This window comes from Hymenobacter sp. UV11 (assembly GCF_004684095.1).
GTDB lineage: Bacteria > Bacteroidota > Bacteroidia > Cytophagales > Hymenobacteraceae > Hymenobacter.
On the sequence record NZ_SRII01000003.1, the window covers coordinates 1 to 57,671 of the forward strand.

Annotated in this window: 47 protein-coding genes and 1 other RNA gene (1 of these 48 running past the window's edge); 31 read left to right on the top strand and 17 right to left on the bottom strand. The window is 58.7% G+C overall.

What is annotated here, in order from left to right:
* The first annotated feature begins 333 nt into the window (after positions 1 to 333).
* From E4631_RS05085 to E4631_RS05105, 5 genes are read left to right on the top strand one after another with little or no spacing between them, the layout of a single operon-like run.
* Positions 334 to 2,391 (top strand): BatA domain-containing protein, encoded by a 2,058-nt coding sequence (locus tag E4631_RS05085; RefSeq protein WP_166648265.1) that lies wholly within the window; start codon positions 334 to 336, stop codon positions 2,389 to 2,391.
* A gap of 49 nt (positions 2,392 to 2,440) precedes the next feature.
* Positions 2,441 to 3,001, top strand: coding sequence for a DUF4199 family protein (locus E4631_RS05090; protein ID WP_133660025.1), 561 nt, complete (start codon positions 2,441 to 2,443; stop codon positions 2,999 to 3,001).
* A 32-nt stretch (positions 3,002 to 3,033) separates the two neighbouring features.
* The gene (locus E4631_RS05095; protein WP_133660026.1) at positions 3,034 to 3,564 is read left to right on the top strand and encodes a DUF4199 domain-containing protein; all 531 of its coding nucleotides are present in this window, start codon (positions 3,034 to 3,036) and stop codon (positions 3,562 to 3,564) included.
* Positions 3,557 to 4,534, top strand: a complete 978-nt coding sequence (locus E4631_RS05100) for a glycosyltransferase family 2 protein (protein WP_205704205.1) — start codon at positions 3,557 to 3,559, stop codon at positions 4,532 to 4,534. The genes E4631_RS05095 and E4631_RS05100 overlap by 8 nt, the downstream gene beginning before the upstream one ends.
* Entirely contained in the window at positions 4,531 to 5,664 is a 1,134-nt protein-coding gene (locus E4631_RS05105; RefSeq protein ID WP_133660027.1) for a glycosyltransferase, read from the top strand. Before E4631_RS05100 ends, E4631_RS05105 begins: the two co-directional genes overlap by 4 nt.
* 51 nt (positions 5,665 to 5,715) lie before the next feature.
* Here the strand turns inward: E4631_RS05105 and E4631_RS05110 are convergent, their stop codons facing one another.
* The 3 genes from E4631_RS05110 to purB form a co-directional block, all read right to left on the bottom strand.
* Positions 5,716 to 6,819, bottom strand: a complete 1,104-nt coding sequence (locus E4631_RS05110; RefSeq protein WP_133660028.1) for a glycosyltransferase family 9 protein — start codon at positions 6,817 to 6,819, stop codon at positions 5,716 to 5,718.
* 429 nt (positions 6,820 to 7,248) lie between these two features.
* Positions 7,249 to 7,923 carry a helix-turn-helix transcriptional regulator gene (locus tag E4631_RS05115; protein WP_133660029.1) on the bottom strand — a complete coding sequence of 225 codons (675 nt, stop codon included), beginning with the start codon at positions 7,921 to 7,923 and terminating at the stop codon, positions 7,249 to 7,251.
* Positions 7,924 to 8,006: 83 nt separating this feature from the next.
* Positions 8,007 to 9,338: an adenylosuccinate lyase gene (gene purB / locus E4631_RS05120; RefSeq protein WP_133660030.1), complete on the bottom strand. Its 1,332-nt coding sequence runs from the start codon at positions 9,336 to 9,338 to the stop codon at positions 8,007 to 8,009.
* Positions 9,339 to 9,512: 174 nt separating this feature from the next.
* Between purB and E4631_RS05125 the strand changes: the two genes are divergently transcribed.
* The 3 genes from E4631_RS05125 to E4631_RS05135 all read left to right on the top strand — a co-directional run bounded on the left by E4631_RS05125 (position 9,513) and on the right by E4631_RS05135 (position 13,399).
* The gene (locus E4631_RS05125) at positions 9,513 to 11,684 is read left to right on the top strand and encodes a transglycosylase domain-containing protein (RefSeq protein ID WP_133660031.1); all 2,172 of its coding nucleotides are present in this window, start codon (positions 9,513 to 9,515) and stop codon (positions 11,682 to 11,684) included.
* Between the two features lie 69 nt (positions 11,685 to 11,753).
* A complete protein-coding gene (locus tag E4631_RS05130; protein WP_133660032.1) occupies positions 11,754 to 12,326 on the top strand; it encodes a glutathione peroxidase in 573 nt (190 codons plus the stop codon).
* A gap of 155 nt (positions 12,327 to 12,481) precedes the next feature.
* A complete protein-coding gene (locus E4631_RS05135) occupies positions 12,482 to 13,399 on the top strand; it encodes a 1,4-dihydroxy-2-naphthoate polyprenyltransferase (protein ID WP_133660033.1) in 918 nt (305 codons plus the stop codon).
* Between the two features lie 90 nt (positions 13,400 to 13,489).
* On the opposite strand, the gene E4631_RS05140 is transcribed toward E4631_RS05135, so the two are convergent.
* Positions 13,490 to 15,493, bottom strand: coding sequence for a DNA polymerase III subunit gamma/tau (locus E4631_RS05140; RefSeq protein WP_133660034.1), 2,004 nt, complete (start codon positions 15,491 to 15,493; stop codon positions 13,490 to 13,492).
* 299 nt (positions 15,494 to 15,792) lie between these two features.
* Between E4631_RS05140 and ssrA the strand changes: the two genes are divergently transcribed.
* Together ssrA and E4631_RS05150 are read left to right on the top strand one after the other, a co-directional pair.
* Positions 15,793 to 16,164, top strand: a transfer-messenger RNA (tmRNA) gene (gene ssrA / locus E4631_RS05145).
* An 866-nt stretch (positions 16,165 to 17,030) separates the two neighbouring features.
* Complete coding sequence (locus E4631_RS05150) at positions 17,031 to 18,332, top strand: amidohydrolase family protein (RefSeq protein ID WP_133660035.1); 1,302 nt, start codon at positions 17,031 to 17,033, stop codon at positions 18,330 to 18,332.
* Positions 18,333 to 18,341: 9 nt separating this feature from the next.
* On the opposite strand, the gene E4631_RS05155 is transcribed toward E4631_RS05150, so the two are convergent.
* Positions 18,342 to 18,611: a response regulator transcription factor gene (locus E4631_RS05155; RefSeq protein ID WP_205704206.1), complete on the bottom strand. Its 270-nt coding sequence runs from the start codon at positions 18,609 to 18,611 to the stop codon at positions 18,342 to 18,344.
* Positions 18,612 to 18,734: 123 nt separating this feature from the next.
* Between E4631_RS05155 and E4631_RS25805 the strand changes: the two genes are divergently transcribed.
* On the top strand, positions 18,735 to 18,878 hold the full coding sequence (locus E4631_RS25805) for a hypothetical protein (RefSeq protein ID WP_166648267.1): 144 nt from the start codon (positions 18,735 to 18,737) through the stop codon (positions 18,876 to 18,878).
* Between the two features lie 277 nt (positions 18,879 to 19,155).
* Here the strand turns inward: E4631_RS25805 and E4631_RS05165 are convergent, their stop codons facing one another.
* Entirely contained in the window at positions 19,156 to 20,355 is a 1,200-nt protein-coding gene (locus tag E4631_RS05165; protein ID WP_133660037.1) for an acetate/propionate family kinase, read from the bottom strand.
* 86 nt (positions 20,356 to 20,441) lie between these two features.
* Positions 20,442 to 22,535, bottom strand: coding sequence for a phosphate acetyltransferase (gene pta / locus E4631_RS05170; protein WP_133660038.1), 2,094 nt, complete (start codon positions 22,533 to 22,535; stop codon positions 20,442 to 20,444).
* Between the two features lie 924 nt (positions 22,536 to 23,459).
* Here pta and E4631_RS05175 point away from each other — a divergent pair.
* Positions 23,460 to 25,061, top strand: a complete 1,602-nt coding sequence (locus tag E4631_RS05175) for an amidase family protein (RefSeq protein WP_133660039.1) — start codon at positions 23,460 to 23,462, stop codon at positions 25,059 to 25,061.
* 17 nt (positions 25,062 to 25,078) lie between these two features.
* On the opposite strand, the gene E4631_RS05180 is transcribed toward E4631_RS05175, so the two are convergent.
* Complete coding sequence (locus E4631_RS05180) at positions 25,079 to 26,164, bottom strand: alpha/beta fold hydrolase (protein ID WP_133660040.1); 1,086 nt, start codon at positions 26,162 to 26,164, stop codon at positions 25,079 to 25,081.
* An 800-nt stretch (positions 26,165 to 26,964) separates the two neighbouring features.
* Here E4631_RS05180 and E4631_RS05185 point away from each other — a divergent pair.
* The 3 genes from E4631_RS05185 to E4631_RS05195 all read left to right on the top strand — a co-directional run bounded on the left by E4631_RS05185 (position 26,965) and on the right by E4631_RS05195 (position 28,156).
* Positions 26,965 to 27,294, top strand: coding sequence for a hypothetical protein (locus E4631_RS05185; RefSeq protein WP_133660041.1), 330 nt, complete (start codon positions 26,965 to 26,967; stop codon positions 27,292 to 27,294).
* Between the two features lie 109 nt (positions 27,295 to 27,403).
* The gene (locus tag E4631_RS05190) at positions 27,404 to 27,835 is read left to right on the top strand and encodes a hypothetical protein (RefSeq protein WP_133660042.1); all 432 of its coding nucleotides are present in this window, start codon (positions 27,404 to 27,406) and stop codon (positions 27,833 to 27,835) included.
* A 33-nt stretch (positions 27,836 to 27,868) separates the two neighbouring features.
* Positions 27,869 to 28,156, top strand: coding sequence for a hypothetical protein (locus E4631_RS05195; protein WP_133660043.1), 288 nt, complete (start codon positions 27,869 to 27,871; stop codon positions 28,154 to 28,156).
* An 83-nt stretch (positions 28,157 to 28,239) separates the two neighbouring features.
* On the opposite strand, the gene E4631_RS05200 is transcribed toward E4631_RS05195, so the two are convergent.
* The 5 genes from E4631_RS05200 to E4631_RS05220 all read right to left on the bottom strand — a co-directional run bounded on the left by E4631_RS05200 (position 28,240) and on the right by E4631_RS05220 (position 32,468).
* Entirely contained in the window at positions 28,240 to 28,578 is a 339-nt protein-coding gene (locus tag E4631_RS05200; protein ID WP_133660044.1) for a hypothetical protein, read from the bottom strand.
* 35 nt (positions 28,579 to 28,613) lie between these two features.
* Entirely contained in the window at positions 28,614 to 29,609 is a 996-nt protein-coding gene (gene uvsE / locus E4631_RS05205; protein ID WP_240734684.1) for a UV DNA damage repair endonuclease UvsE, read from the bottom strand.
* A 64-nt stretch (positions 29,610 to 29,673) separates the two neighbouring features.
* Positions 29,674 to 30,354: a carboxypeptidase-like regulatory domain-containing protein gene (locus tag E4631_RS05210; protein WP_166648268.1), complete on the bottom strand. Its 681-nt coding sequence runs from the start codon at positions 30,352 to 30,354 to the stop codon at positions 29,674 to 29,676.
* A 133-nt stretch (positions 30,355 to 30,487) separates the two neighbouring features.
* Entirely contained in the window at positions 30,488 to 31,171 is a 684-nt protein-coding gene (locus tag E4631_RS05215; protein ID WP_133660047.1) for a hypothetical protein, read from the bottom strand.
* 91 nt (positions 31,172 to 31,262) lie between these two features.
* Entirely contained in the window at positions 31,263 to 32,468 is a 1,206-nt protein-coding gene (locus E4631_RS05220) for a metallophosphoesterase (RefSeq protein ID WP_240734686.1), read from the bottom strand.
* 162 nt (positions 32,469 to 32,630) lie between these two features.
* Here E4631_RS05220 and radC point away from each other — a divergent pair, with 162 nt between their 5' ends.
* Entirely contained in the window at positions 32,631 to 33,386 is a 756-nt protein-coding gene (gene radC / locus E4631_RS05225; protein WP_133660049.1) for a DNA repair protein RadC, read from the top strand.
* 102 nt (positions 33,387 to 33,488) lie between these two features.
* Positions 33,489 to 34,127 carry a DUF1684 domain-containing protein gene (locus E4631_RS05230; RefSeq protein ID WP_133660050.1) on the top strand — a complete coding sequence of 213 codons (639 nt, stop codon included), beginning with the start codon at positions 33,489 to 33,491 and terminating at the stop codon, positions 34,125 to 34,127.
* 55 nt (positions 34,128 to 34,182) lie between these two features.
* On the opposite strand, the gene E4631_RS05235 is transcribed toward E4631_RS05230, so the two are convergent.
* From E4631_RS05235 to E4631_RS05245, 3 genes are all read right to left on the bottom strand, one after another.
* A complete protein-coding gene (locus tag E4631_RS05235; protein WP_133660051.1) occupies positions 34,183 to 34,662 on the bottom strand; it encodes a nuclear transport factor 2 family protein in 480 nt (159 codons plus the stop codon).
* Between the two features lie 84 nt (positions 34,663 to 34,746).
* Positions 34,747 to 35,898: an LGFP repeat-containing protein gene (locus E4631_RS05240; protein WP_133660052.1), complete on the bottom strand. Its 1,152-nt coding sequence runs from the start codon at positions 35,896 to 35,898 to the stop codon at positions 34,747 to 34,749.
* 105 nt (positions 35,899 to 36,003) lie between these two features.
* On the bottom strand, positions 36,004 to 36,846 hold the full coding sequence (locus E4631_RS05245) for an AraC family transcriptional regulator (protein ID WP_133660053.1): 843 nt from the start codon (positions 36,844 to 36,846) through the stop codon (positions 36,004 to 36,006).
* Between the two features lie 256 nt (positions 36,847 to 37,102).
* Here E4631_RS05245 and pheT point away from each other — a divergent pair, with 256 nt between their 5' ends.
* The 6 genes from pheT to E4631_RS05275 all read left to right on the top strand — a co-directional run bounded on the left by pheT (position 37,103) and on the right by E4631_RS05275 (position 46,461).
* Positions 37,103 to 39,520, top strand: a complete 2,418-nt coding sequence (pheT, locus tag E4631_RS05250) for a phenylalanine--tRNA ligase subunit beta (RefSeq protein WP_133660054.1) — start codon at positions 37,103 to 37,105, stop codon at positions 39,518 to 39,520.
* A gap of 310 nt (positions 39,521 to 39,830) precedes the next feature.
* Positions 39,831 to 42,890 (top strand): pitrilysin family protein, encoded by a 3,060-nt coding sequence (locus tag E4631_RS05255; RefSeq protein ID WP_133660055.1) that lies wholly within the window; start codon positions 39,831 to 39,833, stop codon positions 42,888 to 42,890.
* A 114-nt stretch (positions 42,891 to 43,004) separates the two neighbouring features.
* Positions 43,005 to 43,304, top strand: coding sequence for a hypothetical protein (locus E4631_RS05260; RefSeq protein WP_133660056.1), 300 nt, complete (start codon positions 43,005 to 43,007; stop codon positions 43,302 to 43,304).
* Between the two features lie 37 nt (positions 43,305 to 43,341).
* Positions 43,342 to 43,635: a cell division protein ZapA gene (locus E4631_RS05265; protein ID WP_133660057.1), complete on the top strand. Its 294-nt coding sequence runs from the start codon at positions 43,342 to 43,344 to the stop codon at positions 43,633 to 43,635.
* Between the two features lie 128 nt (positions 43,636 to 43,763).
* The gene (gene rny / locus E4631_RS05270) at positions 43,764 to 45,464 is read left to right on the top strand and encodes a ribonuclease Y (protein WP_133660058.1); all 1,701 of its coding nucleotides are present in this window, start codon (positions 43,764 to 43,766) and stop codon (positions 45,462 to 45,464) included.
* Positions 45,465 to 45,603: 139 nt separating this feature from the next.
* Complete coding sequence (locus tag E4631_RS05275) at positions 45,604 to 46,461, top strand: N-acetylmuramoyl-L-alanine amidase (RefSeq protein ID WP_133660059.1); 858 nt, start codon at positions 45,604 to 45,606, stop codon at positions 46,459 to 46,461.
* A 117-nt stretch (positions 46,462 to 46,578) separates the two neighbouring features.
* Here E4631_RS05275 and E4631_RS05280 read toward each other — a convergent pair whose 3' ends face one another.
* Positions 46,579 to 47,073, bottom strand: a complete 495-nt coding sequence (locus tag E4631_RS05280) for an acyl-CoA-binding protein (RefSeq protein WP_133660060.1) — start codon at positions 47,071 to 47,073, stop codon at positions 46,579 to 46,581.
* A gap of 176 nt (positions 47,074 to 47,249) precedes the next feature.
* Here E4631_RS05280 and asnB point away from each other — a divergent pair, with 176 nt between their 5' ends.
* The 8 genes from asnB to E4631_RS05320 form a co-directional block, all read left to right on the top strand.
* Entirely contained in the window at positions 47,250 to 49,178 is a 1,929-nt protein-coding gene (gene asnB, locus E4631_RS05285; protein WP_133660061.1) for an asparagine synthase (glutamine-hydrolyzing), read from the top strand.
* 66 nt (positions 49,179 to 49,244) lie between these two features.
* Positions 49,245 to 50,588: a UDP-glucose/GDP-mannose dehydrogenase family protein gene (locus E4631_RS05290; protein ID WP_133660062.1), complete on the top strand. Its 1,344-nt coding sequence runs from the start codon at positions 49,245 to 49,247 to the stop codon at positions 50,586 to 50,588.
* A 61-nt stretch (positions 50,589 to 50,649) separates the two neighbouring features.
* Complete coding sequence (locus tag E4631_RS05295) at positions 50,650 to 51,597, top strand: UDP-glucuronic acid decarboxylase family protein (protein ID WP_133660063.1); 948 nt, start codon at positions 50,650 to 50,652, stop codon at positions 51,595 to 51,597.
* Positions 51,598 to 51,721: 124 nt separating this feature from the next.
* Positions 51,722 to 52,819, top strand: a complete 1,098-nt coding sequence (locus tag E4631_RS05300) for a DegT/DnrJ/EryC1/StrS aminotransferase family protein (protein WP_133660064.1) — start codon at positions 51,722 to 51,724, stop codon at positions 52,817 to 52,819.
* A 252-nt stretch (positions 52,820 to 53,071) separates the two neighbouring features.
* Positions 53,072 to 54,184, top strand: coding sequence for a GDP-mannose 4,6-dehydratase (gene gmd / locus E4631_RS05305; RefSeq protein ID WP_133660065.1), 1,113 nt, complete (start codon positions 53,072 to 53,074; stop codon positions 54,182 to 54,184).
* Between the two features lie 8 nt (positions 54,185 to 54,192).
* Positions 54,193 to 55,110, top strand: coding sequence for a GDP-L-fucose synthase (locus E4631_RS05310; RefSeq protein WP_133660066.1), 918 nt, complete (start codon positions 54,193 to 54,195; stop codon positions 55,108 to 55,110).
* Positions 55,111 to 55,547: 437 nt separating this feature from the next.
* Positions 55,548 to 56,450 (top strand): ABC transporter permease, encoded by a 903-nt coding sequence (locus E4631_RS05315; RefSeq protein ID WP_240734688.1) that lies wholly within the window; start codon positions 55,548 to 55,550, stop codon positions 56,448 to 56,450.
* A gap of 51 nt (positions 56,451 to 56,501) precedes the next feature.
* Positions 56,502 to 57,671: the 5' portion of a polysaccharide ABC transporter ATP-binding protein gene (locus E4631_RS05320; protein ID WP_133660067.1), read on the top strand. 129 nt of this gene lie beyond the right edge of the window; only the first 1,170 of its 1,299 coding nucleotides appear in the window; the start codon lies at positions 56,502 to 56,504; its stop codon lies off the right edge, out of view.

The window sequence follows — 57,671 nt, forward strand, 5'->3', positions numbered from 1 at the left end:
GTGCGCCTATGGTACTGCCTTCACCGGTGGGAGAGTCGGTCGCCGCCAATTTCTGCACCAGAGCCCCCGGCCAAGCGCTTTTATCAGCGCCCGGCCGAGGGCTCTTTGCGTTTATATCATCCCCCTACCCCCTGCACCTTGGGCGCATTAGCCCCACAGAGATTAGCGCACTGGCTCATGCTCAGCCATAGAAAGAGGGGAGGATGCTCTTACTTTACTTAAGTTTTCAGTATACTTTCCTCTTAGAAGTGCTCTCTAGGAGCAGCTACGGAATAAAAAAGGTAGGTTTGTAGTTATCCTTTCAAAATCATACTTGAAGGTGATTGTTTATTAATGCAACTACTGTATCCAGGGTTTTTGTGGGGTTTGTTGGCTGTTGGAATACCGATTGCTATTCATCTATTGCAGTTGCGCAGGCCTCATCGCGTTCTGTTTACGAATACTGGTTTCATTCGTGAAGTTGAGCTTACCACCATGCGCCGACGTCGGCTGCAAGAGTTACTGGTGTTATTAACCAGAATACTTGGGGTGTTATTTTTGGTTTTAGTCTTTTGTCAGCCTTTTATTCCTACTACGGGGCAGACCTCTCGTGCTGCTAGTGGGGTAGTAGAAATGGCTTTAGATAATTCAGGTAGTATGCAAGCGGCGGGTAGTATACAGCCACAACTGCTGCAAGAAGCCATTATAGGAGCAACTACTTTGAGCAAGAGCTATGGGCCAACAACTCATTTTCTTGTAGTAGGGCAATCTAGCACTAACATCAGCCAAAGTGCCTTGCCGGAAATGCTAAGTGAACAAGCCAAAGCGGGGCGTCGATTAGGATGGGGCAGTACAAGCGTGCGCGATGCCTGGCAGAAAGAGCTGCAAGGCTCGCTTTACGTGTTTAGTGACTTCCAGAAGAATGAAATCTCATCCCAAGCGGTACAGCAGCTAACTAGTCGTGGTAATGTTGTTCTAATTCCTCTGGCCGCGAAGCCGGCGGGAAATTTGTATGTTGATAGTGTGTGGCTAAACGATGCGTTTGTGCGAGCGCGGGTTACTATCGCATTGCACATCAGGCTGCGCAACGGGGGTAGGGAGAAAGTAGCGGATGCCCCTGTAAAGGTGCTGTTGGGTAAACAGCAGGTGGCGGCTTTTCGAGTTTCAGTGGCGGCTGGTCAGGTAACTGAAACCACGGTGCAAATACAGTTGCCAGATAATAACTTAGCTGCGGGCCAAGTTGTGATTGAAGATGCGCCGGTTACGTTTGATAATACCTATTATTTCACTCTGAAGCCTTCGCCAACTGTGCACGTGGTGGAGATTGGGGAGGAACCAGCAACCAAAGCGGCTTATGCCAATGAGCCGTTGTTTGACTATAAGTTCAGCCAGCCGCAGCGGGTCGATTATGGCGTATTGCGGCAAGCTAATCTGGTACTAGTGCGCGAAGTTGCCAGAATGGAGCCGGGGCTGCGTGATGCCCTCGTGGCCGTGGCCCGGCGGGGGGGTAGTGTAGTAGTAGTGCCGACAAGCAACCCGGTTGGGCGGGCTAGCTACCATGAGCTATTCCGCGCTTTGGGCATTGGGGGGGAGCAGTGGGTTGCAGGTAGTGAAATTTCAGTTAAGCAAGAATTGGCGTTACCGAACGCACGGGACCCTTTTTTCAAGGACGTGCTAGGGGCACAGCCGCAACGGGTAGCTATGCCGCAGGTGGCGCCAATCGTACAAATGCGGCAGGCTGGCCGGGATATTCTGCGGTTGCGAGATGGCGGTGGCTACCTGACTGAGTTTGCTAGCGGGTCGGGTCGGGCATATGTGTTTGCCGCACCGTTTGCCAAGGAATACGCTGATTTTACTGCGCATTCTCTATTCGTGCCCGTTTTGTATCGGTTGGCGATGCTCAGCTATCACGACGACCAGCAGCCAGCTTATCGCCTAGACGCTAGCGCTTTTACGCTAGCGGTGCCCGTCCAAACTGGCCAATCTGCTCCTGACGCGGCCAACTATCGGCTGGAGCATGATAGCCTTACTTATATTCCGGCGCAGCGCGTGCTGGGTGGGCAATTGCACCTAGAAATACCAGTTGGATTAGATAAACCTGGCTTCTATACCTTAACGCAACGCGGCAAGCCCGTGACCACGCTGGCCTTCAATATGCCCAAGCGTGAATCGGAACTGGCAGCGTACTCGGTCGCGGAGCTACGGCAGCTTATTGGGCCTAATCAGCCAAATGTGCGCGTGCTGGATATCGGTGCTCAGCCCGAGGCGCTGGCCCGCTATGGCAGTCAGCAAACGGGCCGGCCGCTGTGGCGCTACTGTCTATTGCTGGTGCTGGCGAGTTTGCTGGCCGAAGCACTCCTGCTGCGGTTTGGGCGGCAGCGGGGGGTAGGGCCACGGGCAGTAGTAGGCTGAGCCTGGGAGCAAGGCTAGCTGGCGTATCTTGCCGGCAGATTCGTAGTGTATGCAATCAGTAGATTCGTTAAATAAACCGGCGTCCGTCATCGCCCCTGCCTGGGGGCTGGTTATACGGTTGGCTTTGCGCTTTGGGGTGGGGGTAGGAGTAGTGTGCGGCCTTTGGATGCTGGGCTTGCAACTGACTGGCAACAACGCATTTGGGCCTAAGCAAATGCTCGCGCAGCTCTTAGTGCCTCTGGCAGTAATCGGTAGCCAGTGGCTGTTGCGACGGAAATCGGCCCCAGGTAGGCCCGGACTAGGCCGGACAATGGCCGTGGGCGGGCTGACGGCGCTGCTCGCGGCGCTTATCTCGGCGGCGAGCGTAGTAGGATTGGCTAATGGCGTGGGCGAAACTGCCCTGGCGCGGCACCGCGCCGAAGCGTTGGAAATAGTGCAGATGCAACACGCCGAAACACCCAAGGCAAAGCGCAATGCCCCGCTGGAAAAGCAGCAGCTAGAAAAAGTAGCTAATTTGACAGTAAGTGATATGGCCGTTGGAAATTTCTCGCTGGTGTTGTTATTTGGCCTGCTGCTCGCTTTTCCGGGAGGAATATACTTTCGGGAGTAGCGTATTTTCCCAACCCATTTACCCGTTTTCCTATGGAACCAACTAATACAGTAGTAGTTACGCCGTCTTCGATAGGAATGCGGTACGGGCTGCTAACGGGCCTTGTAAGTGTTATTCTTTCCTTCGGCCTGTACGCGCTGCAATTAGAGCAGAACAGCTACCTGCGCTTTATTACTACTGTGGTGCTGATTGTGGGCATTGTGCTGGCGCAACGCGAATACAGGCAGCTCAACGAGGGTTTCATGAGTTATGGGGAAGGCCTTACTATCGGGGCGCTGGTTTCGGTAGTGGTGGGCGTGTTGGGCGCAGCATTTGTGTATGTGTACACCACGTTTATTGACCCGGAGACAATGACGCGGGCTATGGACAAGGCGCGGGCCGATATGGAAGCCAAAGGCACGATGTCGGACGCGCAGATTGACCAGGCAATGGCGTGGTCGGCAAAATTCACCAGTGGCCCGATACTACTTGTTTTTGTAATACTAGGTACCCTTTTCATGGGTTTTCTAGCGAGCCTGATAATCTCTGCATTCGTTAAAAATCCGAAGCCTGAGTTTGAATAAATTAACTGCCAGCTTTCCGGTGGAGCTATCCATCGTCATTCCGCTCCTCAACGAGGCGGAATCTTTACCTGAGCTGACGCGCTGGATTCAGCGGGTGCTCACGGCGCGGGGCCTTTCGTACGAGCTTATCTTGATTGATGATGGCTCGACCGATGACTCGTGGCTGGTGATTGAGGCGCTGGCGGGCCAGGATATGGCCCTGCGCGGTATTCGCTTCAACCGCAACTACGGCAAGTCGGCGGCGCTCAATGTGGGCTTTGAGGCAGCGCGGGGCCGGGTAGTGTTCACCATGGACGCCGACCTGCAGGACTCGCCTGAAGAGCTGCCGGAGCTGTACCGCATGATAATCGAAGACGATTATGACCTGGTAAGCGGCTGGAAACAAAAACGTTACGACCCGCTCTCGAAAACCATTCCGACCAAGCTGTTCAACGGGGCGACGCGGGCTATTTCGGGTATTCAGCTGCACGATTTCAACTGCGGCCTCAAAGCCTACGACCAACGCGTGGTGAAGGCCATTGAGGTATATGGCGAGATGCACCGCTACATTCCGGTTATTGCCAAGTGGAACGGCTTCAAGAAGATAGGTGAGAAAGTAGTGCAGCACCAGGAGCGCAAGTACGGCGTTACCAAATTTGGGCTGGAGCGTTTTATCTACGGCTTTCTGGACTTGGCCAGCATCACGTTCGTGGGCAAGTTTCGGCGGCGGCCTATGCACTTCTTCGGCACGCTGGGCACGCTGTCGTTCTTCATCGGCACTATCCTGACGCTGTGGCTGATGGGCGAAAAATGGTGGCTGGCCATTCATAATTTGAGGGCGCGCAACGTAACCGACCAGCCGTTGTTTTTCCTGGCCCTGGTGGCCGTGATAGTAGGCATGCAGCTGTTTCTGGCCGGCTTCCTGGGCGAGCTAGTGCAACTCAATGGGCCGAAGCGCAACGACTATTTAATCAGGGAAACCCTGCGATGAACGTCGTCATCATTGGCCCCGCCTACCCCCTGCGTGGTGGCCTGGCTACTTATAATGAGCGGCTGGCGCGGGCCTTTCGGGCGGCGGGCGATGAGGTGCGAATTGTAACGTTCTCGCTACAATATCCCGGCTTTCTGTTTCCGGGCCAGACACAGTTTAGCACCGAAGCCGGGCCGGCCGACTTGGATATTGAGGTGAGTATCAATTCGGTGAATCCACTCACGTGGGTGGGGGTAGGGCGCCGGCTGCGGCGCGCTCGGCCCGATTTGGTGGTCTTCCGGTTTTGGCTGCCGCTTATGGGGCCAGCGCTGGGCACGATAGCGCGGCTGGCGCGCGGCAATGGCCACACGCGCATCGTGGCCATCACCGACAACGTGATTCCGCATGAGAAGCGGCCCGGCGACGGGCCATTCACACGCTATTTCCTGAGTGCCTGCGATGGCTTCGTGACCATGAGCCGCGCCGTGCTGGCCGATTTGCAGCGGCTGGGCTTCGGCAGCAAGCCGGCGCTATACCGGCCGCACCCGCTCTACGATAACTTTGGGCCGGCCAAGCCCAAGGCCGAGGCACTGGCAGCGCTGGGGCTAGCGCCGCAGTTTCGCTACGTGCTGTTTTTTGGCTTCATCCGCGCTTATAAAGGACTGGATATCTTGCTCGAAGCGCTGGCCGATGCGCGGGTGGCTGCCCTGCCGGTGAAGCTGCTCATCGCCGGTGAGTTTTACGAAGACGCCGCGCCCTACGAGGTACTCATCAAAAAATACGACCTCGAAAGCCGGCTGGTCCGTGCCACCGATTTCATCCCCAATGAAAAGGTAGCCGATTATTTCAGCGCCGCCGACCTGGTTGTTCAGCCTTATAAAAACGCCACGCAAAGCGGCGTGTCGCAGGTGGCCTACCACTTTGGCCGGCCCATGCTCGTGACCGACGTGGGCGGGCTGGCTGAGTTGATTCCGGCCGGCGTGGTGGGCTACGTGGTGCCGCCTACCCCCCTTGCCATTGCTGATGCGCTGGTCGATTTTTATGAGAATGACCGGGAGGAGGTTCTCGCGGCTGGGGTGCGGCAGGAGGCGAAGAAGTTTTCGTGGGAAGTGATGGTGGCCGCGCTTAAGAAAGTAGCGCGCGTAGGGTAAGCTTTAGCTTGCCGTTTTCCAGACTATTGGTAAAAAACGGCAAGCTAAAGCTTACCCTACGCTGGCTACTACGGCTTCGAATACTTTTTCGGCGGGCAGGTCTTCCATGCAGCTGGTGCCGAGGCGGCAGGTGCCGCGGTAGAAGCACACGCACTGGCGGTCGGGCTGCACAATCTGGCCGCGGCCGTAGAGGTCAAATTCGTGCGGGTTGAAGATATTATTCATCAGAATAGTGGGCTTGCGCAGCGCAATACTGATGTGCATGCCCATGGTCACCTGCGTCACGATGCCCTGCATCTGGTTCATCAGGTTGATGAACTGGGGTAGGGGAAAAGTGCCGAGGTAGGCCGCGCCGGTGGCGGCTTGCAGCTCCAGGTTGCGCGGGTGCTCGGCCTCGCCGCCCAGCAGTACGGGCGCGTAGCCAGCGGCTTGCAGCTTGTGTATCAACTCAATCCACTTCTCGGTGCTCCAGAGGCGGGTGGTCCAGCGGTCGCCGCAGCCGGTGTTGAGGCCGATGCGCGGGCCGGCGCTGGCGGGGGGTAGGGCGCGCCAGTCGTAGCCTTTGTCGTCGTGGGTATCGAAGACGTATTCTTCGCCCTGGAAGTCAAAGCCACACAGCTCGAAGATTTCCTGCACGTAGGGCTTGGTGTTGCCCAGGCTGAGCTGGTCGAAGACGCCGGTGAGGTACTTGTGGTCGGCGAGGTCATTCACGGGCCAGGGCACGCCATCGTACTCGCGCAGGGTATAGCCGAATTTCTGCTCGGCCCGCACGTTGAGCAGCAGCGCGGCGGCCTCTTTTTCCTTATCGAGATTGATGGCAATGTCGAAGCGCCGGGCCTGCAAGTGCAGGGCGCTGGCGTAGTCAAACTTCAGAATCTCCTCAATTTGCCCCTGCGGCAAAATGGCCGGCGTGAGCGTAAGCCACGTGATGTAGCAGCCCGGATACTCCAGCCGCAGCCGCCGCAGCAGCGGCGTAGTGCGAATAACGTCGCCGATGGCCCCGAGCTTGATGAGCAGAATACGCTTCGTAACGGGCTCGTACACGGGGCAGTCGCCGCACATATAACCGTGTTCCTTGTTGGGCCGGCAGGGCAGGTCGCCGCGAAAAAAACGGCAGTCGGGGCGAACGGGGATATCGTGCAGGAACTGGGACACTAGGCAGATAATAAGGACAAGCCGCAAAAATAGCCGGCCCCGGCCATCTCCCTGTTTCGAGCGGGGAAATAACCAAGGCCGGCGGGCAACTAACAGTTTGTTTTCAGAGTGGGGTAGCCACCCAAAGGAGTAGAGTAGGAATCGATAGGCGGCGGGGAATGGGGTTGACGAAGATTACAGAAAAATTACGCTACGTAAGTGGCCAGCCGGGCCAAGGACCAAGGCAGACGGAGCTAGCTAAAAATAACCAGGTTTGGGCAAGTAAAACCGGTGAGCGTTTGGAGTTGATGCTAGCAAAGTTCAGCCTTATGGTGCTGGCTGGCAATACTTAAAAGTAGGTATTTTTTTGCTATTCGATTGGGTTTTTGCGCAATCGAACCACGGGTAGGGTACGCCCACCTTAGCGAGCCAACGGGGGGTAGGGCCGTGTTAAATCAAATCGAAGACCCGGGCATATTGGCTCAGCACAAACGTTGATTCGGCCTGGAGCTTGCGGCGTAGGTTCCGGCGGTGAGTTTCGGCAGTTTTGGGCGAAATAAACAGCTCAGTGGCAATTTCCGGGGCCGACTGGCCCAGGGCCGAGCGGCGCAGCACCTCGCGCTCGCGGCAGGTGAGGGTAGCGAAGAGGCCGTGGTGGGCGCGCAAAAAGTGGCTCTCGTCGAGCAGCCGCTGCAAATTTACTTTGACGGCCAAATCTTCCTGCGGCGCAACGGGGCAGGCCATGCAGATGAGCAGCAGCGGCAGCCCGCTGGTATCGCGCAGCAGCAGGCGCATAGAGCTGCAATACCAGCTCCAGTCGGGGCTCTGCGTGGTGCGCACCTGCTGAAAAAAGGAGATGACTAAGTCAGGGTCGTTGCGGTTGAGCAACTCCCAGATGCGCGGCACATAGTGCACGGATTCTTCGGCATTGAAAAAGCGTGAATGGTAAGCCGCACCCAGCGCGCGCAACTCAGGCAGCGAAATTTGCAGCAAGCTCAAGCCCCGGGCCGACATATACTCGACTCCCTGCGTGCGGCTGTTGAGCAGGATTACTACCCCCGGATACAGGTCGGCCGTGACGGCTACCTCGCAGATTTTGGTCGCTATTAGGTTCGCGTCAGTCATATATACCAAGCTGCGCACAGGTCCTCGCCCGCCGCATTAGCTGGTGCTAAGTACTGAATAATAAATTAGATAACCAGCCGTACTCAGCGGCCCACGTAGCTGGCGGGCGTGAGGGCGCGCAGCTCGGCTTTCACGCTTTCGGGCACGTCCAGCTCTTCCACAAAGCCGGCGATGGTGGTGGCCGAAATAGCCTCGCCGGTGCGCGTGAGCTGCTTGAGAGCATTGTAGGGGTCGGGGTAGTTTTCGCGCCGCAGAATGGTCTGGATGGGCTCGGCCAGCACGGCCCAGTTGGCGTCGAGGTCGCGGGCCAGGGCGCTTTCATCGAGGGCCAGCTTGCCCAGGCCGCGCGCAATAGCGCCGAGCGCGATGAGGATATGGCCCAGCGGCACGCCCAGGTTGCGCAGCACCGTGGAGTCGGTGAGGTCGCGCTGAAGGCGCGAAATGGGCAGCTTGGCCGCAAAGTGCTCCAGCAGCGCGTTGGCCACGCCCAGGTTGCCCTCGGCATTCTCAAAATCGATGGGGTTGACCTTGTGCGGCATGGCCGACGAACCCACTTCGCCTGCCTTCAGCGTTTGTTTGAAGTAGCCCAGCGAGATGTACTGCCACAGGTCGCGGCACATATCCAGTAAGATGGTGTTCAGGCGCTTCCAGCCGTCGCAGAAGGCCGCGAGGTTGTCGTAAGGCTCAATCTGGGTGGTGGGGAAGGTGCGGTGCAGGCCCAGCGTATCGTTCACAAAGCGCTCGGCGAAGGCGTGCCAGTCGGTGTGGGGGTAGGCGGCGAAGTGCGCGTTGAAGCCACCCGTAGCGCCGCCAAACTTGGCCGCGTAGGGCACCTGGCCAAGCAAGGCCAGCTGGCCATTGAGGCGGGCCACAAATACTTCCAGCTCCTTGCCCAGGCGGGTGGGCGAGGCGGGCTGGCCGTGAGTGCGCGCCAGCATGGGCACCTGGGCCCAGCCGGCGGCTAGGTCGGCCAGCTGTGCGCGCACCTGCCCAAAGCGCGGCAGCAGCACGTCGGTCATGGCCTCTTTCAGGCTCAGCGGAATGGCCGTGTTATTAACATCCTGCGAGGTAAGGCCGAAGTGAATGAACTCCAGAAAATTGCTCAGGTCCAGCTTCTTAAATTCGTCGCGCAGGTAGTATTCCACGGCTTTTACGTCGTGGTTGGTAATGGCTTCGTGGGTTTTGATGGCCTGAGCCTCCGCCTCGCCGAACTGCTCGTAGAGGCCGCGCAGGGCCGGGAATACGCTGGCCGGCACGGCCGCCAGCTGGGGTAGGGGCACTTGGCAGAGCGCGATAAAGTACTCCACTTCGACCCGCACGCGGTAGCGCATGAGCGCTAACTCCGAAAAATAAGGGCCGAGGGGAGCCGTCTGGCGCTGGTAGCGGCCGTCGAGCGGCGAAAGGGCAGTGAGCATGGGGTAGGGACGCGGTGGCTGGGTTTACGGACGCAAAACTAGCAGCCACAGCAACGCCGACCGGCCAAACCGGCGCCCGCGCGCGGTGGCCAGCTAGGCGGCTGCCAGCAAAAACCCGCTCCTGAAAACCAAAAACCGGAAACTGGAAACCGCCAACCCGGTAACTTTGCCGGTATGCGCGTATCCGCTCTTGCTAAAAAACGAATTATTTATTCCCTGGCCGGCCTGCTGGCGGTGCTTCTGCTGGCACTCGGCGTATTTCTCTGGAAGCGCCAGCAGCTGCTGAACTACGCGCTCCAACAGGTTAAAACCAAGTTAGAGGCCAAGTACCCGGTAACGCTGACGCTGGGCCCGGCCCGCTTCACGGCGCTGAAAACCGTCGAAATCGCGGGCATGAGCCTGGTGCCCACGGCCGCCGCCGGCCCCGTAGCGGCCGGCGATACGCTGCTCACGGCGCGCCGCCTGCAAGTCAGCCTCAGCCTGCGCTCCTTATTTGCGGGGCGGCCGGTATTCAGCGAATTGCAGATCGACCGGGCGCACCTCACGGCCCACAAAGACGCGGCTGGCGCGACCAATTTTGCCTTCTTGCTGAAAAAACAGGGCTCTACCCCCGTGGTGCGGCGCGATACGGCCCAGGGCCGCAACTACGGCCTGCTGCTCAACCAGGTGCTCGACGCGGGCTTTGGTAACGTGCCGGGCGAGGCCGATTTCCGGCAGTTTGTGGTGAGCTACGAAAGTCCACACCACCACTTGCAGCTCAACATGCCGCGCCTCAGCATCGAAGATGGCCAGGTGCAGGGCCGGCTTACGGCCAATGTCGACTCGGTGGTGAATGAGCTGGGGGTAGGCGGCACCATCGCGGCCAGCGACTACGCCCTGGACCTGAAGCTGTTTGGGGTGAAAAGCTCGGTGCAGGTGCCCTACGTGGCACGGAAGTTCGGCGCGCTGGTATCGTTCGATACCATTCGGGTTGAGCTGCGGGGTAAGGATTTTGTGCCCGATGCGCAAACCGGCGGGCAGCTCACGGTGCGCGGCTCGGTGGCAGCCCGCAACTTCAGCTTTTTTCACAAGCGCCTGGCCTCGGAAGACATTGTGGTGCACCGCGGGCAGCTCGATTTTGTGGCCACGCTGGGCCGCGGCACGTTGTCGCTCGACCCCGGCACGCGGGCGGTGCTCAACCAGCTGGTTTTCCACCCCGAAATTTCGGTGCGCCTCAAGCCCAAGCTGGCGGTGAAGCTCAAAATTGATTCGGACCCTACCGCTACCAACGCGTTCTTCAACTCGCTGCCCGAGGGCATGTTCGATGTGGTGGCCGGCACGACCGGCACCGGCACGCTCACCTACCACGTCAAGGCCGACGTAGACTTGACGCAAGTAGACAGCCTGCATCTGGAGTCGGCGTTGCAGCCCAGCAAAGACTTCACCATCACGCACTTCGGAGCCGAGGACCTGAGCATGCTGGAGCGCGAGTTTCCGTTCACGGCCTACAACGACAAGGGCGACTCGCTGCGCACATTCCTGGTGGGGCCGAGCAACCCCGACTTTACGCCCTACGCGGAAGTGTCGCCCTATATGCCAGCCGTGATTCAGACGACTGAAGACCCGCAGTTTTTCCGGCACCACGGTTTCATGGAGAAGGCCTTTGTGGGCGCGGCTATCGCCGACATCAAGGAAAAGCGCTTTGCCCGCGGCGGTAGCACGCTGAGCATGCAGCTGGTGAAAAACGTGTTTTTGAGCCGCGAAAAAACCGTGGGCCGCAAGGCGGAGGAAATGCTGATGGTGTGGCTCATCGAGAACTGGCTGGTGTCGCGCACCCACACGCTCACCAAAGAGCGCATGTTTGAGATTTACCTCAACATTGTGGAGTGGGGCCCCACGGCCTACCGCTGGCCCAGCGGCAAGCGCGGCGTGTACGGCATCCGTGAAGCGGCGCTGTTTTACTATGCCAAGCGGCCCAGTGAGCTCAACCTGGGCGAGTGCATTTACCTGGCCAGCATCATTCCCAAGCCCAAATACTACAAGCAGTCGTTCAACCAATACGGCGAGCTGCGCGGCACCACGCGCTGGTATTTCCGCTTCATTGCCGATATTATGCAGAATAAAGGCCTCATTACCAATAATCAGCGCGATAACCTGAGCTACTCGGTGAGCCTGAAGGGGCCAGCCAATAAGTACATCGTGACGGCCATCCGCGACACTGCGCGCACCGTGCAGCCCGGCGACACCGCCCAGTTCACGCCCCTCAACCTCATCGATTTGCTTAATACCGGCGCGCAGGCTGCCCCCGCTGTTGTGCCCGCCAGCCCGGCTGCACCTAGTGCCACCCCGCCTACCCCCCGCCAGTAGCCTGGGCTAAACTTATTGAGCCGGCTCGTGGTTATCAGCCGCTTACTCACCTTTCTTAATGACCTTTTCATGAAACCCGTTGCCTTTGCCCTGGCCGCCGCCGCTACGCTCGGTCTGGCCTTCACCAGCCCACGCCCTACCCCCATGCACCCCACCGAAGCCACCGCTGCCGGCACCGTATACGACTACACTGTGAAGACCATTGACGGTAAAGACGTGAAGCTGAGCAAGTACAAGGGCAAGAAAATCCTGATTGTGAACACCGCCTCCAAATGCGGCTTCACCCCGCAGTACAAGGAGCTGGAGGAGCTGTCGAAGAAATACGGCAACAAGGTGACGGTACTCGGCTTTCCCAGCAACAGCTTCAACCAGGAGCTGGCCTCGAATGAGGAAGTGGCTTCGTTTTGTGAGAAGAACTACGGCGTGACGTTCCCGCTGTTTTCGACCGTTTCGGTGAAGGGTGACGACGCTACCCCCCTCTATAAGTTCCTGGCTGATAAGGATAAGAACGGCACCGTGAGCGAGGCGCCCACCTGGAACTTCTGCAAGTACTTGGTGGATGAAAAAGGCCACGTAGTGGCTTTCTACCCCTCCAAAGTGAAGCCGACCGACCCCGAGCTGGTATCGGCCATCACGAAGTAATCTGCCTGAAAAAAAATAGAACGCCATGCTGAGCTTGTCGAAGCATCTCTACCACTTGCATTGGGTTACTAATCCCAGCGGCGCGGTAGAGATGCTCCGACAAGCTCAGTATGACGTTCTTCTGTTAATTGCTCACTGCTCACTGCTAATTACCAATGTCACCCTGGATTTCTGCGTTTCGCCCCCGCACCCTACCCCTCGCTTTGGCCAGCATCCTCACGGGCGGTTTTCTGGCTAAGGCCACGGGCCATTTTAATGGTCCGGTGGTGGCGCTGGCGGCCTTCACCACCGTCCTGCTCCAGATTCTGAGTAACCTGGCAAACGACTACGGCGACTCGCAGAACGGTGCCGACAGCGTGCACCGGCAAGGTCCGCTGCGCGCCGTGCAGAGCGGGGCCATCACGCCGGCGCAGATGAAGCGCGCCATGTGGGGCTTCGGAACGGCGGCGTTTGTTAGCGGGCTGGTGCTGCTGCTGGTGGCGCTGGGCGTGGCGGGCGCGTGGGTGCTACTGGCGTTTCTGGGGCTAGGCGTGTCGGCCATTTGGGCGGCCGTGAACTACACGGCGGGTAGCCGCCCGTATGGCTACGCGGGCCTGGGCGACGTATCGGTATTCCTGTTTTTTGGTATCGTGGGCGTGTGCGGCACCTATTTTCTGCAAGCCTACTCACGCGAGCATACGCTGGCCCAGGCCCTGCCGCTCAACGTGCTGCTGCCCGCCGCCGCGCTGGGCTGCTTCGCCACGGCAGTGCTGAATGTCAATAACATCCGCGACATTAACTCGGACGTGCTGGCCGGTAAAATTACGGTGCCGGTGCGCCTGGGGCCGCGCCACGCCCGGCGCTACCACTGGCTGCTGCTGCTGCTGGGGGTAGGGGCCGCGGTGCTCTACGTAGCGCTCACCTACCACTCGCCCTGGCAGTGGCTGTTTGTGCTGAGCCTACCGCTGTTCCTTTTCAACGGCCGCCAGGTGTGGGCCCGCCAGGAGTCCAAGCAACTCGACCCACTGCTGAAACAGATGGCCCTAAGCACACTCGTGTTCACGGTGCTGTTCGGCATGGGGCAAGTCATCTGACAATTAGCAGTCATCAATTATCAACCGCTGGGCTTTTATTTCCGCTCAGGGCAAAAGCTCAACGGTTGATAATTGATGACTGTTAACTGATTAAAAGTCTGCGTCCAGCCCGAGTCGCTGCTTCATTTCTTGCAGGGCGGGGTACTTCTCGGCTAGGTAGGCAAACTTGTCATTCGAGGTGTAGAGCTTGCGGCCGGTGGGTGCGGCGGTGGCTACTTCAATTTGCACCGTGAGGCCGGGGTGGCCGGTGCGCCGCCGCAGCTCGGCCATAAACTCGGCCCGAAAGTCGTTGAACTGCACCACCTGCACCGGATTATCGACGGTGAGAGTGATAACGTGGCCTTCATCGGCCGAAATGGCGCGGTTCAGCACCATGTAGTCGCTCATCTTTTCCTGAGCGCGGCGCTCGTCGGTTAGCTGCTTCCACACGGCTTGCAGCAGCTCGGGCGCGATGGGCGGCAGCGGCCCGGTTGTGAGAGCGGTTGGCTCCTGGGCCTGCGTTGCGGCTTTTTGGCTGGCAGACGTTGAGGCAGCACTAGGAGTACCCACGTCGCGCAAGCCAGGCAGGCGGCCCGGCAGCGTTGGCAAGCCGGGCAGCTTGGGCAGCGCCGTTGCTGGCGACGGCGCCGCAATGGTGCCGGGCCGCACATCGGTGGGCCGCTGGGTGGGCTCCAGGCCCTGCATACTGGGCCGGCCGGTTTCCACGTGCGGGAGCGTGTCGCGCACTAGGTGGCGCTCGGTCACGGGCGCGGCGGCTTCGGGCTCAATGCTGGGGGTAGGGTGCAGCTCCCGCACGCCATTTTCGACGGGCAGTGGCTCGGGGCCATCGGCCGGTGCGTTGGTTTCGGGCTCGGCAGCCGGCGCGGCGGATGGCGCCGCTTGGGCGGGCAGCGGGGGGGTAGGGGCCGCTGCTAGGCTGCTAGTTTTTTTTTTAGCCTCGCCGTTATCCGCCGATGACCTTTGGGTGCTGCCCGGCGTGAGGTCGCGCACAAACTGCACGGCCCCGTTGAGATACGCCAGCTTCATGAGCGTGAGCTCCACGTGCAGGCGCTGGTTTTTGGCCTGCTTGAACTCGCGGTCGCACTGGCTCACCAGGTTCAGGGCCGAGAGCAGGAAGGGGAGGGGCGCGGCCTGCGCCTGGCGTACATATTGCTGCCGAATGTTGTCGCTCACCTCCAGCAGCTGCACCGTCACGGGGTCTTTGCACACCAGCAGGCCGCGCAGGTGCTCGGCCGTGCCCACCACAAAGTTGTGCAGGTCGAAGCCCTGCTGCATCACGGAGTCGAGCAGCAGTAGCGCGGCCGACAGGTTTTCGTGCAGTAGCGCATCTACCAGCCGGAAGTAGTAGTCGTAGTCGAGGATGTGCAGGTTTTGCACCACCTCCTTATACGTCAGGTTGTTGCCCGCAAAGGTTACCTGCTGGTCAAACATCGAGAGCGCGTCGCGCAGGCCGCCGTCGGCCTTCTGGGCCAGCAGGTGCAGGGCGTCGTCGTCGGCCGCTACCCCCTCGCTGGTGGCCACGTAGCGCAGGTGCTCCCGAATGTCCTCGACCTTAATGCGGTTGAAGTCAAAAATCTGGCAGCGCGATAGGATGGTGGGAATAATCTTGTGGCGCTCGGTGGTAGCCAGAATAAAAATGGCGTAGCTCGGCGGCTCTTCCAGCGTCTTTAAAAAGGCGTTGAAGGCCGCATTCGAGAGCATGTGTACCTCGTCGATGATATAAATCTTGAAGCGGCCCTGCTGCGGCGCGTAGCGCACCTGCTCTACCAGCGAGCGAATATCCTCGACCGAGTTATTCGACGCCGCATCGAGTTCGTGCACGTTAAAGGAGGCATTTTCCTGAAACGCTACGCACGACGTGCACACGCCGCAGGCCTCCGCCTCGGGCGTGAGGTTGGTGCAGTTGATGGTCTTGGCCAGGATGCGGGCGCAGGTAGTCTTGCCTACCCCCCGCGGCCCGCAAAACAGGAACGCCTGCGCTAAGTGCTGGCTCTGAATGGCGTTTTGCAGGGTGGTAGTGACGTGCTGCTGCCCTACCACGCTCCTAAAGGTGGCCGGACGATACTTACGGGCCGAAACAACAAAATTTTCCATACGCGATACAGGAGCAAAGATACCCCCGATGTAGGGTAAGCTTTAGCTTGCCGAAAGAGTGTGCGGTAAGCTTTAGCTTGCCGTAGTTAGAATTGGCCGCGTTGGCTGGTTCGCGTTCCGAAACGGCAGGCGCAAGCCTACTCTACGCCGCTTCCGGCAAGCTAAAGCTTACCACACACTTCGGAACAAAATCTGCGGCCAAAACATTTACTTCCTATAGCACGTATCTTTGTGCCCCGCTGCACGCATTGGCAAGCTAAAACTTACCTTATATGTGGCGGACTCGTTCTTTCTAATTTGGGGATGACCGGAATTGACAGCTTGCGCAAGTCGCGGGTAAGCGTGCCGGGAGTTGATGGAAGCTCTCCCGCCAAAAAATCTATCAAACAACAACTGGCGACTATTCGTACGCCATGGCTGCCTAGTTCAGAACTAAGCACTGCCATCGTTCCGCTCGGGTAAGTTTTTACACCTGGGAGTTCGGAGCGTCGTAAGTAGAAACTAGCCGTCGAAGAACCGTGATTCGGCGGCGAAACCCAACTGCGGATAAGGGAGTTTCAAGGGCCTGATGTGCGCCTGAAATTCTTCGAAAATCCAAGCATAGATACGCACGTAGAAAGCACGTTGGCTTCCTTGTCTGGACCAGGGTTCGAATCCCTGCATCTCCACCCCTCCTAAGTAGTAGCCCCGTCAGACTTTGTCTGGCGGGGCTTTTTTTGTGGCTTACCCAACCCGGTTTTGCACCTGCTCTCCTTTTTTATGGCCACAGTAGGAAAACGTAAAATACATTAAATCAAACTGGTGAGTGAGTACTTACTTTTATTATTGCTATACTAGTGCTACATTGTAACGAAAGCTGCTGAAAGTATGTACATTTAAGTATGGAAACTATCATCAAAACCATCGCGCACGCTTGGCACTACAGCCCGGCAGAGTATTGGCACCTTCGCCTGCTCGTTTCCCTGACGCTAGTACCGCTGCTTGGGGTATTGTATGTGATATTTTTTGACAGGCATAAAGTAGCTAAGGTACCTAAGCTGCAATCGCATAAATAGAAAAATTAGCTTTCCTGGTTCAGTAAGAAAGTATTGCGTGACAATAGCAAATTGCTGCTGCTGAAAGTGAAGTGATAATACGTTAAGTGCCCGATGCTGGAGTGGCGTTGCCCTTAGGTGTAGTAGTCAAAATACCTGAATACGCCGGCTTATGTGCCCGCCCAGTCTGCGGAAACGGGCCAGTTGCGGAGTTCGAGTTTGAGGGGGGTAGGAGAGTTTCGGTTTAGGTATTGTTATCGACGCAAGACCTTGCGCAGCGTCTGCTGCCCCACGCAGTGGCTACGTTCGCGCAGCTCGACCCCAGCAGGCGGAAGGGGGCACAGTGACGATGGTGGTCAGATATGGCCACCATTGCTGTTTTCAGGCCGGCTCTACCCGGTGCGCCGGCTGGGGTGGTGTAAAGGGCGGCGTAGTGGGTAGGCGTATTTAGTGCCATATTGCCTCGGCTCCTGCGCCACTCCGCTGCCGGCCGTTGCCCTCTTATGCACAAAAGTTACTTTCTGCTCCTTCTGGCCCTCTTTTCGGTAGGGCTACCTTTAGGTCTGCACGCGCAAGTCAAAGCGATTCGCTTTGGAAAAGTCGTGGATGGTCGGGGAAAAGTGTTCACCGACGCCGTTGTGCTCGTCCGTGCCGACCGTATTGTGGCCGTCGGCGCAGCCAAGGACGTGGCAATTCCCGCCGACGCCGAAGCCATCGACTTGCGGGCGTACACCGCCATTCCCGGCCTCATCGACGCGCACACTCACCTGAGTTTTTACTGGGATAAAACGCCGGGTACTACCCCCTGGGCGCAGCTGGGTACCCTAGGGCCGGCCGTGACGGTGTTTCTGGCCCAGGAAAATGCCCGCAAGGCCCTGGCCACGGGGGTTACCACTGTGCGCGACCTGGGCTCGTTCGACAATATAGACTTTGCCCTGCGTGAGCTCATTAACCGGGGCGCTATCGTGGGGCCGCGCATGTTCGTGGCTGGCAACGGCCTGCACATCAGCAGCTCACCCTACAAGGTCGGGGCCATTCCGGATGCCGGGCAGTGCGATGGGGTAGCAGCCGTGCAGCGTGTGGCCCGCCAGCAAATAGCCGCCGGGGCCGATTGGATAAAAATGTACGGCTCGACCGGCAGCGACAAGGATGTTACCGGCTACCAGACGTTCACCTACGAAGAAATGAAGGCCGCCGCCGACGTAGCCCACTTTGCCGGCAAGCGCATTGCCATCCACTCCTACGGCCCCGATGGGGCCCGCGACGCGGTGCGGGCCGGCACCAATACGGTTGAGCACGCCATCGATATCGACGACGCGACCCTAGCCACCATGGCCAAAAAAGGCATTATCTACGTGCCCACCGTCGAGCACAATAAGTACTATATTGCCCACCGGGCCGAATTTGGCTACGACACCACCGTGGTCCGGGAGCTGAATGGCTACGTGGCACAGAACTTCGAAACCCTGAAGCGGGCCATCAAGGCAAAGGTAAAAATCGCTATGGGCTCCGATGCGGTCTTCACGGGCTTTGGGGAGAATACGCGCGAGCTGGCCTGGTTTGTCAAGGCCGGCATGACCCCCACGCAAGCGCTGCAGACTGCCACCACGACCGGCGCTGAAATGCTGGGCCAGGAAAAAAACTTGGGCGTCATCGCCCCCGGCTATCTGGCAGACCTGGTGGCCGTAGAGGGCGACCCAACTACCGATATTAACGTGGTGATAAACCATGTTAAGTGGGTCATGAAAGCTGGCAAAGTAGGCGTTGACAATACCGGGCCGGCTGCCGCCCCCACTCCGCGCTAACCAACGCCGCTACCCGGCCCCCTGAGTCCGGCCCTCCACCGTGGCTTCTTCCCCGGCGCGGGCCGATAGCAGAATAACTGGCAGGCCTACCGTGCCGGGGGCTTGCCGCAGCGCGTGCAGCAGGCCAAAGCCATTCAGGCGCGGCATCATCACGTCTGAGACAATAAGGTCGGGCCGGGCCGTGGCGGCCAGGGCCTGCTGCCCGTCGGCAGCCGTTTGCACGGTCCACTGTGGCGCTTGGCTCAGCGTGCGCGCCCGCATGTTGGCGTTGTCGTCCACGACCAATGATGGTCGCTTCTACCGAGTCTTCTGTTGGGTCGGAGAGGTGGGCAGCTGGCTCTGCCTGGCGGCCGGCATCGGCCGGGAAGTCATCGGCCAGCCAGTGTGCCGCCTCTTCAAGAAATGCCACCGGGCCCTCGCGCTGCTAAAGGCGGTTTTGGCCCGGTCTGGCTCGGCCAGCGCTTCGGTCCGCTGGCGCTCGGCTTCCAGCGTGCGCGCCCGGCCCAGCGCCGTGGTGACGGCGGCGGCCAGCAGGTTAAAGAATAGCGCACAATCCGCGTCGAGGACGTGGCGGGCACTGGCCCTGGCTACCAAAAGAGCTAGCGGGGCGCTGGCACCAGGTGTGCGCCGCGCTGGAGTTGCCTACCCCTTCTCTTGTGAATCAGGTGGTCAAGCGGAAGCGAACAGGGTGAAAACTTATATTGGATTCTAAAAGGCACACCTTGCTGCTATACAGGATGTTCCGCGCGTGTAGCTGCGCTGAAACCCGCTTTTTAACCACCTCTCTATGCTGTACGGCTTCGCCAGGCTACCTCAACCCTCGCTACGCTAGCAGTTCGGCACACTGCCGGGCTATCTCCAACTCCTCATTGGTCGGAATAACCAGAATGCGGGCCCGGCAATCTGGGCCGCTGAGGTCGCGCAGGCCGGGAGTGCGCGCCTGGTTTTTAGCCTCGTCCAGCTGCAAGCCTAGAAACTCCATGTTCTGGCAAACGCGCGTGCGTACCAAGGCATCGTTTTCGCCTACCCCGGCCGTGAAGACGATGGCATCCAAACCGTTGAGCACCGCCGCGTAGGCCCCGATGTATTGCCGAATGCGGTAGGCGTAGAGGTCGTAGGCCAGCCCCGCTCGGGCATCGCCGGCGGCCAGCGCCGCGCTGATATCGCGCATGTCGTTGGCCCCCGTGAGGCCTAGCATGCCGCTTTCCTTGTTGAGCAGCGTGCTGACTTGCTCCGTGGTGTAGCCCAGCGGACCCAGCAGGTACAGCAGTACCGAGGGGTCGAGGTCGCCGGAGCGGGTGCCCATCACCAGGCCCGCCAAGGGGCTGAAGCCCATGCTGGTATCCAGGCTCTGGCCGCCGCGCACGGCCGCCACGCTGCACCCGTTGCCGAGGTGAATGGTGATGAGCCGGGCGTCGGGCTGGCCCAAATGCGCGACGGCCTGCGCCGCCACGTACTGGTGGCTGGTGCCGTGAAACCCGTATTTGCGGATGCGCTGCTCGGTATAAAGCGCCGTGGGCAGGGCGTAGCGGAAGGCGTATTCGGGTAACGTTTGGTGAAAGGCCGTGTCAAACACCGCTACCTGCCGGGCCTGCGGGAAAACCCGTTCGGCCACCTCAATCCCCAGGTAATTAGCCGGGTTGTGCAATGGCGCCAGCCCAAACAGCCGCTTGATTTCCGCTTTCACCCCCGCATCAACGGCGGTGGCCTTCGCAAACGACTCGCCGCCGTGCACTACGCGGTGGCCCACCACGTCAATCTCCGCTAGCTGCCGAATAACGCCGTTCGTGAGCAAGCGCACTACTTCCTGCAAGCCCGCTTCGTGGTCAGGCAGCGGTAGGGTACTGTGCTGCTCGGCAGGGGGGGTAGCAGGGGCTTGCAGGTCGAAAACCTTGTGCGTAATAGTAGCTTGGTCAGAGCCGATGCGCTCGACCAGGCCACTGCATACGGGCCGCTCATCTGGCCAGCGAAACAGCTGGTACTTGATAGAGCTACTACCAGAATTGAGAACGAAGATGGTCATAGAGGAAAGGGGGGGTAGCGTGGACTCTTTGAGTCCGCGCGTTGGAGCGCCAGAACAGCCAAAGGCGCGAACTCGCAGAGTCCACGCTACTGCTGCTGACTCTGAATGGCCGTAATCACCACCGTATTAAACACGTCATCCACCGTGCAGCCCCGGCTCAAATCATTCACCGGCTTGTTGAGGCCTTGCAGCACCGGGCCGATGGCCAGGGCTCCGGTTTCGCGCTGCACGGCTTTGTAGGTGTTGTTGCCGGTATTCAAATCGGGGAAGATGAGCACGCTGGCCTGCCCGGCCACCTCCGAATCGGGCAGCTTCTGGCGGCCCACCAGCGGGTCGACGGCGGCGTCGTACTGGATGGGGCCTTCTACTTTCAAATCCGGCCGTTGTTGGCGAACCAGCGCGGTGGCCTGGCGCACCTTGTCGACATCAGCTCCCGCCCCCGACGTGCCCGAGGAGTAGGACAGCATGGCGATGCGCGGCTCAATGCCAAAGGCCCGGCTGCTTTCGGCCGAAGAAATGGCGATTTCGGCCAGCTGCTCGGCCGTGGGGTTGGGGTTCACGGCGCAGTCGCCGAACACGGCCACGCGGTCGGGCAGGCACATAAAGAACACCGACGATACCACCGACACGCCCGGCTTTGTTTTGATGAACTGCAGGGCCGGCCGAATGGTGTGCTGCGTGGTGTGCACCGCCCCCGATACCATGCCGTCGGCGTGGCCCTGGTACACCATCATGGTACCGAAGTATGACACATCGCGCAGCAGGTCGCGGGCCATGTCGTGGTTCACGCCCTTGTCCTTGCGCAGTTCGTAAAACGTCTCCACGTACGCCGCGTAGTGCTCCGATTTCACGGGGTCGATGAGGCGCAGGTGGCCAGCGGGCAGGCTGATGCCCAAGCGCTTGGCCGAGGCTGCTATCTCGTCGGGGTCGCCCAAAATGGTGAGGTCCACAATGTCCTGGTGAAGCAGCTGCGCGGCGGCCCGCAGAATGCGGTCGTCGTTGCCCTCGGGCAGCACAATGTGGCGGCGCGAGCGCTTCGCCCATTGCAGCAGCCGGTACTGGAACATGTGCGGCGTGAGGCCCTCCGACTGGAAGCTGACCAGCTTTTCCTCCAGCGCCCGCACCTCCACATGGCGCTCGAAGGTGCTGATGGCCAGCTGGATTTTCTTCGGATTATCGGCCGAGATGCGCGAGCGGATAGCCCCCACGCGGGTGGTGGTTTCGAACGTGCCGGTGGGCACGGCCAGAATGGGCACCACGTTGGGCAAGCCTTCGAGCAGGCGCACAATAGGCGCGTCGGGCGCGGCGCCGGCCGTGAGCACAATACCCGCCACCCGCGGGTAGCTGGCCGATAAATTGGCCTGCAGCGCGCACACAATGATGTCGCCCCGGTCACCAGGCGTCACAATCAATACATTTTCCTTGAGGTAGTTAAGGAAATTGGGCACCTGCATGGCCCCTATAACGTAGTTGTCGACCTGATTGCCGAGACCGCTTTCCCCAAACAGCAGCTGGCCGCCCAGCTCCGCCTGAATTTCGCGCATGGTGGGGTGCAGCAGGTTGGGGTCGTCGGGAATGACGGCCAGCAGCACGTCGGCCGGGATTTGGGTGCGCAGCAGGGCCTGCACGTCGGCCACCTGCGCGGGCAACACGCGGTTGGCCACCGCCAGCAGCACCGGTACCTCCCGGGCCTCGAAGCTGCGCAGTAAGGTGAGCACCGCGCTCACCAGTTGCGCCGTGCTTTTGCCCTCGCCCGACACCACCAGGATAACGGGCACGCCGAGGTTTTTGGCAATCGATACGTTGGCGTCAAACTCAAACGCCGTACCCGCCCCCACAAAGTCACTGCCCTCCACCACCGTAAAATCGCAGCTCTCTTCCCACTGCTTAAACGTATGGATGATGGCGTCAATCAACTCGCCCTGGGCTCCGGCTTCCAGCAGGCGCAGCGCCTCGGGGCGGGTGTAGGCGTAAGTAGCGGCGGCGGGCGGCGGTAGCTTGAAGTAGCTGCTTATGGCCTCCAAGTGTGGGTCGGGCCGCTCGGCGGGGTCGTGGTCGATGATAGGCTTGAAGTAGCCCACCTTGCGGGCCTGCCCCAGCAGCAGGTTCACCAGCCCCAGCGCCACCAGCGACTTGCCGCTGTAGGGCTCGGCGGTGGCAATAAAAACGGCTTTCGTCATGAGGTAGGTAACGGGAGAAACGAAGCTGGCGTTGGCTGGGCCCGGCCCACGCTACCCCAGCCAAGCCATGCTTCCGGGGTACTACTGAGGTGGTGGGGTAAACCAAGAGAGAATCAAGTGTTCATCTCCTGAGCTTACGGAAAAAGCTCCCTCCTCAAAACCATTGCTAGCTGGCCAAAGCCTTTCGCCAGCTGACAACTCAGCTCGCGCAATTTCCAGGCCCGCGTCAACCGGTCCGCTGGCAGAGCCAGCCGACCGGTTGACGCGGGGACGAGGGCTGCACGACTGGCCAAGCGGCGCACGCGTCAACCGGTCGGACGGCTCTGCCAGCGGACCGGCGCACGGACCTGTGAACCGGCAGTAGGCAGGTATATTTTGGCGGGATGCGCTAGCAGCGAAAGGGCTATAAGCCAGCCATAGTTGCTGTTGTCTAATCCTTAGTTAGCAATAAGATAGCTAGTTACGCGACGAGGCTACCAAGGCAATTGGCCTACTGAGCCAGCAGCGACCCAGCATGATTTGATGCCTAGGGAAAATGACACAACAAGCGCGACTATAATCTGTAACTTTTAGGGGGTAGAATTACGTAAAAGAAGATATGAAAACTCCACAATCGTTTCCAGTGTATTTGCCAGCTGTTAATCGCCGGCTCGAACACCAGGCGGGCTTGCCAGGCGGCAAAGGGCCGCTGCCTCGGTGGGGTACCAACAGCAGTGAGCAAGGAAAGGTCGTAGCGCCCAAGCAGCGACTAGGGGCAGACTTTAACGATATTATTGTGTCCCGATAGCAAATGTTATTGCAGTGTAAACACGCCTTGCTCCCGATAGAGCAAGGCGTGTTTTTGTTTACAGTAGGAGCGTAAAAATAGGTTTTTTGGTTGCTAAATGCGGTTTTGTGGCTCATTCCGGCCGTTATTGCCTGCGTATGAGCAACCTCCGAAAAACCGGCCTGTATCTGTTGCTGCTGTGGGGTAGCGCGCTACTGGCAACTAGCTGCGGCCAAGCGCGCCGCGAGCAGCAGGCCACTACAACCAACCGCCCGCCCTTTGAGGTGGCGGAAGCCTCAATAGCCGATGTGCAGCAGGCGCTGAAGCGCGGCGACTGCAGCTGCGAGCAGCTGGTGCAGGCTTATCAGGCCCGTATTGCCGCTTATGACCAGCCTACCCACCTCAACGCCATTGTAGTCACCAACCCGGCGGCCCTGGCCGAAGCCCGGCAGCTCGATGCTGAGTACCGGCGTACCGGCAAGCTGCGTCCGCTACACTGCATTACGCTGATTGTGAAGGATAACTACAATACGGCGGGCCTGCAAACGGCGGCCGGCTCGCTGGCGCTCAAGGGCTTCGAGCCGACTACCGATGCCACCATGGTGCGCGACCTGAAGGCGGCCGGGGCTATTGTGCTGGCTAAGTCAAACATGGCCGAGTGGGCATTTGCCCCGATGGTGACTATCAGCTCATTGGCGGGCGAAACGCGCAATCCTTACAACCTGGCGCACGTGCCGGCGGGCTCCAGCGGCGGCACAGCGGCGGCGGTGGCAGCCAGCCTCGGCACGGCGGGCCTGGGTACCGATACCGGCAACTCAATTCGCGGGCCCTCGTCGCACAATGCGCTGGTGGGCTTTCGGCCCACGCTGGGGCTGCTGAGCCGAGCGGGTATCGTGCCGCTGTACCTGCGCAACGATACCGGCGGCCCCATGGCGCGCTCGGTGGCCGATGCTACCCGCCTGCTCGAAGTGATGGCCACCGGCCCCGACCCCGCCGACCCGCTAACGACCTACAGCGCCGGCAAGATTCCGGCAAAAGGCTACCAGCAGTTTCTAAACAAGAATGGGTTGCGCGGCGCCCGCATTGGCGTGCTGCGCACGCTGAGCGAGCGCAGCCCCGACCCGCAGGTGAAAGCCCTGTTTGAACAGGCGGTGGCCGACCTGCGCCGAGCTGGCGCGACGGTGGTAGATGTAGAGATTCCGGATTTTGCCCAGGTCAGCAAAGGCCAGTGGGCCTCGGTATTCAAGCACGACGTGGACCAATACCTGGCCGCGCAAGGCCCGAAAGCGCCGGTGCACAACATCGACCAGGTGCTGGCCTCGGGCAAGTACGCGGCTTACATTAAGGGAAATTTGCAGGATGAGCTGGCCCACGGCGTGGCACCCAGCGCCAGCGTGGCCGGCCGGGGCGAGGCCTACACCGACCCGCGCCGCATTGCCTTTCGCAACGCCGTAACGGCCGTGATGGACGACCAGAAGCTCGGCGCGCTGGTGTACCCGACCTGGAACAACCCACCGGCTAAGGTTGGTGATTTGAAGGGATATAAGGGTGATAACAGCCAGCTCATTGCGCCGCATACCGGCCAGCCGGCCTTCACGGTGCCCATGGGCTTCACCTACGATAACCTGCCCGCCGGCTTGCAGTTTCTGGGCCGCTCGTTCGACGAGCCTACGCTTATTACTTACGCCTACGCCTACGAGCAGGCCACGCACCACCGGCGCCCGCCGGCCCAGTTTCCGGCCCTACCCCCCCGGAAATAGGCCATGAGCAAGCGGGCTTATTTTGGCTCCGTCTGCTTGAGTAATTCTTCCAGATAAGGACCCCAGATGGCGGGGTTCGAGTGGGTGCCGTGGCCAGTGGTGAGGTCCGTGATGGGCAGCAGGATGTAGCGGCCCTTGGCCACCCGCTTGATTTCGGTGTCCAGAATGCCCAGCTCGGGCGGGTTCACCTGGTCGTCGGCCGAGTTGATGGCAAACAGCGGGGCCTTGATAGCCGCCAGGTGCGGGGCCGGGTTGTAGTCGCGCGAGGCATCAAACTGGTAGATAAAGTCGTTGGCATCGAGTGTCTTGTAGAGGTTGGCTTCGGTCTTGTCCAGGGCTACTTCGGCCTGGGCGCGGGTGGGTGCCAGCTTCTGCATCTGCTTGGGGCTGCTGGTCATAAATATCAAGGACGACGCGGCGCCGGTGAGGCCTACCTTAGGCTCGGTGGTGTAGCTGCCGCCCTGCCAGGCGGGGTCCATTTCTATCATATCGATGGCCATTTTGCGCAGCATACGGTTGCGGCCGCCAATCTCCACGGGCAGGCTGGCCAGGGGCAGCAGGGCATCCATGTAGTCGGGGTATTTGTAGCCCCACACCCAGGTTTCCATGCCGCCCATTGAGGTGCCCATGATGAGGCGGGCGTGCGCTACCCCCAGCTTCTCGGTCAGCAGGCGGTAGTTGGCCACCACCATATCATCGTAGGTGTATTTTGGAAATTTCATGTGCAAGCCGTTGCTGGGCTTGCTCGATTTGCCGTGGCCGATGGCATCGGGCAGGATGACGTAGTACTTGGCCGCGTCCAGCGGCTGCCCCGGCCCAAATAAGTGCCCCGCAAATAAGTCGCTCAAAAAGCTGGTGCCTGCGCCCGTAGTGCCGTGCATGATGAGCACCGCATTCACCACCCAGCCCTGCTTATCCTTGCGGGGCTGGCCCACGGTGGTGTAGTGTTGGTTGAGCACCGGCAGGGTTTCACCGCTTTCAAACCGGAAGTTGGCCAGCGTGTAGTCGCCCCCGACGGGGGTAGGATAGGCGGCCTGGGCCCGGCCAGCCAGCGGCGCAAGCAGCCAGCCACTCAGCAAAAGAAGCAATCGGAAAGTAGTCATACAGCAGGGCAAAGGGGGGTAGGGAAAGCAGCCGCAAGTTGGCGACGGGAACCCCAGAAAAAGCGAAACGCCTCCCCGTGGCCGGGAAGGCGTTTGCTTGTCTCTGGTTTGGAAAAGGAACAGGTTGGAAAGAGCCCCGGCTTAGCGGGAGTAGCAGCAAAGAAAGGGGGGTAGGCACAGCATTACAAGGACAAAACAAGCCCATTTGTGACAATAATAAGATGAAATTTTGCTGAAAATATTATAAATTATTATTTGATAAATTATAACAATAAAAAGTAAATTGGCTTCTTGTACTAAAAAAGGGATTAATTATTTGTGGCGAAACGTAGAATATAGGTGGTTTGCTCTCTGCTTAATGCAATTAATAAGCTTGTGGGTAGCCTTTATTCCGCCCTGCTTATGAGGGCTGGCCCTCATGGTAGCCAACCTTTCTGTGGTATTCGTGCTGCAAGCGAGTTGCGGTCTCGAAGCCTACAAAGCATGCTAGCACTACCTCCTGCGGTTCCTAGGCGGCGCACCCATCAACCGGTCGGCTGGCTCCGCCAGCGGACCGGCGCAGGTACCCGAACTTGGAAATTACTCTAGCAGGCTTCGTCCTACTGATAGGCTAAACCGCAGCGGAGTAGCCTGTAAGCTGCTTTGCGGTAAGCCAGTCAGCGTGAGTTGATAATGATAGCGCTAGTGCTGAGTTTACAAAAAATAATGGAAAAATACTGTAAAACAAGCAACTACCAGTATGCGATGGCCCGTATAAGACCCGGTTTTAAGACCACTCCATCCATCAAATTTCCTTTTCCATGAAAGTTTCCAGCATTTTCCTCGCCGCCGCCTTTACCCTTTGCACCAGCGCTGCCTTCGCCCAAACCACTCCTGCCACCACGGGTACCACCGGCACTACTACGGGTACCACTGGCACCATGGGTACGGGTACTACCGGCACCATGAACCAGACTACCCCCGGCACGAGCACGATGGGCACGGGTACCATGAATAATGGTACCATGGGTGCCGGCACCATGAGCAACGGAACCAGCACGACGGGCAGCGACCAGCGTGCAATGCGCCGCGAGCAGCGTATGAAGTCGAAGACGACCAAAACGAAATCGACGATGACCCCCAATAACTAAGGCTAACCTGTGGTAGCCACGCTGCCGCCTTTGGCCGTATAAAAGCCGGCTGCCCCATGAGCGGGCAGCCGGCTTTTTGTCGCGCTTTACTTATCTTAACTAGCTTGTTATGAAAACGTTAGTACTACTAGTGGCTGTGGGCTTGGCCGCCGGCACGGCCCGCGCTCAAACGGTGCCCTTCGATGCAACGGCCCCCATGCGCGGCGGCATGCAAAACCAGACCGCCGTGCCGCCTGTGAACCCGGCACTCAACCAAAGCACCATTCAGGGGCCTTCGGAAGTGCAGCGTACTCCCACCAGCTACGATGCCCAGCCCAGCCGCCTCGCGGGCTCGGTGCCCATTGCGGGCACGCCCGAGCAGTCGCCCACGGCCGTGCCCGATGTGCGCGAGCAGGGCCTCATTCCGCAGCGCGCCTCGCGGCAGTCGAGCGATATCGTGCCCAGCCGGGGGGTAGGCTCCAGCAACGTGAACCAGCGCCGCCCCGCGCTGCCCCAAAACAACTCGCTGCCCAGCACGGTAAGACCCACAATTCGACCTTAGCTGCCTTTTCCACTACCCAACCTTCTTTTTTGTATGAACGCCAAGAACCTTCTGCTTGCCCTCGCCGCCACTTTCTGCTTTGGTAGCGCCAGCGCCCAAACTGCTCCTATCAGCCCCCGCGCCAGCCAGGCGCCCGCCACTATGGCCAGCCCCAATACCACCCGTAGCAGCATGAGCAACGCGGCCGAGGGCACCGGCACCGTTGTTACCCAGCCTACCGGCAACGAATACGGTACCTCCGGCGATGCCACAAAGCGCAAAACCACCAAGCACAAGGGTGAAATGATGGGCGCCAAAGACAAGATGAAAACCAAAATGTAGGTTTTGCTTAGCGCCTACCCCCATAGAAAAGGCTGGCCTCCCGCGCGGGAGGCCAGCCTTTTCTATGGGGGTAGGCGCTGGTTTTAGCCCACGTGGGCCAGCAGGTCGTGGCCGTGGCGGCGTAGTGTGTCGGCTAGTTTCAGCAGGTCGTCCTTGATGTCGGCGGGGGCGTGGTGGCTGGCCTGGCTGGTCTGGTCGCCGAGCATTGTCAGCGAGTTGCCGATGGCCGTGGCGCTCAGGCTGCCGCTCGTGAGCAGCGATTGCAGGTTGCCCATTTCGCGGGCAATATCCTGGAACTCGGGCTGGCCGCTCTGCAGAAACTGCTGCTGCCAGGTTTCAGTATTATCCATGGCCGAGCCCAGCGGCAAGCTGGTCAGGCCGTTTTGCAACCCCGATAGGGTGGCGTGCAACAAGTCATTCATGGTAAAGCGGGGGGTAGGGAAAAGAAAAAATTAAATCAGCCGGCCGGCGCTGCGGGCTTGGCCTTGGTGGCCCGGCGCTTGGGCGCGGCGGCTTTGGGCGAAGTAAGGGGGGTAGGGTTGGCAGTAAACGTGGGTGGCTCGTAGCCGGCGGGCATGGGCGGCAGCAGGCCGCGGGCGCGCAGCAGCTGGGCCGCCCGCACGGCGCTGGCTTCCTTGTCCTTGATTTCGAGCATCATGTCTACCTCAAGGCCATCGAGGTCAACCAAAAAGTCTTCGAAGAGCGACGGCACCAGCGTAGTCGTGTGCTTGCCGCGCCGCTCGCCGGGCGCCTGCGAGCTATAGTCCATCATCGGCACGCCGTCGCGGGTGGGGTGCCAGGTAGCGGCGGCCAGGCGCAGGGCCTCGCGCATGGGCTCGCCGTGGTTGAGGCATTCGTGGTGAAAATTATCGAATAGGATGGGCACGCCCGTCGCGTCGTGCAGGCTCAGGCACTCGCGCAGGCTGTAGAGGCGGTCGTCGTTTTCGACCACCAGCCGCGCCTGCACGTCGGTGGGCACCAAGGTCTGAAAGGAATCGACCCAGCGCGCCAGGGCCACGCCCTTGTCGCCATACACCCCACCCGCATGAATTTGCAGCTTGGCCGTCGAGTCAAGCTCCATTAAATCCAACATGGCGCCCTGGTACACCAGGTCGGCCACACTACGGCTCACAATGCCCGCATCAGGCGAATTTATGAGCACGTACTGACCGGGGTGAAACGACACGCGCAACCCATGCTGCCGCACGTAGTCGCCAATGGCCCGGAACTCGCTCCGAAATTCGCGCTGCCAGGGGTAGGTATTTACCTCGTGCGAGCCGAATGGCACCACATCGGACCCGATGCGAAAAAACAGCAGCCCGTGGGCCACGTTCCACTCTAGTATCTGCTGCAGGCAGGCCAGGTTGGCCGCCACGGTGGTAGCCAGCCGCTCGGCCGAGTAGGAAGCCAGCCGAAACGTACTGCCCGCACTGCACGGTAGCGTTTCATTCACGCAAGGGTAGCCAATCTTCATCCCGTAGGCTTACGCGGGTTGCCGGCTGCGGGTTGGTGATTTCCTACTCATACCCGCGGTTGTCGCGGAAGGCTTTATTGTACTCGGCGCGTTTTTTGGCGGCCTCCTCGGCTGCGTCACGGGCTTTGAGCTGCTCCACCTTGCGGCGCTCTTTGCCCTGGCGCGAAAACTGGTCGTAGAGCCAATCCACGTTCGAGCCGCTGATGGTGGGCGCCTCGGCCTTGGGGGCGGTAGAGTCCACGGCGAAAAGCGGCTTGGGTTTGGGCGCGCGCTTGGGTATCTTCACCACCGGGGGGGTAGGGCGCTTCATATTGCGCAGCGCCCGGTTGATGATGGCGCGGTCGGGGCGGTCGGCCGTCACGCGCACTTCGCCCAGCTGAATGGAGTCGCGCACCAGCTTTACCTGCACCACCAGCTGCGTGAGGGTGGTGCCGCCCAGCACCAGCAGGTGCGGCTTGTAGCCCACCGCCCGAAACACCAGCGTATCGGTGGCCAGGGCCGTAATAAAAAACGCGCCCTTCTCATCGGCCGCCAGGCCCAGGTGCGTGCGCTTCACCTGCACGGTGGCGCCCGGCACCGACTGCCGGCTCGCGGCCGCCGAAATGGTGCCGCTTACGCGCACTATCGGCGAGGGGCTGCCGGCCTGTGCCCACGCGGCCGGCGCTGCCAGTACGCAGGCCAGCAATAAGCTGAATAAGCGCAGCTGGTGTTTAATGGAAAGCAAGGGGGCTGGTAAAAACACGTATCCTTTAACGCAACGGTACCGCAAAGCTGCCACCAAATGAGGCAAAAAAAGCCCGCGTCGTTGCAGACGCGGGCTTTTCGCAGACTAACAAGCGGTTTTAACCGCTCGGAGACTACATTTTGGTCTTCTCGCCGTCGGCAGTTTTAATTTTTACCTCATCGCCCTTCACTTTCACCTTCGCACCGTTTTCGAGCTTGGTTTTAGATTTGGCCACTTTGTTATCCGAGTTCAGCATATCCTGGTTGCGCATTACGCTGCTGGCAGTGGTGGGCGTGCTGCCGCTGCTCATGTTATCGCTACCCGACGATGACATCGAGCCGCTGCTATCAGAAGGCATAGTGGCGCTCGAGGCGCCGGCCGTTTGGCCGTTGGTGTCGAGGTTGTTGGCCTCATCGTAGGTAGAGCGCGACGACTGGTAAGACTGGTACTGCGCCGGCTGCGTCAAAATGCCCTGAAACTCTTGGTCGGTGTCCGTATTGTACTGGCGCATATCGGCGGCCATGCCGGTCGTGTCGCTCATATACTTCTGGTGCATCGCATCATAGCGTTTCGAGCGGTTGTAGTAGGCCGTGCGCAACTTCTCCTTGGTGGGCTCGTCGGCAATCTTCATATCCGACGCAAACTTGTCGGCCATGCGGTTGCCGCGGGCTTTGTAGGTTTCGTCGGTGGTGGTAGTGGTCGTCACGGCTCCGTCGGCGGGCACCGTGGTGGTGGTAGTGTCAGCAGTTTTTTCCTGCGAGCACGAGGCCAGCGAAAGGGCCGTAGCGCCGGCAAGAATGAACAAGGCGTTTTTCATGTGGAAGATGGTCGTTAAAACCAATAAGTTAGGACCCCTCTAACGAGATATATCGCGGGCGGGTTATGGCGTGCCCGTGCGGCCCTGCTCGCTACGCGCGGCGCAATTCCAGCAGCGTTATCTCGGGCAAAAAGCCTACCCGCCCCGGAAAGCCCAGGTAGCCCAGGCCCACGTTCACGTACAGCTTTTGGCGCCCTTGCTCATAAATGCCCGCCCACTGGGGGTAGGAGTACTGCACCGGGCTCCACTTAAAGCCCGGCAGGTTCACGCCAAACTGCATGCCGTGGGTGTGGCCGCTGAGCGTGAGGTCAATGTCTTGGTAATCAAGTACCTGCGCCTCCCAGTGCGACGGGTCGTGCGAGAGTAGCAGCTTAAACGGCGCGTTGCCGCTGGCCGCGTGGGCCTGGGCCAGCTTGCCGTGCTTCGGAAAGTTGGGGTGGCTGCTCCAGTTCTGCACGCCCAGCACGGCCAGCTCGTCGGCCCCGCGCCGGATGGTGTGGCTTTCATCCAGCAGCAGGCGCCAGCCAATTTTGGCGTGGTTGCGGGCCAGGCGCGCGAGGTTTTCCATCTTGGCCTCGGCGCTGTCCCACTGCACGTAGTCGCCATAGTCGTGGTTGCCGAGGATGGAGAATATCGGCAGGTCCGACTTAATGCCCGCCAGCGCCTCCATATGTGGCTCCACCTCAGTGGCGCGGTCATTCACAAGGTCGCCGGTCATCACAATCAGGTCGGCTTTTTGGGCGTTGATAATGCCCACGGCGCGGCGCATGGGCTCCAGGTTGCCATTGAACGAGCCCGTGTGCAAATCGGAGATTTGCAGGATTTTGAAGCCCTCGAACGACGTTGGCAGGTTGGGGTAACGCAGCACCACGTGGCGCACGCGGTAATCGGTTTTGCCCTTCAGCATGCCCCAAAGCAGCGCCACCAGCGGCACCGCGCCCAGCCCCAGCGCCAGCCTGCTGATAAACTGGCTGCGCGAAATGGGCTCAATGGCCGTGGCTCTACCCCCCTCCGCGCCGCCCAAGCCCCGCGCCGCCCAGCGCCCGAGCCGCGTGAAGTCCTCCAGCAGCAGCGGAAACACGATAACCAGCTTGGCCGCCAGCAGCAGCAGCGGCGCGGCCAGCAGGTAGCTTTTGAGCGCCACCGGGCCATCGTGCCGGGTGCGGGCCGCCCAAAAGCACAGCGCCCACAGCCCCAGCGTGAGGGCCCAGTAGCTGACGGCAAAGCCGCGCCGCGCCGCCGGCGAGCTGGGCGCCAGAGCGGTGCGCACGGCCACGTAGCCATAGGTTTCGGCCACTATTATTAAAAGGAAGATTCCCCAGAAAACGAGTTGATTGCGCATACGGACTGCCAAACGGCCCACCGCAGGTTTATGTTTTTAGCTGGCGGCGATACTGCCGGGGCTAACGCGCGACCCCGGATTTTACTTTATCTTGGGCAGCTATACTGAAACGCTTCTATGCCGCCTACCCCCCCGCTTTCGCCCGAAGCCGCCGCCGACCCGCCCCTCGCCGCGCCCTACACCGCGCCCGCCAGCTTCGGCATCAAGAGCTGGGCCGAGGAGTACCGCCCCCGCGAAAAAATGGTGCAGAAGGGCCGCGCCGCCCTCTCCGACGCAGAGCTGATTGCCATTCTGCTGGGCTCGGGCACCACAAAGCTCACGGCCGTGGATGTGGCCATGCTTATGCTGCAAGCCGTTGATAATGATTTGAATGAGCTGGCTCGGCTCAGCATCAAGCAGCTGTGCCGCCATCCGGGGGTAGGGCCGGCCAAGGCCATCTCGGTGGTAGCGGCGCTGGAGCTGGGCCGCCGCCGCAAGGAGGCCGGCGCGGGTCGGCGCACCACCATCACCAGCTCGCGCGACATCTACCAGCTGGTGCGGCCAGCGCTGCAAGACCTGCCCCACGAGGAGTTCTGGATAATCATGCTGAACCGCGCCAATGTGGTAATGCGTCAGGAAAAAATCAGCAGCGGCGGCGTGGCCGGCACTGTGGCTGACCCCAAGCTCATTTTCAAGCACGCCCTCGAAAACCTGGCCAGCAGCATTATTCTGGTGCACAACCATCCCAGCGGCAACCGCCAGCCCAGCGGCGCCGACATTTCCCTCACCAAAAAGCTCCAGGAAGCCGGCAATTTTCTCGACCTGCCCATCCTCGACCACCTCATCTACACCGACAACGGCTACTACAGCTTCGCCGACGAGGGCATCTTGTAGAGGTACAGTAGCACCGTAGCGCGAACTTTGTAATTCGCGCCCCACAACGACTACCGTTGGTACGGCGCGTGGTCGCGAACTACAAAGTTCGCACTACTCCCTATGCGTAAAATCCTTCTGGCCGCCGGCTTGCTGGCGGTTATTGGCCTGTTGGTCTACAATTTCTCCAGCAGCCAGGGCCCTACCCCCCCCGCCGCGCCCGACCCTGCCTACCTGGCCCAGGTGCGCCAGGCCCGGCAGCAGAAAGACAACGCCTTTCGCGCCAATGCCAGCTCGCCCATTCCGGCCGGGCAGCGGGCGGCCTTCAATGGCCTGCGCTACTACGGCCCCGATGCGGCCTACCGGGTGGTGGCCCGCCTGGTGCGGGCGGCCGTGCCGGCCCCGCTGCCGCTGGCCCTCACCCGCGGCTCGGCCGATGCCTACGCGCGCTGGGGCACCGCCGAGTTTGAGCTGGGCGGCCGGCCGCAACGGCTGACGTTGCTGCAAAAACAGGGGGTAGGGACGGGCCAGGAATTATTTCTCCCCTTCACAGACCCTACGAACGGCCAGCAGACCTACGCTGGTGGCCGTTACCTCGACCTTCCTATGCCCGCCCCCGATGCCACTGAAATCAGCCTCGATTTTAACGCGGCCTACAACCCTTTCTGCGCCTACAACCACGACTACAGCTGCCCCAAGCCGCCCGCCGACAACCGCCTGAGTGTGCCCGTGCTGGCCGGCGAGCAGCTTGGCGGTGAGTAGTGACGTTCTTCTACTCACTGCTGACTGCTGACTGCTCACTACTCACTGCTCACCACTACGCTGGCATTCGCTTCGATTGTACCACGGCCATTTGCCACTGTCCGTCGCGCAGCACCCAGGCAATCATCATTTGGATGGTATTGCTAAATGCTTTTCCGTCTTCTATACCGCTGAACGTAGTGGTAGCCACGGTAATAGCTGTGTTGCTATAGCGATTTACCTTCACAGGGCTCACTATTTTTACCGTGGTAGTGGGCCATTTGGCCAGGTAGGCCAGCTCCTCGGCGCGGCTGGCGTGGCCGTTGTCAGGGCTGTAGTGCACGTATTCGGAGGCCATGTATTTGCCCAGCGCCGTCATATCGTGCTTTTCGATGGCCGTGCCCACCTGCTCTATCAGGCTGGTGAACAGTTGCTCGTCCGGGGTGAGGGCGCGGCTGACCGCCGGGGTGGGGGTAGGGCGCTCGGTAGCCGCCAGCGGCTCGATGGGTAAGGTAAATAGTGCCGCAACGCCGAATAAGGCCAGGTAAGTTTTCATATAAAGAGGAACAAGAAAGAAGATGGGTAGCAGCCGGGCAGCCGTGGTGCCGCGGCCGCTCGGTTTCCGACGGAGCCCGCCGGCCTATACCGGCACGATGCCGAAATACACCTTGTAGTTGGCGTGCTGGCCCAGCAGGTTGTTGGTCGCAAACTTGAACCCCACGTTTTTGGTAGTTGAATTGGCTGTTTTTTTGGCCAGTATAATCATGTCCTTACCCGTTAGGGTAATGGTTTGGGTGCCGATAATATCATCGCCAAAGCCAAACAAGTCGTTGATAGCCTTGCCGATGTTGGGGATGAATTTCTGAATGAGCGGCCCCAGCACGGCGGCAATCCCTACCCCCACCACGGGGATGAAGCCCAGGGCCAGCGTGCCAGCCTCGTGCACTTTTTGGATGGCGGCCGTGATTTGCTTCTGGTACTTAGCAGGGTCACCCTCATCGGCCTCCATCAACAACACGCTGATAGAGATGCCATTGGGCTTGCCCCGGTACACTTCCAGCAAGTCGGGCCGGCTGGTGTTCGAGTCGACGCTGCTGTACGTCTGGCTGCGGTAGCTGCCGGTGGCGAAGGGTGTCATCACGCCAAACACGGCGTAGGGCTCATCGGCCCCCGACGACTCGCCGGTTTCCTTGAAGCACACCAGGCCGGTGTAGGCCACCGACACGTCGTTCAAATCCAGGGCCCCGGTGTCGGGCCACCAATAGATGCCGCCGTGCTGAAACGCGCTGACGCGCCCGCCGTCCGGGAAGTCTACCTCGTCGCTGGTGGGGTAGCCCAGGTACGAGCGCTCCCAGTCCAGCGCCGCCCAGCGCTTGTGAATGTCGCCCCCCACGCCGTGGGCCCCCGTCTGGGGCGACCACATAATGGTATTGGCCCCGTGGTTGAAGTGGTTGTAGCGGCCCGTGCCATCGGAACAGGGCGACTCGTCGGTGTCGGGCCGGCCCCAGGCCGTGCCGCCCAGCTCGCGCCATTTTTTATAGATTTCGCCGTGAAGTTCCAACGCTTTTTTCAGGCTACTGTTGTAGCACAGGCAGCCATTCTGAAAATACCAGGTGCTGCCATCCTTCTTTTCCAGCGGCCCAAAGAAGCGGGCGCCGCCTAGCTCGTCAAAGCGTTTTTGCAGCACGGTAGCCAGCAGATTTAGTTGTGTAACCAAGCCACCGGCCTGGGCTGCGCCGATGGTAGAAGAGCCGGTTTTAGGAAACGCGACCGGGACAATGAGTTTGGCCATAGCTGTAGGAGGGGGGTAGGGTGTAGAAAAAATCTATTCCCAAAAGTACCCGCCCGCTCAACCCTGCACCTAGTACAAATGCGACATTATCAAAGAGATAACGACTCAGAAAGAAATGCTTAAATCCTCCATTGTGCGGAAAAGCATCGATTTCTCGATTTCCTCGGCCTTCAGCAGGCTAGGTGCGAAGCCCGCAAAGAATTTGAAATCCCGGATAAAGTGCATCTGGTCGAAGTAGCCGCAGCGGTGGGCAATTTCGGTCCAGGAAAGCTGCGGCGCGGTCTCCTTGTATTTATAGGCGTGCGAAAACCGAATCATGCGGCTATATACCTTGGGCGACAGGCCCAGCCGTTCGTACGACTTGCGCTCGAACTGCCGCACGCTCAAGCAGGCCCGCGCCGCCACCCGCTCAATGGGCAGGTTGCCGCTGGCGTGCACCTGGTGCAGCATGGCCAGGTCGAAGGGCAGCAGGGCTTTGAGCTTAGACAGCTTGCCCAGCAGGTAGCGCTGGGTGATGTCGTTGCGCTGCTGATGGGTGCGCGCTTCCTGCAAGCAGTCCACTAGCTCGTCGATTTCCTGCCCCATCACCAAGCGGGCATCGTAATCGCAGTCCACCAGCTCGGCCATGGGGATGCCCAGCAGCCGGTACATGCCGGCGGGCTTCAGGCACACGACTACCGCCTGGTGCTGCTGGCCCAGGTCCAAGGTGATGGGCAGCTGCTGCGGCCCGATAATGATGGAGCGCGCCCGCTGCACAAACTCCTGGCCCGGTCCTTTGCTCAGCTTCACTTGGTCGTGGAGGAAAAAGCATAAAAACCGGTTGGGCGAGGGCACGAACGGGTAGATAGGTGACAGCCCGGTGCCGGCCCGAAAGTCAATATCGAACACAAAAACGCTGTTTACGAACTCCAGCAGCGCCGGGTGCGGTGCAAAATGAATAGTTGGCATAAGGCGGGCAGCGGCTAAGGAGCGGAAGAGTCACCAGTACTTTATTACGCTAAATGTATCTGATAATCAAGGATTACGCAATACCTAAGGTAAACTCTTAACAGGAGTACGGCGGGCGCCGCCCCAACCTTGGAGGCCAAGACAGCCTGTCGGGCCGGGTGGCTTGGGCGACGGGAAGCGTGCATTTTGGGGCACCCGGCCAGCCCGTACCTTTGCCAAACGCGCCCGGCCCTTGCACTACCGGCGCTTTTTGCCCATGACTATCTCCTTCGACTGGCTTAAAACGCTCTTCCCTACCCCCCTGCCCGCCGATGAAGTCGGGGCGCTGCTCACCGGCTCCGGCCTCGAAGTCGAAAGCCTGACCGACCTGGAGAGCATTCCCGGCGGCCTGCGCGGCGTGGTGCTGGGCACCGTGCTCACCTGCGAGCGCCACCCCGACGCCGACAAGCTGAGCCTCACCACCGTGGCCGTGGGCGACGAAACCCCGCGCCAAATCGTGTGCGGCGCCCCCAACGTGGCCGCCGGCCAGCGCGTGGTGGTGGCCCTGGAAGGCGCCACGCTGCACCCCACCACCGGCGAGCCGTTCAAAATCAAAAAGTCGAAAATTCGCGGCGCGGCCTCCGAGGGCATGATTTGCGCCGAGGACGAAATCGGCCTGGGTCAGTCGCACGCCGGTATTATGGTCTTGGAAACCGACCTGCCCGACGGCACGCCCGCCGCCGACTACTTCGGCCTGGCCGCCGATACGGTGTTCGAAATCGGCCTCACGCCCAACCGCGCCGATGCCGCCTCGCACTACGGCGTGGCCCGCGAGCTGCGCGCCCTGCTGGGCCAGCTCGCCCACCTGCCCGACGTCAGCGCCTTCGCTACCCCCTCCGAAGGGACCAACATCCAGGTGACGCTGGAAGACGACCAGGCGTGTCCGCGCTACGCCGGCTTGCTCTTGGATGAGGTGAAAGTTGGCCCCTCGCCCGAGTGGCTCCAGCGTCGGCTGCGCAGCATCGGGCTCTCGCCGATTAATAACGTGGTGGATGTCACCAACTTCGTGCTGCACGAGTTGGGCCAGCCGCTGCACGCCTTTGATGCCGGGGCCATCACGGGCGGCCACATTCGGGTGAAGCGCGCCGAAGCTGGCGAGGTATTCATCACCCTCGACAACGTGGCCCGCACCCTGAGCGCCGACGACCTTGTGATTGCCGACGCTAACGGCGCGCCGATGGCGCTGGCCGGCGTGTTTGGCGGCAAAATATCGGGGGTAGGGACGGGCACCACCCGCGTATTCCTCGAAAGCGCCTACTTCGCGCCCGCCGTGGTGCGCCGCACCAGCCAGGCCCACGGCCTCAAAACCGACGCCTCGTTCCGCTACGAGCGCGGCACCGACCCTTACATGGTGCCGGTAGCGCTGAAGCGCGCCGCCTTGCTGCTGCAGGAAGTAGCCGGCGCCCGCATCGCCGCGCCGGTCGTGGACGAGTTTCCGCACCTCGTCCCCACCAACCAGGTGCGCCTGCGCCTGGCCCGCGTCACGCAGCTCATCGGTCAAAAGATAGGGGAGGAGCGCATTCGCGAAATCCTGACCGGCCTCGACATTAAAATTGAAGCCGAAACCGCTGGCGAGTGGCTCTTAGCTGTGCCACCCTACAAAGTGGACGTGACCCGCGAGGCCGACGTAATCGAGGAAATTCTGCGCATCTACGGCTTCAATAATGTAGCCCTGAAGCCGCACAACTCGGCCTCGTTCCTGTCGCCCTTCCCCAACCCCGACCCCGAGGTAGTGCGCCAGAAAGTGGCCAGCCTGCTCAGCGGTCAGGGCTTTTCGGAGATTATCACCAACTCGCTTACCAACTCGCAGTACTTCGAGAAAGCCGACGCGCCCGACGAGAAGCTGGTTCGGATTCTCAACTACAATAGCCAGGACCTGAACGTGATGCGCCCCGCGCTGCTGCACTCGGGCCTGGAGGTGGTGCGCCACAACCTCAACCGCCGGCAGCGCGACCTCAAGCTCTACGAGTTTGGCCGCACCTACCAGCGCACCGCCACCGGCAAGTACCAGGAAAAGACCGTGCTCGGCCTCTGGCTCACGGGCAGCGCCACCGCCGAAACCTGGCAGCACCCCACCCAAAAAGCTACCTACCACGACGCGGCCGGCGCCGTGCAGCAGGTGCTGGCCGCGCTAGGCCACCCGCAGGCCGCGCCGCAGCCCACCCAGCACCCGTACTTGGCGGGGGGGGTAGGGCTGCTGGTGCAAAACCAGCCCGTCGGCAACGTCGGGGCCGTGTCGCCGCAGGTGCTTAAGCGCCTCTATGTGAGCCAGCCCGTGTGGTATGCCGAGTTGGACTGGGACTGGCTGCTCAAGAAATACAAGGCTACCCTCACCGCCCGCGAGCTGCCCAAGTTTCCGGAGGTGCGCCGCGACCTGTCGCTGGTAGTTGATAAGGGCGTGACTTTCGAGCAGCTGCGCACCATCGCGCAGCGCACCGAGAAGAAGCTGCTGCAGGGCCTCAACGTGTTCGACGTGTACGAAGGCGACCGCCTCGACGCGGGCAAGAAGTCGTATTCGGTCAGCTTCACGCTGCAAGACCCCGCGCAAACGCTCACCGAGCAGGCTATCGACCAGGTCATGCAGCGTCTCATCCAGCAGTTTGAGAAGCAGGCCGGCGCGCTGATTCGGAAGTAATAATTACGCAGCTTTTAAGCCGAGCGCGTCGCAGCCTTTTGCGGCGCGCTCGTTACTTTCCAAGCCGTTTGCTCTCTCAAGAAGGGGGGTAGGGGACGTGCCACGACACATTCCGGTAATTGCCATTAGCTGTTCAACTAATTAATAATTACTGTTCAAATGTGAGGCAGCACATGCAGATAGCAGAATAGTAAAAAATGAGGGAAAGATGTAATGTTTTGCGCTTTTTGGCGAGTAACATTGCGGACTGGTAGTAGCGGTGGTAAACCTCCGCCTATTACAATTGGCTTTTCTCCCCCTTTTTTCTGTTATGAAAATACGTTTTGCCTACCCCTGGTTGTGCGGCCTAGGACTGACATTTTCCACCTTGTCGGCCCTAGCCCAACAGCCCGCGGCCAAGCCTCTTAAGCCCAACGGCGCCAAACCCACTACTCCCAAGCCAGCGACCGTTAAGGCGGCCCCCGCCGCTACCGCCGGCGGCGCCCGGCTGGTAGAAAAAGTAACGCAAAAACCTGGCGAACTGGTAATTCCGTACTCGAAGTACGTGCTGCCCAATGGCTTAACACTGCTGGTAAGTGAGGACCATTCTGACCCGCTAGTGCACGTGGACGTAACTTACCACGTAGGCTCGGCCCGTGAGCAGATTGGCAAGTCGGGCTTCGCACACTTTTTCGAGCACATGATGTTTCAGGGCTCCGACCATGTGGGCGACCAGCAGCACTTCAAGCTCGTGACGGCCGCCGGCGGCGACCTCAATGGCAGCACAAACCAAGACCGCACCAATTACTACGAAACCGTGCCGAGCAATCAGCTCGAAACTGCGCTGTGGCTGGAAGCCGACCGCATGGGCTTCCTGCTTGATGCCGTGAGCCAGAAGAAGTTTGAGATTCAGCGCGCCACCGTGAAAAACGAGCGCGGCCAGAACTACGACAACCGCCCCTACGGCCTGGCCAGTGAGTATATCAGCAAGTCGCTCTACCCATACGGCCACCCCTACTCGTGGCTCACTATTGGGTACTTGTCTGACCTGGATAAGTCGGACGTGAACGACCTCAAGAACTTCTTTCTGCGCTGGTACGGGCCTAACAACGCCACCCTGACGGTGGGCGGCGACGTGAGCACCGCCCAAGTAGTGAAGGAAGTGGAGAAATACTTCGGCCCCATTAAGCGCGGGCCGTCCGTGCCAGTGCAGAAGCTGCCCGAGCCGGTGCTCACGGCCGACCGCTACGTGAGCTACGAGGACAATGTGCGCTTCCCGATGCTGCAAATGGTGTTTCCGACGGTGCCCGGGGGCCATCCTGACGAGATTGCGCTTGACGCGCTGGCCGATATCATCGGCGGCGGCAAAACCTCTCTGCTGTATAAAAACCTGGTAAAAAATCAGAAGGCCGTTCAGGCCAACGCCTCTCACCCGACCTCGGAGCTAGCCGGCCAGTTTACCCTGGTGGCCCTCGACGTGCCGACCACCCGCCTCGATAGCACAGAGGTTATTTTCCGCAAAACGCTGGCTGAGTTTGCCCGCACCGGCGCTACCGCCGAGCAGGTGGCCCGCTTCAAGGCCGGCCGGGAGGCGCGGCTCGTCAACGGCCTAGCCAGCGTCAGCGGTAAGATGAGCCAGCTGGCTTCCAACCAGACCCTTTACAGCAACCCTAACCGTTTGCCTCTGGAGTTGAAAGAGTTGCGGGCCCTCACTACGGCCGATGTGCGGCGAGTGTACGACAAGTATCTCAAGAATAAGCACGCCGTTATTTTGAGCGTGGTGCCCAAGGGCCAAGCCAACGCCGTAGCTGCCAAAGACAACTACACTGCCTCTCCGGCCGGCTACGTGGCCCCCAACTATGGCTACGAGGGCCTGAAATACGTGAAGGCCACCGATACTTTCGACCGCTCGAAGCAGCCGGCGGCCGGGGCCAACCCCCTGGTGAAGGTGCCTGCCATCTACGAAGATAAGTTTGCCAACGGGTTGAAAATCATCGGCACTCGCAACACCGAGCTGCCTACCACCACTATGCTGCTCACTATTGAGGGCGGCCACCGGCTGGAAAGCCTGAGCAAGGCTGGTTTAGCTAGCCTGACTGCCCAGATGCTTAACGAGGGTTCTGAACGGTACACCACCGAGCAGATGACCGCCCAGCTAGAGCGCCTGGGCAGCACCGTAAGTGTGTCGACTGGCAGTGATAACACGGCGGTATACGTGCAGACGCTGACCAAGAACTTGCCCGCTACCTTGGCCCTGTTCGACCAGCGCCTGCTACACCCGCGCTTTGACCAGGGCGATTTTGACCGCCTCAAGCAGCGCACTCTGCAAAACATTGCCAACCAAGTAACACAGCCCGTTACCATCGCCAATAACGAGTACGCCCGCTTGCTCTACAGCCAGCAGGACATTATGAGCGTGCCCGCCATTGGCACCACCGCCAGCGTGACCAGTATCACACTCGACGACGTGAAGCAATTCTACCGGCAGTTCTATTCGCCCAGCGTGAGCTTCCTCACCGTGGTGAGTGACCAGGAACAGGCCGCCGTAGAGCCGGGCCTAGGCTTCCTCAAAAGCTGGCAGTCCAAGCCCGTGACGCTGCCAGTGGCCGGTACTGCTACGCAGCCCGACAAAACCAAGATTTACTTCATCGACAAGCCGGGGGCGGCGCAGTCGGAAATCCGGGTGGGCTACCTCACTCCCTTGTCCTACGATGCTACCGGCGACTACTACCGCGCCTATTTGGCGAACTACGTGCTTGGTGACGCCTTCAACTCGCGCATTAACTTGAACCTACGAGAGAATAAAGGCTATACTTACGGCGCCAGCTCCTACTTCCGGGGTAGCCGCTACGCCGGGCCCTACACCGCCCAGGCCGGCGTGCGCGCCGATGCTACGGCTGCCTCGGTGAAGGAGTTTATGAGCGAAATCCAGAATTACCGCAACGGTATTTCCGATGAGGAGCTGGCCTTCCTGCAAAGCTCAGTGGGCCAGAGCGATGCCCTGCGCTACGAAACCGGCCAGCAGAAGGCCGGCTTCCTCTCGCGCTTGGTAGAGTACGACCTCAAGCCCGACTACGTAACCCAGCAGGCCACTATTCTGAAGGCGCTGAAGAAGGAGGATGTGCAGGCCTCGGCCCAGAAGTACCTGCCCGCCGACAAAATGTACATCGTGGTAGTGGGCGACCGCGCCAAGACTTTCCCCGGCCTCTCGCAGCTCGGCTACGATGTGCAGGAGCTGGATGTGAATGGCGCGCCCGTGACAGCGGCCGTCGCCCCGGCCCCGGCCGCCCCGGCTGCTACCCCCGGCATGCCGGCCATGCCCGACGGCAAAACCAAAACCGTGACGCCCGACGGCGCCAAGATGAAAACCAAGAAGAAGGGCGGCGAATAGCCGCGGCTTTTGCCCAAGGAAAAAGCCCGCCGCATCGGCGGGCTTTTTTTGGAGCCCGGGTCGAACGGGCCGCCCGCGCACGTTACCTTCGCAAGCTAAAATAATAAATTATTCGTGGCTTCATCCCAGCAACTTGCACAGCTCGACCGCTTGGAGCGGCAGGCAACCACCTTAGTGGCTGCCTATCAGCAGCTGCGTGAGGAGCTGGCCGATGCCAACGTCACCATTGAACACCTCCGGGCCGACGGCCGCGAGCGAGAAAAACAACTCCGCGAGTACCAAAACCAGGAAAACATTGTTAAACTTGTCCAGACTATAGCCGGCGGGGAACCCACCCAGGCCAACGAGCTGAAACAACGCCTCAACGAATACATCCGCGAACTAGATAAGTGCCTTGCCTATTTGAGGGAGTAATAAACCTTCTCATACGACTACCTTATTTGCTCTCTAAATGAACGACTTAGCCATCAAGATTCGCATTGCCGAGCGCGACTACCCTATGCGGGTGGAAGTAGCCGACGAAGAGCGCCTGCGCCTGGCGGGCCGGCAGCTCAGCGAACGGCTGCGGGAGTTTCGGGAGCAGTATGGCATTCAGGACAAACAGGACCTACTGGCGATGGTAGCCCTCGCCACAATGGCTGACTCGCTGAAAGTCAGCAAGGAAAAGGATGGAACCGATGCAGCCCTTACCGAGCGCTTGGCGCGCCTCGACGAGCTGCTGACTGGCGTGGTGCTGGCCGCCTAGCGGCTGGGCAGCACCCACATGTTTGTTGGCCCGGCCGGGCGCACCGAAGGCAAGCGGCCTTCCGTTGCGTTGCGGTTCCGGGTTTTTGCCGTGGCTATGGTGTTGATTCACTTCAGTTCCATAACTCCATGTCCCTTATAATTTTATACTGCGCGATAGCCGCCGTCATAGCCCTCGTGGTGGGCGTGCTGGTGGGTCGGCAGATGGCCGGCAAAGTCCGGCAAGACCACGAAGGCGAAGCCCGCGCCAAAGCCCAGCAGCTGCTCGAAGAAGCCGAACTACAGGCCAACCGCACCCGCGACGAGCGTATTCAGCAGTCGAAAGACAAGTTTCGCAACCTAAAAAACGAGTACGAGCAGGAGCAGAAGCGCCAGCGCCGCGAATTCGAAACCGAAAGCCAGCGCCTGAAAGCCGGCCTCGACCAGGAGCTGACCGAGCGCCGCCAGGGGGTATTGGCTCAAGAGCAGAGCATTAAGCACCTCACTGACACTACCCAGAAGCAGCTGGAGCAGCTCCAGCACAAGGAAAAAGAGCTGGAAACCACCCGCGAAAAAGTCCAGGCCGACGCTGAGCACCAGCGCACCCGCTTCGAGCAGCAAGAAGAAAAGCGCCAGACCAAGCACGAAACCGTAGTGGCTGAGCTGCAAGCCAAGCAGCAGGAAGCCGAATCGCAAATTCACGAGGTGCAGAGCCAGCTCGAAAAGGTAGCTGGCCTCACCGCCGCCGAAGCCCGCGAGCAGCTCGTCGAAAGCCTGCGCAACGAGGCGCAGCTGCAAGCCAGCTCCTACATCAAGGACACCGTGGCGCAAGCCAAGCTCACGGCCACCAAGGATGCCAAAAAGGTAGTGCTCGAAACCATTCAGCGCACCGCTTCGGAGCACGCCATTGAAAACTGCGTGTCGGTTTTCAATATTGAAAGCGACGACGTGAAGGGTAAAATCATTGGCCGCGAGGGCCGCAACATCCGGGCATTAGAGGCTGCGACGGGGGTAGAGGTGATTGTGGACGACACGCCCGAGGCCATCATCATCTCGGGCTTCGACCCGGTACGTCGCGAAATTGCCCGCCTCTCGCTGCACTTGCTCGTGAAGGACGGCCGCATCCACCCCGCCCGCGTGGAGGAAATTGTAGCCAAGACGACCAAGAAAATCGAGGAGGAAATCATCGAAATTGGTGAGCGTACGGTCATCGACCTGGGCATTCATGGCCTGCACCCCGAGTTGATTCGGATGGTGGGCCGCATGCGCTTCCGCTCCAGCTACGGCCAGAACCTTCTGCAACACAGCCGCGAAGTGGCTAACCTCTGCGCCACCATGGCCGCCGAACTGGGCCTCAACGTGAAGCATGCCCGCCGCGCTGGCCTGCTCCACGACATTGGCAAGGTGAGTACCGAAGAGCCCGAACTGCCCCACGCCATCCTGGGCATGGAGATGGCCAAGAAGTACAAGGAGCACCCCGACGTAGTAAACGCCATCGGCGCTCACCACGACGAGATGGAGATGACGGCCCTGATTTCGCCCATCGTGCAGGCCTGCGACGCCATTTCGGGCTCGCGCCCCGGCGCACGCCGCGAAATGATGGAGAGCTACATCAAGCGCCTGCGTCAGCTCGAAGAAACCGCTGGCGCCTTCAAGGGCGTAAACCAGACCTACGCCATCCAGGCCGGCCGCGAGCTGCGCGTGATTGTAGACGCGGAGAACGTGAGCGACGAGCGCGCCGGTGAGCTGAGCTTCGAGATTTCGCAGAAAATCGAGAAGGAAATGCAGTACCCCGGCCAGATTAAAGTGACTGTAATCCGCGAAATGCGCTCAGTAGCTTACGCCAAGTAATCTGCCCGACACAGCCAAAAAGAACGTCATGCTGAGCTTGCCGAAGCATCTCGCTCGTGCCGCTGGGATTGCTATCCCCAACGATGCGAACGAGATGCTTCGGCAAGCTCAGCATGACGTTCTTGTTTGAAATCATCTCATGACGAAACTTTCTACCACTCTAGTATTCGCGGCCAGCCTGCTAGCCACGGCCTGCGTGCGCAATCCCTACGAGACTACCAACCGTTCCTATCGCCAGCAGGCCAAGCTATTAGCGCAGCAACTGCAAGCTCAGCCCACGCTGGCCGGCGACAGCCTGCCGCCTACCCCCTACTGGGTGGGCACTACCAACTTCAATCTGCGCAAGCCCAACTATGTCATCATTCATCACACGGCGCAGCACAGTGCCGACCAGACGCTCAAGACGTTTACACTGACTAAAACACAGGTGAGCGCGCACTATGTGATTGGGCGCGATGGCCAGACCTACCATATGCTCAACGATTACCTGCGGGCCTGGCACGGGGGGGTAGCCCGCTGGGGCAACGTGACTGATATCAATTCGGTATCAGTTGGTATTGAGCTCGATAACGACGGAAGCGAGCCATTCCAGCCCGCCCAAATTGCTAGTCTGCTGAAAGTGCTGGGCGGTCTCAAGCGCACGTACAATATCCCAGCGGCTAACTTTATCGGCCACAGCGACATTGCCCCCGTCCGCAAAAATGACCCGAGCGCCCTTTTTCCCTGGCAGCAGCTGGCCGTGCGCGGCTACGGCCTCTGGTACGATGCGGCCGTGCTGAGCGATACCACGGCCGCACCCTTCGCCGCCGACTCATTGGGGCAGCCCCTCCCCGGCCTCACGCCGCGCGAGGCCCTGCGCATTATCGGCTACGACGTGCAGGATTTTCCCGCCGCCATCGTGGCCTTCAAGCGCCATTTCATTCAAACTGACGTAAGCCCGATACTCACCGAACAAGACCGTCGTATTCTGTATAACCTCTATCGTAAGTTCTTGTAGCGTAGTGATATGAGCTAAAAAATAGGGGGTAGGGCTGGTTGTAGTGTTAGTACAGTCGGCCCTACCCCCTAACTTTTGGTTCATGTGGCGAATCTGGCCTTAGCGGGCCAGCAGCGGCTATTGGTTGCCTTTAAGCTTGTCCTCGCCGCCGTAGGGCGCGCCCGCCGTGATGTCGCCGCGCAGGCCGCCGGCCGTCATATCGCCGGGCCCGAAGCCGGGCTGTGGAGCGGTGGTGTCATTTTCCTGGCCGGTAGGAAGAGGCGCATCGGGAGCCATGGGGGCGTTGGTGAGCGCATCGGTGGGTACCGTGCCCGCCTCAGTGCCGCTGGCGCCGGTTAGCTCGGCTACTTTAGCCACGTACTGGCGCTTGGCATCTTCCTCAGAAGTGCCCTTGTATTTATCCCACGAGTCCCATTGCGCCTGCGACAAGTCGCCCGGACCGCTGGCCTGGGTGGCGGCGTCGGCGTCTACGCCCTCGTTTTTCATATTGACATCGCCCTCCGTAGCCTGCTTATAAAGGCCATACAGCTCGGTCATGTACTTGGCGGCCTGGTCGCCGGGTAAGTTATCGACTTGGCGCGCGGCGGCGTCAAATTGTTGTTGAAGGTCCATGGGTGGGCTACCGCAAGGCGGTAATTAAAAAAGTGTAACGTAAACGACAGTTTCTGCTGGGCTTTACTAGCAGATGCCAGTTGGGGTTGCACGCATCTCCCTACCCCCCTCGCACCAGGATAAGTCCAGTCGCCTCAGGATTAGGCTGTCTCACGTCCTATATTTGCGACCTAGCTATGTGTGGAATAACCGGCGCTTACGCCTTCTCCGATTCTGGCCGCTTGGCCCTGACCCGCTTGCAGGCTGCCACCGACGCTATTGTGCGCCGGGGGCCCGACTCGCAGGGACATTTTGTGTACGATAACGTTGGCCTGGGCTTTCGTCGTCTGGCCATCCTCGACCTGTCGGCCGATGGCAACCAGCCCATGACCGACGCCTCGGGCCGCTACACCATCGTATTCAACGGGGAGATATTCAACTTTCGCGAGCTGCGCGAAAAGCTTATTAAAAAAGGCTATCAGTTTCATTCTCAAACTGATACGGAGGTTATTCTTAACCTGTATATCAGTGAGGGTAGGGGCTTTATCAAGAAGCTAAACGGTTTTTTCGGCTTTGCCATCTACGACCAGGAAGACGGCTCGCTCTTCATTGCTCGCGACCGCTACGGTGTGAAGCCCCTGTATGTGTACCGCGATGAGGACAACCTGCTGTTCGGCTCCGAGCTCAAGTCGCTGCTGGCGCTGGGCGTGCCCCGCAAGCTCGACTACGTGGCCCTCAGCCAGTACTTGCAGCTCAACTACATACCGGGCCCGGCCACCATCTTCAAAGGCATCAAAAAGGTGCTGCCTGGTCACTACCTGTTTATCCAGGGCAAAAAGGTGGTGCGCAAGCGCTGGTACAAAATCCCTTACGACCCCAAGGAAGTCGCTAAAAACAAGCTGACCTACGACGAGCAGCAGAAAAAGCTGGTGTCGCTGCTGGATGAGGCGGTGGAGCGCCGCCTCGTAGCCGACGTGCCGCTGGGCTCGTTCCTGAGCGGTGGCATCGATTCGAGCGTTATTACGGCGCTGGCTACCCGCCACACGCCGCACCTCAATACCTTCAGCATTGGCTTCCGCGACGAGCCTTTCTTCGACGAAACCAAGTACGCCAACCTGGTAGCGAAGATGCACAACACCAACCACACGGTGTTTTCGCTGAGTAACGATGACCTGTACGAGCATCTTTTCCAGATGCTTGACTATTTCGACGAGCCCTTCGCCGACTCTTCGGCGCTGGCGGTGCACGTATTGAGCCAGCGCACGCGGCAGCACGTGACAGTAGCGCTCAGCGGTGACGGCGCCGATGAGATTTTTGGCGGCTACAACAAGCACATGGGCGATTTCCGGGTGCGGCAGGGCGGCTTCAAGGCCGAGGCCGTCACGGGCCTGAACCTGCTCTGGGACATCCTACCCAAGTCGCGCAATTCGTATTTCGGCAATAAAATCCGGCAGTTTCAGCGCTTTTCGCGCGGCATGCTCAGCGGTCCCAAGGACCGCTACTGGGATTGGGCCAGCTTCGCCTCCGAAAAGCAGGCCACCGACTTGCTTAGCCCCGCCAGCCGCCGCAAGGTGGATAAAAAGTTAGCCACGAAGCGCCGCAAAGATATCCTCGAAAATATCCACGCCGACGGTGACCTCAACGAGGTGCTGCTAACTGATACGCAGCTGGTACTACCCTACGACATGCTCACTAAGGTAGACCTGATGAGCATGGCTAACTCGTTGGAAGTCAGAACGCCGTTTCTGGACTATAAGGTGGTTAACTTCGCCTTCTCCCTACCCGTCAGCAGTAAGGTAGACGGCATCATGAAAAAGAAAATCGTGCAGGATGCCTTTCGTCCCATGCTCCCCCCCGAGCTGTACGACCGCCCCAAGCACGGCTTCGAGGTACCGCTGCTCAAATGGATGCGTGGTGAGCTACGGCCCCTCATTGAGCAAGACTTGCTGGCCGATGACTTTGTGGCTGAGCAAGGCATCTTTGAGGTAACAGCGGTGCAGAAGCTGAAAAAGCAGCTATTCTCTAACAACCCAGGCGATGCGCACGCGCGCATCTGGGGGCTGGTGGTATTTCAGTATTGGTGGAAGCACTACATGGCGGAGCCAGTGAAAATAAAAACTTCTTAATACGAACATCGGGCAGCTTTTTTGCTTAGTGCGCGAAATCTTGGTTCTTTCACTTTTGAACACCTTATGAAAATAGCAGTAGTAGGCACCGGCTACGTCGGACTAGTTACGGGCACGTGCTTTGCCGAAGTAGGCATTGATGTGACGTGCATTGATATCGACCAGAAAAAAATCGATAACCTCCACAATGGCATCCTGCCCATCTATGAGCCGGGCCTGGAGGAAATGGTGGCGCGCAACGTGAAGTCGGGGCGACTCAACTTTTCTACCTCGCTGGCCGAAAGTATTAAAGGTGCCGACGTAGCCTTTATCGCCGTGGGTACCCCTCCCGGCGAAGACGGCTCGGCCGACCTGAAATACGTGCTGGCCGTAGCGCGTGGCATCGGCGAGAACATGGATAACTACACGGTAGTTGTGACGAAGAGCACAGTGCCTGTAGGTACCGCCGCTAAAGTCCGCTTCGAAATCGAGCAGGCCTTGGCTAAGCGCGGTGCCAGTGTGGAGTTTGACGTGGCTTCCAACCCCGAGTTCCTGAAAGAGGGAGCTGCTATCGACGACTTCCTCAAGCCCGACCGCATCGTGGTAGGGGTAAGCTCGGAGCGTGCCGAGGAAGTGATGCGTCGCCTCTACAAGCCTTTCCTGCTCAATGGCCACCCGATTATCTTTATGGATATCCCGTCGGCCGAAATGACGAAATACGCCGCTAACTCCATGTTGGCGACTAAAATCTCGTTCATGAACGACATCGCCAACCTGTGCGAAATCATGGGCGCCGATGTGAACAAAGTGCGCCAAGGCATCGGCTCCGATGCGCGTATCGGCCACAAGTTTATCTATCCCGGCATTGGCTATGGCGGTTCATGCTTCCCTAAGGATGTAAAAGCCCTCATCAAGACGGCCTCCGAAAACGGCTACCAGATGCAGGTGCTGCAAGCCGTGGAAGGCGTGAACGAAGCCCAGAAAGAGGTGCTGTTCAATAAAGTGAAAAAGCACTTTGGCAATGACCTGAAAGGCAAGAAATTCGCCATCTGGGGCCTGTCTTTTAAGCCTAAGACCGATGACATGCGCGAAGCGCCGTCGCTGGTTATCATCGAGAAGCTGTTGGCCGAAGGCGCGACTGTTTCCGCCTACGACCCGGTAGCTATTCCAGAGGCCAAGCATACGCTGGGTGATACGATTACCTACGCCAAAGACCAGTTCGAAGCGTTGGTAGACGCCGATGCGCTGCTGGTAGTAACGGAGTGGCCTGAGTTCCGCTCGCCCTCATTTGAGGTGGTAGGCCGGCTGCTCAAGCAGAAGGTGATTTTTGATGGCCGTAATATCTACGACCCATCCGAAATGAAAGAGATAGGTTTTACCTATCACTGCATCGGAATTAAAGCCGACCACAAAGAGCCGGCAGCTTACTAATTTTCAATGGAGCGGTTAGCCTTCGGTAAGCTCAGCATGACAACGATTTAAGCATTTTAAAATGGCTGAAGAAAAAAAACGCGTACTCATTACCGGTGGAGCCGGCTTTCTAGGCTCGCACCTCTGCGACCGATTCTTGGCCGAGGGCTACCACGTTATTGCGATGGATAACCTGATAACGGGTGACTTAGCCAATATCGAGCACCTGTTCAAGCGCGAAGACTTCGAGTTTCATCACCACGACGTGAGCAAATTCGTGTTCGTGCCCGGTAAGCTTGATTACATCCTGCACTTTGCCTCGCCCGCCTCGCCGATTGACTACCTCAAAATCCCGATTCAGACGCTGAAAGTGGGGTCGCTGGGTACGCACAACCTGCTGGGTCTGGCCCGCGTGAAAGGCGCCCGCATGCTGATTGCCAGTACCTCAGAGGTATATGGCGACCCGGAAGTTCATCCTCAAGTTGAAACATACTTTGGCAACGTAAACCCAGTGGGCCCGCGCGGCTGCTACGACGAAGCAAAGCGCTTTCAGGAAGCCATCACGATGGCCTACCACAACCACCACGGCCTGGAAACCCGTATTATCCGCATCTTCAATACTTACGGCCCCCGCATGCGACTGGACGACGGCCGCGTATTGCCGGCTTTCCTGTCGCAGGCCCTGCGTGGTGAAAACCTGACGGTATTCGGCGATGGCTCGCAAACGCGCTCCTTCTGCTACGTCGATGACCTGGTAGAAGGTATTTACCGCCTGCTACTCAGCGACTACGCCTTACCAGTGAATATTGGTAATCCCGCCGAAATCACTATCAAGCAGTTCGGGGAAGAGATTGCTAAGCTCACTGGTGTCGAGTTTAAGCCGACCTACCAGGCGCTACCTGAGAACGACCCCATGAAGCGCAAGCCCGATATCACCCTGGCCAAGGAAATCCTGGGTTGGGAGCCCAAAGTAGACCGTGCCGAAGGCTTGAAGCGGACGCTGGAATACTTCAAGGAGCACGTGAAATAGCGCGCCTACCCCCCTTTATTACCCGCGAGGCGGTTGAGTCAGTGCCCGGCGCTGGCTCAACCGCTTTCTCGTTTGCGGTAGGGTAGGGGGTAGCGTGGAACTAATAGCTACGGTGATGCCCAATATGCACATTCCTTTTTTCTCATCGCAGCCCATGCACGCGGCCATTCGCGGGGAAATGCTGGTGGCCATGGCACGCGTCTACGACTCCAATTGGTACGTACTGGGTAAGGAGGTAACGCAGTTTGAGCAGGCCTACAGCGAGTTCAGTCAGGTAACGCATACTGTGGGGGTAGGGAACGGCTTGGAGGCTCTGACCTTGGCGTTGCGGGCGCTAGGCATTGGCCGCGGCGATGAGGTCATTGTGCCTTCGAATACCTTCATCGCTACCTGGCTTGCCGTGACGCACGTAGGAGCTACCCCAGTACCCGTAGAGCCAGAGCTTACTACCAGTAACCTCGACCCCGAGTTGCTAGCAGCGGCCATCACGCCGCGTACTCGGGCTATTATCCCGGTGCATCTCTATGGTCAGGCCTGCCGGATGCCAGCAATAATGGCCCTGGCCCACGTGCACGGGCTACAAGTGATGGAAGATAATGCCCAAGCCCAGGGTGCGGCTTTCGACGGGCAGCTAACAGGCAGCTTTGGTGCGGTGAACACTACCAGCTTCTACCCCACCAAAAACCTCGGGGCACTGGGTGACGCCGGCGCCATCACTACCAATAGCGAGGAGCTGGCCCAGCGGCTGCGGGTGCTACGCAACTACGGCTCGGTCACCAAAAACCACCACGAGACGGTAGGTTATAATTCGCGTCTGGATGAGCTTCAAGCCGCCTTGCTACGGGCGAAGCTGAGCTACCTAGCCGAGTGGACGGCTCAGCGCCAGCAAATAGCGGCTTGGTACACCCAGCACTTGGCGGGCATTACCAACTTGCGCTTACCTACGTTGGCGGCCGGGGCAACGCACGTTTACCACCTATATGTGGTGCACACGCCATTTCGTGATGCTTTGCAAGGTTATTTAGCTACCCAGGGTATTGGCACACAAGTGCATTATCCGGTGCCACCCCACCTGCAATCGGCTTATACTCAGCTCAACCTACCAATCGGTAGCCTACCCGTCGCGGAAGAGCTAGCTGCTACATGCTTGAGCTTACCACTGTGGCCTGGTATGACGGAGGATATGGTCGGGGCGGTGGCCTCGGCTATCCGTAGGTTTTAAAACTGCCCGACCAGAAATCTGGCAACGCCGGATAACCGTATCTTCCGACTGATAAAATGACCAATAATGTGCCCATTGTTTGATTGCAGGGTTAACTTCGTGGCGCTTCATTAGCATGCGCGCAGAACTGCATAGTTAAGTAAGACAATCGGCTGCACTCATCCACATTTCGCCTACTACCTGTTTTAGACAGTTAGCTATCTACCAATAGTTAACTTTCTCCATCAACCAACCCTACACCCCCAACACTTTATGAAACGAGCGATTATTACTGGCGTAACAGGCCAGGACGGAGCCTATCTGGTAGAGCTTTTGCTCAGCAAGGGCTATGAGGTACACGGTATCAAGCGCCGTTCTTCGCTTATCAACACCGAGCGAATTGATAGCCTCTATCAGGACCCCCACGAAAGCCACGTGCGCTTTATTCTGCATTATGGCGACCTAACAGATTCGACTAACCTGATTCGCATCATTCAGCAGGTTCAACCCGATGAAATCTATAATCTGGGGGCTATGTCGCACGTCAAGGTGTCGTTTGATACGCCCGAATACACTGCCGATGTAGACGGGATAGGTACGTTGCGCCTGTTGGAAGCCATTCGCATTCTGGGCCTTACCGAAAAAACGCGTATCTACCAAGCCAGCACCTCGGAGCTCTACGGCTTGGTGCAGCAGGTGCCCCAGTCAGAAACCACGCCATTCTATCCGCGCTCACCCTACGCCGTAGCCAAGCTCTATGGCTACTGGATTACGGTGAACTACCGCGAAGCTTACGGTATGTATGCCTGCAACGGCATCCTGTTCAACCACGAAAGCCCACTACGCGGCGAAACTTTCGTAACCCGTAAAATTACGCGGGCTGCGTCCCGCATCGCACTGGGTTTGCAGCAGAAGCTATTCCTGGGTAACCTGGACGCCAAGCGCGACTGGGGCCACGCGAAGGACTACGTAGAAGCCATGTGGCGCATCCTGCAGCAGGAAACGCCGGAAGACTACGTAATCGCTACCGGCGTAACGACTACCGTGCGCGAATTCGTGCGGTTAGCGTTTGCCGAGCTGGGCATTACCGTGGAGTTCAGCGGCGAAGGTATCGCGGAGGTAGGGGTAGTGACCGCGTGCGCTAATCCTGATTTTCAGCTACCTGTAGGTAGTACCATCGTGCAGATTGATGAGCGCTATTTCCGCCCCACGGAAGTAGAGCTGCTGATTGGTGACCCTACCAAGGCTAAAACCCAACTGGGCTGGGAACCCAAGTACGACCTGTCGGCGCTGGTTCAGGAAATGGTGCAGGCCGACCTTAAGCTATTTCAGCGCGATGCTCACTTGCAGGCGGGTGGCTACCCCATTTCGAACGCTTACGAATAACCAGTAGCATGGAAAAAGACGCGAAAATTTATGTGGCGGGTCACCGCGGCATGGTAGGCTCAGCACTTATCCGGCGGCTTCAAAAGGCAGGCTTTACTAATTTCGTAACCCGTACCTCCAGCGAGTTGGACCTCCGCGACCAAGCGGCCGTAGCGGCGTTTTTCGCGCAGGAAAAGCCGGACTACGTGGTACTGGCCGCCGCCAAGGTGGGCGGTATTCAGGCTAATAATACCTACCGGGCCGAGTTTCTGTACGATAACCTCATGATTGAGAGCAACGTCATTCATCACTCGTATCTGAACGGGGTGAAGAAATTGCTTTTCCTGGGTTCATCGTGCATTTACCCCAAAATGGCCCCGCAACCCCTCCAAGAAGAGTCTTTGCTGACCGGCGAGTTGGAAAGCACCAACGAGCCCTATGCCGTGGCCAAGATTGCCGGTATCAAGCTCTGCGATGCATACCGTAGTCAATACGGCTGCAACTACATCTCAGCTATGCCAACCAACCTCTACGGCCCCCACGACAACTACGACCTTAAAAACTCGCACGTGCTGCCCGCGCTGCTGCGCAAGTTTCACGAGGCTAAGGAAGCTAGTGCGCCTGAAGTAGAGGTGTGGGGCACCGGCACCCCGCGCCGCGAGTTTCTGCACGTCAATGACTTGGCCGATGCCTGCTACTGGCTGCTAGAGAATTATAATGAACCAGGCCTAGTAAATATCGGCACTGGTACTGACCTTAGCATTCGTGAGTTGGCCGAACTGGTACAGCGCACTGTAGGCTATGAAGGCACCATACTCTTCAATTCTAATTACCCCGACGGAACCCCACGTAAACTTATGGATGTGAGTAAGCTGGCTAGCTACGGCTGGGTAGCAACTATCGGCTTGGAAGAAGGAGTAAGAGCAGTATACGCTGAGGCTTTTTAACGAATCTATGGTTGTGGTATCAGGTAATTTGCTTGCCTAACTTTCCTCGCATCCACGCTTCGCTCCTAATTACCTATCCTATCCGTTGATAGAAAAAAAACCAGCTAGATTTTTGGTAACAGCACTTCTGTGGAAGAGCACTAGTCATCGGGCATATCGGCCATACTAACTTTTCTTTAGTTAAGTAAATGCAAATATACTATAATAAAAATTAATAAATAATTTGTGAATTATCTGGTATAAGTAATTTACTTTCAATGTGTTGTATAAAATAGTGGTTTGCTACTTTCTCGCTAACTAGGCTTTCATAGTTATTTGCGTGTGAGGTACCGAAAAGGCAGCGATACAACGTACATCTCCTCTTTACAAACACAGTAGCTATCTTTGCAGGGATAAGCAATTGCTTGCAATCGTATTTTCTGTTAAAATCTATCTGAGTGGATACCACAAGCGTTCTAGAAAAGTCGGAGGTTAATTATGCTGCTGGTAGTGCGCAAGAAGAAAGCTGGACTGAGGTAATCCAGCCGCGTACACGGTTGCTAGAACTTGGGTTAGCTGATGTATGGCGTTATCGTGACCTCGTCATGCTATTCGTGCGCCGAGATTTCGTGTCAACTTACAAGCAGACTGTACTTGGGCCCATCTGGTTTTTTATCCAGCCGCTGCTAACTACTATTACCTACGTTATTGTATTTGGTAATATTGCCAAGCTTTCGACTGACGGCTTACCACAGATGGCCTTCTACCTAGCAGGTATCACGGTCTGGAATTATTTTGCCCAAACCCTAACGAGTACTTCCACAGTTTTTCGCGATAATGCGACCATGTTCGGGAAGGTATACTTCCCGCGCCTGACGATGCCGCTATCCATCGTTATCTCAAACCTGGTCCGGTTTGCTATTCAGCTGGGCTTGTTCGCGGCGGTGTGGCTCTACTACTTATTGCAGGGCAATAATAACATTCATCCGAACTGGACGATTGCGCTCACGCCGCTGCTTGTGGTCATTATGGGGTTACTATCGTTGGGCCTCGGGATGATTTTTAGCGCGCTTACTACTAAATACCGGGATCTGGCCATGCTTCTGGCCTTTGGCGTACAGCTATTGATGTACGCTACCCCCGTTATTTATCCACTTTCCAGTATTACCGGGTGGTCGCGGAAGCTGATAGAGGCCAATCCCATGACTTCTATCGTAGAAACGTTCCGGTATGCCTTCTTAGGCTCGGGTACATTCAGCTGGCAGGCCTTGGGATACAGCACGGGGGTAACCCTAGTAGTACTACTACTAGGTACTATCATCTTTAACAGGGTGCAGAAAAGCTTTACAGACACGGTATAATAAGGCAAGCAGCCGAGCGGTCTTTATCTGGTTGGTTTCTAAAGTAGTATAATGAGCGATATAGCTATCAAGGTAGAAGATTTAAGCAAGCTTTACCGATTAGGTGAAGTGGGTACGGGTACGCTGAGCCAAGACCTGAATCGTTGGTGGGCGGGTATTCGGGGTAAGGAAGACCCCTTCGCTAAGGTTGGCGAATCGAACGACCGCACCAGTAAAGGAGCCAGCGACTTCGTATGGTCGTTGAAAGACGTGAATTTTGAAGTAAAAAAAGGGGAGGTACTGGGTATTATCGGTCGCAATGGGGCCGGTAAATCCACTCTGCTCAAGATTCTATCGAAAATTACGGCACCTACTACCGGGCGAGTCAATGTAAATGGTCGGATTGCATCGCTACTGGAGGTTGGTACTGGCTTTCATCCAGAACTGACGGGTAGGGAAAACATTTTCCTGAACGGCGCCATATTAGGCATGACCAAAACCGAAATTCGCAGTAAATTCGACGAAATTGTAGATTTCTCGGGTGTTGAGCGGTACATCGATACACCGGTTAAGCGCTACAGTAGTGGAATGTATGTGCGGTTGGCGTTTGCCGTGTCAGCCTTTCTGGAACCGGAGATTCTAATTGTGGATGAAGTACTCGCCGTTGGCGATGCCGAATTTCAGAAGAAGTGCTTAGGCAGAATGCAGGATGTAAGCCGTAATGATGGACGGACTATTCTTTTTGTTAGCCATAGTATGGCGGCAGTTAAGAATATCTGTACAACGGGGCTGGTAATGAAAAACGGGCAGCTAGATTTTGCAGGTACGGCTGACGAATCAGTCGATTACTATACTGCTAATTTTCTAGAATTTAATAATAATACAAAAGCTTTAATAAATGCTAGTCATCGATTTGGGGATTATTCGCGTACCATTAGATTCCAATCAGTTGAATTTATCAATGGAGTTGAAAATAATTGTTATTCTATCCAAGATAATATCTCGCTTTTACTAACGCTGAAAAGTTCAATAGATTGTGCGGCCTTTAGGATAGCATTTTCTATTTACAAGATAGATGAAACGTCGGTAGGAACTTTCTTTTCAGAAGAAATTTTTTCCGCTAAAAAAGGAGAAATAGCTGAAATTTATTTAAATTTAAAGAATCACCAGCTTGCTAAAGGTCAGTATTATCTTAGTTTTTCAGTAGGGGTTGGTAATGAAATTAGTGGAATTACGGATTAT

Coding starts and splice junctions, on each gene's coding strand:
- E4631_RS05185 (WP_133660041.1), top strand. CDS start 26,965: ATGAAAGTTTCCAGCATTTTCCTCGCCGCCGCCTTTACCCTTTGCACC.
- E4631_RS05230 (WP_133660050.1), top strand. CDS start 33,489: ATGCGTAAAATCCTTCTGGCCGCCGGCTTGCTGGCGGTTATTGGCCTG.
- E4631_RS05095 (WP_133660026.1), top strand. CDS start 3,034: ATGGAACCAACTAATACAGTAGTAGTTACGCCGTCTTCGATAGGAATG.
- E4631_RS05175 (WP_133660039.1), top strand. CDS start 23,460: ATGAGCAACCTCCGAAAAACCGGCCTGTATCTGTTGCTGCTGTGGGGT.
- E4631_RS05310 (WP_133660066.1), top strand. CDS start 54,193: ATGGAAAAAGACGCGAAAATTTATGTGGCGGGTCACCGCGGCATGGTA.
- E4631_RS05090 (WP_133660025.1), top strand. CDS start 2,441: ATGCAATCAGTAGATTCGTTAAATAAACCGGCGTCCGTCATCGCCCCT.
- rny (WP_133660058.1), top strand. CDS start 43,764: ATGTCCCTTATAATTTTATACTGCGCGATAGCCGCCGTCATAGCCCTC.
- E4631_RS05265 (WP_133660057.1), top strand. CDS start 43,342: ATGAACGACTTAGCCATCAAGATTCGCATTGCCGAGCGCGACTACCCT.
- purB (WP_133660030.1), bottom strand. CDS start 9,338: ATGCTCACTGCCCTTTCGCCGCTCGACGGCCGCTACCAGCGCCAGACG.
- asnB (WP_133660061.1), top strand. CDS start 47,250: ATGTGTGGAATAACCGGCGCTTACGCCTTCTCCGATTCTGGCCGCTTG.
- E4631_RS05115 (WP_133660029.1), bottom strand. CDS start 7,923: ATGACTGACGCGAACCTAATAGCGACCAAAATCTGCGAGGTAGCCGTC.
- E4631_RS05140 (WP_133660034.1), bottom strand. CDS start 15,493: ATGGAAAATTTTGTTGTTTCGGCCCGTAAGTATCGTCCGGCCACCTTT.
- E4631_RS05300 (WP_133660064.1), top strand. CDS start 51,722: ATGCACATTCCTTTTTTCTCATCGCAGCCCATGCACGCGGCCATTCGC.
- E4631_RS05125 (WP_133660031.1), top strand. CDS start 9,513: ATGCGCGTATCCGCTCTTGCTAAAAAACGAATTATTTATTCCCTGGCC.
- E4631_RS05190 (WP_133660042.1), top strand. CDS start 27,404: ATGAAAACGTTAGTACTACTAGTGGCTGTGGGCTTGGCCGCCGGCACG.
- E4631_RS05295 (WP_133660063.1), top strand. CDS start 50,650: ATGGCTGAAGAAAAAAAACGCGTACTCATTACCGGTGGAGCCGGCTTT.
- E4631_RS05290 (WP_133660062.1), top strand. CDS start 49,245: ATGAAAATAGCAGTAGTAGGCACCGGCTACGTCGGACTAGTTACGGGC.
- E4631_RS05235 (WP_133660051.1), bottom strand. CDS start 34,662: ATGAAAACTTACCTGGCCTTATTCGGCGTTGCGGCACTATTTACCTTA.
- E4631_RS05150 (WP_133660035.1), top strand. CDS start 17,031: ATGCACAAAAGTTACTTTCTGCTCCTTCTGGCCCTCTTTTCGGTAGGG.
- E4631_RS05195 (WP_133660043.1), top strand. CDS start 27,869: ATGAACGCCAAGAACCTTCTGCTTGCCCTCGCCGCCACTTTCTGCTTT.
- E4631_RS05280 (WP_133660060.1), bottom strand. CDS start 47,073: ATGGACCTTCAACAACAATTTGACGCCGCCGCGCGCCAAGTCGATAAC.
- pta (WP_133660038.1), bottom strand. CDS start 22,535: ATGACGAAAGCCGTTTTTATTGCCACCGCCGAGCCCTACAGCGGCAAG.
- E4631_RS25805 (WP_166648267.1), top strand. CDS start 18,735: ATGCCACCGGGCCCTCGCGCTGCTAAAGGCGGTTTTGGCCCGGTCTGG.
- E4631_RS05200 (WP_133660044.1), bottom strand. CDS start 28,578: ATGAATGACTTGTTGCACGCCACCCTATCGGGGTTGCAAAACGGCCTG.
- radC (WP_133660049.1), top strand. CDS start 32,631: ATGCCGCCTACCCCCCCGCTTTCGCCCGAAGCCGCCGCCGACCCGCCC.
- gmd (WP_133660065.1), top strand. CDS start 53,072: ATGAAACGAGCGATTATTACTGGCGTAACAGGCCAGGACGGAGCCTAT.
- E4631_RS05275 (WP_133660059.1), top strand. CDS start 45,604: ATGACGAAACTTTCTACCACTCTAGTATTCGCGGCCAGCCTGCTAGCC.
- E4631_RS05135 (WP_133660033.1), top strand. CDS start 12,482: ATGTCACCCTGGATTTCTGCGTTTCGCCCCCGCACCCTACCCCTCGCT.
- E4631_RS05105 (WP_133660027.1), top strand. CDS start 4,531: ATGAACGTCGTCATCATTGGCCCCGCCTACCCCCTGCGTGGTGGCCTG.
- E4631_RS05180 (WP_133660040.1), bottom strand. CDS start 26,164: ATGACTACTTTCCGATTGCTTCTTTTGCTGAGTGGCTGGCTGCTTGCG.
- E4631_RS05130 (WP_133660032.1), top strand. CDS start 11,754: ATGAAACCCGTTGCCTTTGCCCTGGCCGCCGCCGCTACGCTCGGTCTG.
- E4631_RS05240 (WP_133660052.1), bottom strand. CDS start 35,898: ATGGCCAAACTCATTGTCCCGGTCGCGTTTCCTAAAACCGGCTCTTCT.
- E4631_RS05165 (WP_133660037.1), bottom strand. CDS start 20,355: ATGACCATCTTCGTTCTCAATTCTGGTAGTAGCTCTATCAAGTACCAG.
- pheT (WP_133660054.1), top strand. CDS start 37,103: ATGACTATCTCCTTCGACTGGCTTAAAACGCTCTTCCCTACCCCCCTG.
- E4631_RS05085 (WP_166648265.1), top strand. CDS start 334: ATGCAACTACTGTATCCAGGGTTTTTGTGGGGTTTGTTGGCTGTTGGA.
- E4631_RS05255 (WP_133660055.1), top strand. CDS start 39,831: ATGAAAATACGTTTTGCCTACCCCTGGTTGTGCGGCCTAGGACTGACA.
- E4631_RS05215 (WP_133660047.1), bottom strand. CDS start 31,171: ATGAAAAACGCCTTGTTCATTCTTGCCGGCGCTACGGCCCTTTCGCTG.
- E4631_RS05245 (WP_133660053.1), bottom strand. CDS start 36,846: ATGCCAACTATTCATTTTGCACCGCACCCGGCGCTGCTGGAGTTCGTA.